Source organism: Variovorax sp. 278MFTsu5.1 (assembly GCF_048305045.1).
GTDB lineage: Bacteria > Pseudomonadota > Gammaproteobacteria > Burkholderiales > Burkholderiaceae_C > Variovorax > Variovorax guangxiensis.
This window is the reverse complement of sequence record NZ_CP157622.1, coordinates 5660887-5715693: the sequence shown is the minus strand read 5'-3', so window position 1 is coordinate 5715693 and position 54807 is coordinate 5660887. Positions and strand designations below refer to the sequence as shown.

Annotated in this window: 53 protein-coding genes, 4 tRNA genes and 1 pseudogene (2 of these 58 cut by a window edge); 37 read left to right on the top strand and 21 right to left on the bottom strand. The window is 68.1% G+C overall.

Going from position 1 to position 54807, the window contains the following annotated elements:
* The 3 genes in view from ispE to ABL844_RS26525 are tightly spaced (at most 1 nt apart) and all read right to left on the bottom strand, a layout consistent with a single transcriptional unit that may run on beyond the window.
* Nucleotides 1-12: the 5' end (the start) of a 4-(cytidine 5'-diphospho)-2-C-methyl-D-erythritol kinase gene (ispE, locus tag ABL844_RS26535; protein WP_418129567.1), read on the bottom strand. It extends 876 nt beyond the left edge of the window; the window shows 12 of its 888 coding nt (coding positions 1-12); it begins with the start codon at nt 10-12; the stop codon falls past the left edge of the window.
* The gene (locus tag ABL844_RS26530; RefSeq protein ID WP_418117792.1) at nt 9-536 is read right to left on the bottom strand and encodes a lipoprotein insertase outer membrane protein LolB; all 528 of its coding nucleotides are present in this window, start codon (nt 534-536) and stop codon (nt 9-11) included. The genes ispE and ABL844_RS26530 overlap by 4 nt, the downstream gene beginning before the upstream one ends.
* A 1-nt stretch (nt 537) precedes the next feature.
* Nucleotides 538-2400 carry a tetratricopeptide repeat protein gene (locus ABL844_RS26525; protein ID WP_418129566.1) on the bottom strand — a complete coding sequence of 621 codons (1863 nt, stop codon included), beginning with the start codon at nt 2398-2400 and terminating at the stop codon, nt 538-540.
* 82 nt (nt 2401-2482) lie between these two features.
* Between ABL844_RS26525 and mutM the strand changes: the two genes are divergently transcribed.
* The 3 genes from mutM to mutY all read left to right on the top strand — a co-directional run bounded on the left by mutM (nt 2483) and on the right by mutY (nt 6427).
* Entirely contained in the window at nt 2483-3295 is an 813-nt protein-coding gene (mutM, locus tag ABL844_RS26520) for a bifunctional DNA-formamidopyrimidine glycosylase/DNA-(apurinic or apyrimidinic site) lyase (RefSeq protein ID WP_126025059.1), read from the top strand.
* Between the two features lie 101 nt (nt 3296-3396).
* A complete protein-coding gene (locus ABL844_RS26515) occupies nt 3397-5358 on the top strand; it encodes a dynamin family protein (protein ID WP_126025058.1) in 1962 nt (653 codons plus the stop codon).
* A 37-nt stretch (nt 5359-5395) separates the two neighbouring features.
* Nucleotides 5396-6427 (top strand): A/G-specific adenine glycosylase, encoded by a 1032-nt coding sequence (gene mutY, locus ABL844_RS26510; RefSeq protein WP_184640650.1) that lies wholly within the window; start codon nt 5396-5398, stop codon nt 6425-6427.
* A gap of 27 nt (nt 6428-6454) precedes the next feature.
* Here mutY and rapZ read toward each other — a convergent pair whose 3' ends face one another.
* The 3 genes from rapZ to ABL844_RS26495 form a co-directional block, all read right to left on the bottom strand.
* Nucleotides 6455-7333, bottom strand: coding sequence for an RNase adapter RapZ (gene rapZ / locus ABL844_RS26505; RefSeq protein WP_126025056.1), 879 nt, complete (start codon nt 7331-7333; stop codon nt 6455-6457).
* Nucleotides 7330-9012, bottom strand: coding sequence for a DNA repair protein RecN (recN, locus tag ABL844_RS26500; RefSeq protein WP_418129565.1), 1683 nt, complete (start codon nt 9010-9012; stop codon nt 7330-7332). The genes rapZ and recN overlap by 4 nt, the downstream gene beginning before the upstream one ends.
* A 163-nt stretch (nt 9013-9175) precedes the next feature.
* The gene (locus ABL844_RS26495) at nt 9176-10087 is read right to left on the bottom strand and encodes an NAD kinase (RefSeq protein WP_126025054.1); all 912 of its coding nucleotides are present in this window, start codon (nt 10085-10087) and stop codon (nt 9176-9178) included.
* A 31-nt stretch (nt 10088-10118) separates the two neighbouring features.
* Here ABL844_RS26495 and hrcA point away from each other — a divergent pair, with 31 nt between their 5' ends.
* From hrcA to greB, 5 genes are all read left to right on the top strand, one after another.
* Complete coding sequence (gene hrcA / locus ABL844_RS26490; protein WP_126025053.1) at nt 10119-11126, top strand: heat-inducible transcriptional repressor HrcA; 1008 nt, start codon at nt 10119-10121, stop codon at nt 11124-11126.
* A 31-nt stretch (nt 11127-11157) separates the two neighbouring features.
* A tRNA-Ile gene (locus ABL844_RS26485) sits at nt 11158-11234 on the top strand.
* Between the two features lie 83 nt (nt 11235-11317).
* Nucleotides 11318-11394: transfer RNA gene (locus ABL844_RS26480), tRNA-Arg, on the top strand.
* 116 nt (nt 11395-11510) lie between these two features.
* A tRNA-Arg gene (locus ABL844_RS26475) sits at nt 11511-11587 on the top strand.
* Between the two features lie 55 nt (nt 11588-11642).
* On the top strand, nt 11643-12224 hold the full coding sequence (gene greB, locus ABL844_RS26470; RefSeq protein ID WP_418129564.1) for a transcription elongation factor GreB: 582 nt from the start codon (nt 11643-11645) through the stop codon (nt 12222-12224).
* Nucleotides 12225-12247: 23 nt separating this feature from the next.
* Here the strand turns inward: greB and ABL844_RS26465 are convergent, their stop codons facing one another.
* The 4 genes from ABL844_RS26465 to ABL844_RS26450 form a co-directional block, all read right to left on the bottom strand.
* Nucleotides 12248-14503, bottom strand: coding sequence for a RelA/SpoT family protein (locus ABL844_RS26465; RefSeq protein ID WP_126025051.1), 2256 nt, complete (start codon nt 14501-14503; stop codon nt 12248-12250).
* A gap of 93 nt (nt 14504-14596) precedes the next feature.
* The gene (rpoZ, locus tag ABL844_RS26460; RefSeq protein WP_007835875.1) at nt 14597-14800 is read right to left on the bottom strand and encodes a DNA-directed RNA polymerase subunit omega; all 204 of its coding nucleotides are present in this window, start codon (nt 14798-14800) and stop codon (nt 14597-14599) included.
* Nucleotides 14801-14844: 44 nt separating this feature from the next.
* Nucleotides 14845-15465 (bottom strand): guanylate kinase, encoded by a 621-nt coding sequence (gene gmk, locus ABL844_RS26455; RefSeq protein ID WP_093209718.1) that lies wholly within the window; start codon nt 15463-15465, stop codon nt 14845-14847.
* 20 nt (nt 15466-15485) lie between these two features.
* A complete protein-coding gene (locus tag ABL844_RS26450) occupies nt 15486-16409 on the bottom strand; it encodes a YicC/YloC family endoribonuclease (protein ID WP_126025050.1) in 924 nt (307 codons plus the stop codon).
* A gap of 91 nt (nt 16410-16500) precedes the next feature.
* Between ABL844_RS26450 and ABL844_RS26445 the strand changes: the two genes are divergently transcribed.
* The 10 genes from ABL844_RS26445 (at nt 16501) to ABL844_RS26400 (ending at nt 24079) form a co-directional block, all read left to right on the top strand.
* A complete protein-coding gene (locus tag ABL844_RS26445; RefSeq protein ID WP_126025049.1) occupies nt 16501-17508 on the top strand; it encodes a serine/threonine protein kinase in 1008 nt (335 codons plus the stop codon).
* Nucleotides 17509-17512: 4 nt separating this feature from the next.
* On the top strand, nt 17513-18418 hold the full coding sequence (locus ABL844_RS26440; RefSeq protein ID WP_126025048.1) for a PP2C family protein-serine/threonine phosphatase: 906 nt from the start codon (nt 17513-17515) through the stop codon (nt 18416-18418).
* Between the two features lie 40 nt (nt 18419-18458).
* On the top strand, nt 18459-19190 hold the full coding sequence (gene rph / locus ABL844_RS26435; RefSeq protein WP_418129563.1) for a ribonuclease PH: 732 nt from the start codon (nt 18459-18461) through the stop codon (nt 19188-19190).
* Nucleotides 19191-19209: 19 nt separating this feature from the next.
* The gene (gene rdgB / locus ABL844_RS26430; RefSeq protein ID WP_126025046.1) at nt 19210-19809 is read left to right on the top strand and encodes an RdgB/HAM1 family non-canonical purine NTP pyrophosphatase; all 600 of its coding nucleotides are present in this window, start codon (nt 19210-19212) and stop codon (nt 19807-19809) included.
* A 14-nt stretch (nt 19810-19823) separates the two neighbouring features.
* Nucleotides 19824-21086: a radical SAM family heme chaperone HemW gene (gene hemW, locus ABL844_RS26425; RefSeq protein ID WP_418129562.1), complete on the top strand. Its 1263-nt coding sequence runs from the start codon at nt 19824-19826 to the stop codon at nt 21084-21086.
* 32 nt (nt 21087-21118) lie between these two features.
* Nucleotides 21119-21206 (top strand) — tRNA-Ser (locus tag ABL844_RS26420).
* Between the two features lie 648 nt (nt 21207-21854).
* Complete coding sequence (locus ABL844_RS26415; protein ID WP_418129561.1) at nt 21855-22643, top strand: hypothetical protein; 789 nt, start codon at nt 21855-21857, stop codon at nt 22641-22643.
* A gap of 5 nt (nt 22644-22648) precedes the next feature.
* Nucleotides 22649-23167 carry a GTP-binding protein gene (locus ABL844_RS26410; RefSeq protein ID WP_126025017.1) on the top strand — a complete coding sequence of 173 codons (519 nt, stop codon included), beginning with the start codon at nt 22649-22651 and terminating at the stop codon, nt 23165-23167.
* Between the two features lie 77 nt (nt 23168-23244).
* A complete protein-coding gene (locus ABL844_RS26405; protein WP_126025016.1) occupies nt 23245-23628 on the top strand; it encodes a roadblock/LC7 domain-containing protein in 384 nt (127 codons plus the stop codon).
* A 91-nt stretch (nt 23629-23719) separates the two neighbouring features.
* Entirely contained in the window at nt 23720-24079 is a 360-nt protein-coding gene (locus tag ABL844_RS26400; RefSeq protein WP_019656468.1) for a hypothetical protein, read from the top strand.
* A gap of 22 nt (nt 24080-24101) precedes the next feature.
* On the opposite strand, the gene ABL844_RS26395 is transcribed toward ABL844_RS26400, so the two are convergent.
* On the bottom strand, nt 24102-25112 hold the full coding sequence (locus tag ABL844_RS26395) for an AraC family transcriptional regulator (RefSeq protein WP_184642249.1): 1011 nt from the start codon (nt 25110-25112) through the stop codon (nt 24102-24104).
* A gap of 214 nt (nt 25113-25326) precedes the next feature.
* Between ABL844_RS26395 and ABL844_RS26390 the strand changes: the two genes are divergently transcribed.
* From ABL844_RS26390 to ABL844_RS26370, 5 genes and pseudogenes are all read left to right on the top strand, one after another.
* Nucleotides 25327-26118, top strand: coding sequence for an SDR family oxidoreductase (locus tag ABL844_RS26390; RefSeq protein WP_184642248.1), 792 nt, complete (start codon nt 25327-25329; stop codon nt 26116-26118).
* Between the two features lie 26 nt (nt 26119-26144).
* Complete coding sequence (locus ABL844_RS26385) at nt 26145-27383, top strand: styrene monooxygenase/indole monooxygenase family protein (protein WP_418129560.1); 1239 nt, start codon at nt 26145-26147, stop codon at nt 27381-27383.
* Between the two features lie 18 nt (nt 27384-27401).
* A pseudogene (locus tag ABL844_RS26380) lies at nt 27402-28640 on the top strand (styrene monooxygenase/indole monooxygenase family protein); the annotation flags it as partial.
* Nucleotides 28635-29135 carry a flavin reductase family protein gene (locus tag ABL844_RS26375; RefSeq protein WP_418131959.1) on the top strand — a complete coding sequence of 167 codons (501 nt, stop codon included), beginning with the start codon at nt 28635-28637 and terminating at the stop codon, nt 29133-29135. The pseudogene ABL844_RS26380 and the gene ABL844_RS26375, both read left to right, overlap by 6 nt.
* A 46-nt stretch (nt 29136-29181) precedes the next feature.
* Nucleotides 29182-30423 (top strand): dienelactone hydrolase family protein, encoded by a 1242-nt coding sequence (locus ABL844_RS26370; RefSeq protein WP_418129559.1) that lies wholly within the window; start codon nt 29182-29184, stop codon nt 30421-30423.
* Nucleotides 30424-30427: 4 nt separating this feature from the next.
* Here ABL844_RS26370 and ABL844_RS26365 read toward each other — a convergent pair whose 3' ends face one another.
* The gene (locus ABL844_RS26365; RefSeq protein WP_418129558.1) at nt 30428-31342 is read right to left on the bottom strand and encodes a LysR family transcriptional regulator; all 915 of its coding nucleotides are present in this window, start codon (nt 31340-31342) and stop codon (nt 30428-30430) included.
* A 168-nt stretch (nt 31343-31510) separates the two neighbouring features.
* Between ABL844_RS26365 and ABL844_RS26360 the strand changes: the two genes are divergently transcribed.
* The gene (locus ABL844_RS26360; RefSeq protein WP_418129557.1) at nt 31511-32503 is read left to right on the top strand and encodes a Bug family tripartite tricarboxylate transporter substrate binding protein; all 993 of its coding nucleotides are present in this window, start codon (nt 31511-31513) and stop codon (nt 32501-32503) included.
* A gap of 138 nt (nt 32504-32641) precedes the next feature.
* A complete protein-coding gene (locus tag ABL844_RS26355; RefSeq protein ID WP_418129556.1) occupies nt 32642-34192 on the top strand; it encodes an amidase in 1551 nt (516 codons plus the stop codon).
* 23 nt (nt 34193-34215) lie between these two features.
* Here the strand turns inward: ABL844_RS26355 and ABL844_RS26350 are convergent, their stop codons facing one another.
* On the bottom strand, nt 34216-35640 hold the full coding sequence (locus ABL844_RS26350) for a short-chain fatty acyl-CoA regulator family protein (protein WP_418129555.1): 1425 nt from the start codon (nt 35638-35640) through the stop codon (nt 34216-34218).
* Between ABL844_RS26350 and ABL844_RS26345 the strand changes: the two genes are divergently transcribed.
* From ABL844_RS26345 to ABL844_RS26325, 5 genes are read left to right on the top strand one after another with little or no spacing between them, the layout of a single operon-like run.
* Nucleotides 35624-36163 carry an acyl-CoA thioesterase gene (locus tag ABL844_RS26345; RefSeq protein ID WP_418129554.1) on the top strand — a complete coding sequence of 180 codons (540 nt, stop codon included), beginning with the start codon at nt 35624-35626 and terminating at the stop codon, nt 36161-36163. The two genes, ABL844_RS26350 and ABL844_RS26345, sit on opposite strands and share 17 nt — an antisense overlap.
* On the top strand, nt 36160-37329 hold the full coding sequence (gene prpC / locus ABL844_RS26340) for a bifunctional 2-methylcitrate synthase/citrate synthase (protein ID WP_418129553.1): 1170 nt from the start codon (nt 36160-36162) through the stop codon (nt 37327-37329). The genes ABL844_RS26345 and prpC overlap by 4 nt, the downstream gene beginning before the upstream one ends.
* A 35-nt stretch (nt 37330-37364) precedes the next feature.
* The gene (gene acnD / locus ABL844_RS26335) at nt 37365-39965 is read left to right on the top strand and encodes a Fe/S-dependent 2-methylisocitrate dehydratase AcnD (RefSeq protein ID WP_418129552.1); all 2601 of its coding nucleotides are present in this window, start codon (nt 37365-37367) and stop codon (nt 39963-39965) included.
* Nucleotides 39966-39982: 17 nt separating this feature from the next.
* On the top strand, nt 39983-41176 hold the full coding sequence (gene prpF, locus ABL844_RS26330; RefSeq protein ID WP_418129551.1) for a 2-methylaconitate cis-trans isomerase PrpF: 1194 nt from the start codon (nt 39983-39985) through the stop codon (nt 41174-41176).
* Between the two features lie 44 nt (nt 41177-41220).
* The gene (locus tag ABL844_RS26325) at nt 41221-42084 is read left to right on the top strand and encodes an isocitrate lyase/PEP mutase family protein (RefSeq protein WP_126025002.1); all 864 of its coding nucleotides are present in this window, start codon (nt 41221-41223) and stop codon (nt 42082-42084) included.
* 41 nt (nt 42085-42125) lie between these two features.
* Here ABL844_RS26325 and ABL844_RS26320 read toward each other — a convergent pair whose 3' ends face one another.
* Nucleotides 42126-42572: a universal stress protein gene (locus tag ABL844_RS26320; RefSeq protein WP_126025001.1), complete on the bottom strand. Its 447-nt coding sequence runs from the start codon at nt 42570-42572 to the stop codon at nt 42126-42128.
* 175 nt (nt 42573-42747) lie between these two features.
* Between ABL844_RS26320 and ABL844_RS26315 the strand changes: the two genes are divergently transcribed.
* Nucleotides 42748-43092 carry a FlxA-like family protein gene (locus ABL844_RS26315; protein WP_418129550.1) on the top strand — a complete coding sequence of 115 codons (345 nt, stop codon included), beginning with the start codon at nt 42748-42750 and terminating at the stop codon, nt 43090-43092.
* 25 nt (nt 43093-43117) lie between these two features.
* Here ABL844_RS26315 and ABL844_RS26310 read toward each other — a convergent pair whose 3' ends face one another.
* On the bottom strand, nt 43118-43666 hold the full coding sequence (locus ABL844_RS26310) for a MarR family winged helix-turn-helix transcriptional regulator (RefSeq protein ID WP_184642236.1): 549 nt from the start codon (nt 43664-43666) through the stop codon (nt 43118-43120).
* A gap of 211 nt (nt 43667-43877) precedes the next feature.
* Here ABL844_RS26310 and ABL844_RS26305 point away from each other — a divergent pair, with 211 nt between their 5' ends.
* Nucleotides 43878-44864, top strand: a complete 987-nt coding sequence (locus ABL844_RS26305) for a tripartite tricarboxylate transporter substrate-binding protein (protein WP_369660930.1) — start codon at nt 43878-43880, stop codon at nt 44862-44864.
* 35 nt (nt 44865-44899) lie between these two features.
* Here the strand turns inward: ABL844_RS26305 and ABL844_RS26300 are convergent, their stop codons facing one another.
* The 4 genes from ABL844_RS26300 to ABL844_RS26285 are packed head-to-tail and all read right to left on the bottom strand — an operon-like array spanning nt 44900 to nt 48770.
* The gene (locus ABL844_RS26300; protein WP_418129549.1) at nt 44900-46066 is read right to left on the bottom strand and encodes a mandelate racemase/muconate lactonizing enzyme family protein; all 1167 of its coding nucleotides are present in this window, start codon (nt 46064-46066) and stop codon (nt 44900-44902) included.
* Between the two features lie 40 nt (nt 46067-46106).
* Nucleotides 46107-46817 (bottom strand): SDR family NAD(P)-dependent oxidoreductase, encoded by a 711-nt coding sequence (locus ABL844_RS26295; RefSeq protein WP_184642233.1) that lies wholly within the window; start codon nt 46815-46817, stop codon nt 46107-46109.
* Nucleotides 46807-47778, bottom strand: a complete 972-nt coding sequence (locus ABL844_RS26290) for a Bug family tripartite tricarboxylate transporter substrate binding protein (protein ID WP_418129548.1) — start codon at nt 47776-47778, stop codon at nt 46807-46809. The genes ABL844_RS26295 and ABL844_RS26290 overlap by 11 nt, the downstream gene beginning before the upstream one ends.
* 53 nt (nt 47779-47831) lie before the next feature.
* Nucleotides 47832-48770 carry a dihydrodipicolinate synthase family protein gene (locus ABL844_RS26285; protein ID WP_418129547.1) on the bottom strand — a complete coding sequence of 313 codons (939 nt, stop codon included), beginning with the start codon at nt 48768-48770 and terminating at the stop codon, nt 47832-47834.
* Between the two features lie 117 nt (nt 48771-48887).
* Here ABL844_RS26285 and ABL844_RS26280 point away from each other — a divergent pair, with 117 nt between their 5' ends.
* Nucleotides 48888-49814, top strand: a complete 927-nt coding sequence (locus tag ABL844_RS26280) for a LysR family transcriptional regulator (protein WP_418129546.1) — start codon at nt 48888-48890, stop codon at nt 49812-49814.
* Between the two features lie 13 nt (nt 49815-49827).
* On the opposite strand, the gene ABL844_RS26275 is transcribed toward ABL844_RS26280, so the two are convergent.
* Nucleotides 49828-50499 carry an RraA family protein gene (locus ABL844_RS26275; RefSeq protein ID WP_184642229.1) on the bottom strand — a complete coding sequence of 224 codons (672 nt, stop codon included), beginning with the start codon at nt 50497-50499 and terminating at the stop codon, nt 49828-49830.
* A gap of 25 nt (nt 50500-50524) precedes the next feature.
* A complete protein-coding gene (locus ABL844_RS26270) occupies nt 50525-51763 on the bottom strand; it encodes an aspartate transaminase (RefSeq protein WP_418129545.1) in 1239 nt (412 codons plus the stop codon).
* Nucleotides 51764-51906: 143 nt separating this feature from the next.
* On the opposite strand from ABL844_RS26270, the gene nac reads away from it, so the two are divergent.
* The 4 genes from nac to pxpB all read left to right on the top strand — a co-directional run.
* Nucleotides 51907-52845, top strand: a complete 939-nt coding sequence (nac, locus tag ABL844_RS26265; RefSeq protein WP_184642227.1) for a nitrogen assimilation transcriptional regulator NAC — start codon at nt 51907-51909, stop codon at nt 52843-52845.
* A gap of 127 nt (nt 52846-52972) precedes the next feature.
* Complete coding sequence (locus ABL844_RS26260) at nt 52973-53407, top strand: acetyl-CoA carboxylase biotin carboxyl carrier protein (RefSeq protein WP_418129544.1); 435 nt, start codon at nt 52973-52975, stop codon at nt 53405-53407.
* Between the two features lie 13 nt (nt 53408-53420).
* Nucleotides 53421-54776 (top strand): acetyl-CoA carboxylase biotin carboxylase subunit, encoded by a 1356-nt coding sequence (gene accC, locus ABL844_RS26255; protein ID WP_418129543.1) that lies wholly within the window; start codon nt 53421-53423, stop codon nt 54774-54776.
* Nucleotides 54773-54807, top strand: partial view of a 5-oxoprolinase subunit PxpB gene (pxpB, locus tag ABL844_RS26250; protein ID WP_418129542.1) — the 5' end (the start) only. 622 nt of this gene lie beyond the right edge of the window; the window shows 35 of its 657 coding nt (coding positions 1-35); the start codon lies at nt 54773-54775; its stop codon lies off the right edge, out of view. Before accC ends, pxpB begins: the two co-directional genes overlap by 4 nt.

The window sequence follows — 54807 nt, the reverse complement described above, 5'->3', positions numbered from 1 at the left end:
GATCGCCTTCATGACCGCTCGAACACGATGCGCAGATCGGCCCTCGGACTCGGCGACTCGCGCACCGCCTGCAGCCGTCCGCTGCCGAGCTGCGCGAGATCGGGCTTCCAGCCGGGCACGGGTTCGTTGCGACCCGCCAGCCAGCCGAAAAGAGCTCCGACCGGAATGGCCGCGCCGGTGGCCGCCTCGATGAGCTCATCGACCGAGTCGAACCGGCGTGTCCGGTTGCCGTCCTTCAGCAGCGCTTCGCCCGGCGCCCAATGCAACTGGGCCAGGGTGCTGCCGATGGGTGTCGTGAGCGTCAGGTCGCCCGCCTCGGCCGAGCCGCGAAGTTCGAACAGTGCCGCGAAGGTCTGCACCGGCTCGCTCTCGATGCGCAGCGACATGCGTCCGCTCCAGCTGTCCGTCGGCTTCGGTGCCGACGAACCGCCGGACAGCTGCGCGCAACCGGTCGCCAGCAAGGCTGCTGCCCCGCCGGCCGCGAGAAAAGCGCGACGGCCGCCCTGCACCGGCGCGAATGCCTCTGCCTGCGCCATGTCAGGGCTTCACTCGCAGGCGCTTGAGCGTTTCCTGCAGCGTTTCGTTCTCGGCGTCGCTCAGCAGGGCTTCCTTCCAGATCGTGACCGCGCGGTCCTTCTGGCCGGAGGTCCACAGGACTTCGCCGAAGTGCGCGCCGATCTCGGGGTCGGGCCGCGTCTTGTAGGCCGCCTCGAGGATGCGGATGGCCTCCGCCGTGTTGCCCAGCCGGAACTCGACCCAGCCCAGGCTGTCGGCGATGAACGGGTCTTCCGGCGCCAGCTGCACTGCCTTCTGGATCAGCGTGCGTGCCTCCTCGAGCCTGATCTTGCGATCGGCCAGCGAGTAGCCCAGCGCGTTGTATGCGTTCTGGTTCTCGGGCTTGAGTTCGATGAGGCGGCGCAGCAGGCGCTCCATGTCGTCGAGACGGTTGAGCTTCTCGGCGACCATGGCCTGGTCGTAGACGAGGTCGCCGTCGTCCGGCGATGCCGCCGAAGCCTGGGCGAGCATGTCGTAGGCCGCCTGGTACTGCTTCGCGTCGCGCAGCAGCTGCACTTCGGCGAGGAACTTCTGCTTCTTGTCGTCGGCCGTGCGCTCGGGCAGGCCCCGGATGATCTCGCGTGCCTGCGGCAGCTTGCCCTGGCGCGCCAGCAGCGTCGCGCGGCGGGTCTGGGCGGCCACCAGCTCGTCGGCGCCGTCGATGCGCGAGAGCCAGCGTTCGGCGGCCGCATAGTCCTTGCGCCGCTCGGCCAGCTGCGACAGCGCGAAGTAGGCCTGCGAGATGCCGCGCTTGCGGTCGGTGGCGTCGTCGGCATCCTTGTTGCCGGCGCCGCTCTTCGGATTGCCCGACAGCTCGATGAAACGCTTGATCGAGGCTTCGGCCGCGGCGTCCTGCCGCGCCTGCATCTGCAGGCTGCCCAGCAGCAGCCAGGGCTCGGCGAGTTCGGGGCGCGAGGTGGTCAGCGTCTGCAGCTGCGCGGAGGCGTCGCTGTAGCGGCGGTTCTCGACCAGCACGCGGGCGTAGGCCACGCGCAGCTCGGCCGAGGCCTTCGGGTTGCTGTTCAGGAAGCGCGTGACGATCGGCTCGGCCAGCGGCTGGCCCGGGTCGATCATCTCGAGCGCCAGCGCGGCGGGGGCTTCGGAGGCCGGGTCGATCTCCTGGCCCTTGCGCGCGGCTTCCAGCGCGCCCGAGGCATCGCCCGCGTTCAGGCGCAGCCGGCCGACCGTGGCCCAGGCAAGCCCGCCGGTGGTGGGGCTCTTCAGCTCGTCGACCAGCGCCTGCTCGACCACCGCGGCGGCCAGCTTCTTGTCCGATGCGCGCGAGTAGTTGCGCGCGATCACGGCCATCAGCAGCGGGCGCTCGATCTGCGAGGTGGCCGCCACCTCGGCGCGCAGAGGCTCGACGGTTTCGCTGATGCGGTTCAGCGCGATCAGGATCTGCAACTCGATGCGGCGCGCGTCGCGCGAATTCGGCAGGGTTTCCTGCCAGGCACGTGCCGCGGCGAGCGCCGCGTCGCCGGAGCGCGACTGCAGCGCGATCTCGACCGCACGCTGGAACAGCTTGCCGTCGCGCAGCCGGCGGGCCGCATCGAGCACGAGCGCATAGCCGGAGCCGGGGTCGCCGGAACGGGCGGTCATTTCGCCCATCAGGATCTCGTAGAACAGGTCGGCCGTCAGCGCGGACTGCAGCGGCGCGGGTTCGGCTGCTTCCTTGGCTGCGGCCGGTCGCGGCCTGACTATGGGCCTCGTCTGCGCCGGCCGTTCGATGACAGGTGTGGGGCTGAAAGGGGCTGCGGGATCGGAAGATTGCGCATTGACGGCGCAAGCCATCAAGGCGAGAGACGCGGCCGCCGCAAGGCGGTGTCGGCGGGGCGAAAGGTTCATGCAACCATAATAATCCAGCCTTTTGTACGAGCATCGCCGTGGGGCTTCGCCGCCGCGGGCGTTTGCCGAAGATTTACCTTTCATGCCCGAGCTACCCGAAGTCGAAGTCACCCGCCGAGGGTTTGCGGACCGCATCGCGGGCGGCCGCATCGAGTCGGTGCGCATCGGCAAGCCGCTGCGATGGGCGCTGATGGTGCTGCCCGAGGCGCTGGTCGGCCGGCAGGTGCGCCAGGTGCGCCGGCGCGGCAAGTACCTGCTGATCGATCTCGATCGCGGCATCCTGCTGCTGCATCTGGGCATGTCGGGCAGCCTGCGCTTCGATGCCGCGCTGCCGCCGCCCGGACCGCACGATCACTTCGATCTTGTTACCGACCGGGGCACGCTGAGGCTCAACGACCCGCGCCGCTTCGGTGCTGTTGTTTACGTGGAAGACGAATCCGCTCCATGGGCCATCAAGCTGTTGGGTGGACTGGGCATGGAGCCGCTCGACGAAGGCTTCGACCTCGACGCCTTCCATGCCGGCCTGAAAAAGCGGAAGACGGCGGTCAAGCAGGTGCTGCTGGCGGGCGACGTGGTCGTGGGCGTCGGCAACATCTACGCGTCGGAGGCGCTGTTCCAGGCGGGCATCCGGCCGACGCTGTCGGCGGCTCGCATCAGCCGCCCGCGGGCGGCAAGGCTGCACGCGGCGGTGCGCGAGATCCTGGCGCGGGCGGTGGAGAAGGGCGGCAGCACGCTGCGAGATTTCTCCAACATCGACGGGCAGAACGGCTACTTCCAGCTCGAGGCGACCGTCTATGGCCGCGCGGGCGAGCCCTGTCGGGTTTGTGCAACGCCGATTCGGCTGCTGCGGCAGGGGCAGCGCTCCACCTATTACTGCCCCAATTGCCAGAAGTAGGCGCGGGCTCGCGCGATGGAACAGAAAAATAGAAACAATCCAGAAACGACGGTGGCATGTCCGCCGATGTATATTTGTAAATTGTTTCTTACACATTCCCCTTGAGCCGCTCCTTCAATCAACAACTCGATCAGCACGGTGCATGGCGGAGCAACTTCGCCCACCGGCTGCAGTGGCTGTCCCGCTGGCTGACCGAGAACGAGCTGCTCGACCAGGCGGTGGCGGAGCGCCTGCGCGGGCTGGAAACGCAGATCCGCACCAGCAAGGTCATGGTCGCCTTCGTGGCCGAGTTCTCGCGCGGCAAGTCGGAGCTGATCAACGCCATCTTCTTCGCCGGCTACGGGCGGCGCATCATGCCCGCCAGCGCCGGCCGCACCACGATGTGCCCGACCGAGCTGGGCTACGACGCCGCGATCGCGCCCAAGCTGCGGCTGCTGCCCATCGAGACCCGGCTGGAGCCCCATTCGCTGGCCCACTGGCGCGACAAGCCCACGCGCTGGACCGAGATCGCCATCGACGTGGGCAACGCCGAGCACCTGGCGCAGGCCATGGGCAAGGTGGCCGAGGTGCGCTGGGTGAGCAAGGACGAAGCCCGCACGCTGGGCTTCTGGAACGACGAGACGCCCGACGACAACCCGGTGCAGGACGCCGAAGGCCGCGTCGAGATCCCGCGCTGGCGCCATGCGGTGTTGAACATGCCGCATCCGCTGCTGGAGCAGGGGCTGGTCATTCTGGACACGCCGGGCCTGAACGCGATCGGCGCCGAACCCGAACTGACAGTGAGCCTGATCCCGCAGGCGCACGCGGTGGTCTTCATCCTCGGCGCCGAAACCGGCGTTACCCGCTCCGACCTTTCCATCTGGCGCGAGCACCTGATCACCGAGGACGAAAGCAACGACACGCGCTTCGTGGTGCTCAACAAGATCGACACCATGTGGGACACGCTCAGCACGCCCGCGCAGATCGAGCAGCAGATCGAGCGCCAGCGCGAAGGCGCGGCCCGTCTGCTCGAGGTGCCGCTGGCGCAGGTGCTGCCCGTGTCCGCGCAGAAGGGCCTGCAGGCCAAGATCCAGCACGACGGCCAGCTGCTGCAGGCCAGCCGCCTGCCGGCGCTCGAAACGCTGCTGGCCGAAGGCGTTCTGGGCAAGCGCGAAACCATGCTGCGGCTCGCGGTCGATGCGGGCATGACCGCGCTGCGCGCCGAGGCCGAGCGCATCCTGAAGGTGCGCCAGCGCGACCTGGCGGAGCAGGCGCTCGAACTGCAGGGCCTGCGCGGCAAGAACGTTTCGGTGATCCGCCACATGCGTGCGCGCATCGACCAGGAACATGCCGAGTTCGAGGGCAGCAACACGCGCATCCTGGCGCTGCGATCGGTGCAGGGCAAGCTGCTGCGCGAGGTTTACGCCGTGCTCGGGCGCACCGCGCTGAAGGCCGACATGGTGAAGCTGTCGGCCGCGCTCAAGCGCCCCGGCGTCAAGTTCAACGTGCGCAAGGTGTACGCCGAGACCTTCGACTCGCTGCGCAACAACCTGCGCGAGGTGCAGGCGACCACGGCCGAGATCCAGTCGATGCTGCACGCCACCTTCCGCCAGCTCAACGCCGAGCAGGGCTTCACCCTGCAGGCGCCGGCCGAGCCCGACCTCACCGGCTTCGAGCAGGAGCTCGCGCAGATCGAGCGCAGCCACATCCACTACCTGGGCGTGGGCAACCTGCTGAAGCTCGCGCAGGCCGATTTCTGCGACAAGCTGGTGCGCGCGCTCGCCAGCCGGCTGCGGCTGGTGAACGAGGCGGCCATGACCGAGGTCGAGCGCTGGAGCAAGGGCGCGAGCGCGCAGATCGATGCGCAGCTCAAGGAGCGCCGCCGCAACTTCAGCAAGCGCATCGAGGCGATCGAGCGCATCCAGAGCGCGGCGGGCAGCCTCGACGAGCGGCTGGTCGAGCTGGCCGCGCAGGAGAGCAACCTCACCGAACTCCATGTGCAGCTGCGCGAGTTCACTTCGCTGATCGCGCAGCACGGAAAGCCGCAGCCCGCGGCCACCATCGGCGAGCTGCGTGCGGCCTGAGAAAACCGCCTCCACGGCGGCGACCGCGACCCAGCCATTGCCTCCGGATTTCGCAGCGCAGATCGTGAGCTGGCAGCGCAGCCACGGGCGCAGCCAGCTGCCGTGGCAGAACACGCGCGACCCGTATCGCGTGTGGCTGTCGGAAGTGATGCTGCAGCAGACGCAGGTGTCGACGGTGCTCGGTTATTTCGCGCGCTTTCTCGAACGCTTTCCCGACGTGAAGGCTCTCGCCGCGGGCACCGAGGACGAGGTGTTCGGCCTGTGGAGCGGGCTGGGCTACTACAGCCGCGCGCGCAACATGCACCGCTGCGCGCAGGAAGTCGTCGCGCGATTCGGCGGGGAGTTTCCGCGCACGGCTGCAGAACTGGTCACGCTGCCGGGCATCGGGCGCTCCACCTCGGCGGCCATCGCGGCCTTCTGCTTCGGCGAGCGAGTGGCGATCCTCGACGGCAACGTCAAGCGCGTGCTCACGCGGGTGCTCGGCTTCGCGGGCGACATGTCCTCGGCGGCGCAGGAGCGCGCGCTGTGGGATCTGGCGACGCAACTGCTCCCGCCTGCGAATGACAGGGAAGCCATCGCGTCCTACACGCAGGGCGTGATGGACATGGGCGCCACGGTCTGCCTGCCGCGCAAGCCAAGCTGCATGATCTGCCCGGTGCAGCAGAACTGCGTCGCCCTTCGTGAAGGCGCGCCCGAGCGCTACCCGGTCAAGACGCGCAAGCTCAAGCGCAGCGCGCAGTCGCTGTGGGTGCTGCTGGCGCGCGATGAGCAAGGGCGCGTCTGGCTGGAGAAGCGGCCGGCGAAGGGCATCTGGGCCGGGCTCTACTGCCTGCCGGTATTCGACAGCCGCGAAGAACTTCTTGCTGCCTTGCCGGCCGCAAGGCGCGGAGTGCATGACTTGCCGGCCTTCGTGCACGTGCTGACCCACAAGGACCTGCACCTGCACCCGGTGCGGATCGACGGCGGCCAGCCACAGGGCGAGGCTGCGCGCTGGTTCGAAGCTGATGAATGGAGCCGGCTGGGCCTGCCGGCTCCGATGCGCAAGCTGCTGGAAGGCGGCGAGGCTTAGCCAGCCAGCCAACCCGCCCCTTGCTGGTCAGCCCGCGTCGAGTTCGCGGTGCCGCTTCAGCGCACCCCAGCGCGCGCCGAACGAACGCGCCAGTTGCTCGACCAGGAACACCGAGCGGTGCTGCCCGCCGGTGCACCCGATGGCCACCGTCACGTAGCTGCGATGGTCGCGCGCCAGTGCGTCGAGCCAGTGCGCCAGGAACTGCTCGATGTCGTCGTACATGCGCGCCACGTCGTCGTGCTCGCGCAGCCATTCGATCACCGGCTCGTCGCGGCCGGTGAGCGGGCGCAGCGCGGGCACGTAGTGCGGGTTGGGCAGCATGCGCACGTCGAATACGTAGTCGGCATCCAGCGGCACGCCGCGCTTGAAGGCGAAGGATTCGAACACCAGCGTGAGCGGCGTCTGCGGCGCGGAGATCAGCGACTTGATGTAGCTCTGCAGCTGCGCCGGCCGGATCAGGCTGGTGTCGATCACGTCGGCGCCGTCGCGCAGGTCGGCCAGCAGTTCGCGTTCGAGCTCGATGGCCTGGGTCAACACCCGGTGCTGCTCGGGCACGTCGGTGCGGCCTTCCTGGCGCGAGAGCGGATGGCGGCGGCGGGTTTCGGAATAGCGGCGCAGCAGCGCATCGGTGGTCGCGTCGAGGAAAAGCGAGCGCAGCGAGATGCCGCCGTCGCGGCGCAGCGCCTCGAGCTGCTGCGGAACGATGGGCAGCGAGACGCCGCTGCGCACGTCCATGGCAATCGCCACGCGCGTGGCCTGCTGCTCGTGCTGCAGCGCGATGAACGAGGTCAGCAGCTCGGGCGGCAGGTTGTCGACGCAGTAGTAGCCCGCGTCTTCCAGCGCATGCAGGGCGACCGACTTGCCGGAGCCCGACATGCCCGTGATGAGCACGAGGTCGAGGCTCATTGCACCGTCGCCGAGGTCTTGTGGCCGAGCATCTCGCGCGCGTGCGCGAGCGAGGTCTGCGAGACTTTTTCGCCGCCCAGCATGCGGGCGATTTCCCTAGCGCGGTTGTCGTCGTCGAGGCGAGATACGCCGCTCTCGGTGCGCGGTCCGTCGCCGCCGGTGGCCGCTGTCTGGCGCTTGGCCACCACCAGGTGATGGTCGGCGCAGGCTGCCACCTGCGGCAGGTGGGTCACGGCGAGCACCTGGCGGTCGCGGCCGAGTTGCTTCATCAGTCGGCCGACGGTCTCGGCGACCGCGCCGCCCACGCCGGAATCGACCTCGTCGAAGATCAGCGTCTGCGCCGCGCCGAGCTGGCTGGTGGTGACCGCAATGGCCAGCGCGATGCGCGAAAGCTCGCCGCCCGAAGCCACCTTGCCGATGGCGCGCGGCGTGCTGCCGGTGTGGCCCGCCACGAGGAAGGCCACCTCTTCGAGGCCGGCGCGGCCCGGCTGCGCGAGCGGCTGCAGCTCGACCTCGAAGCGCCCGCCCTGCATGCCCAGGCCCTGCATCGCGTCGGTGACGGCCTGCGAGAGGCGGGGTGCCGCCTGCTTGCGGATCTTGCCCAGCGCCTTGGCTTCCTTCATGTAGGCCTGCTGCGCGGCCTCTTCGGTACGCTCCAGGCCTTCGAGATCGCTTTGCGCGTCGAGCGCCTGCAACTCGGCCTGCCAGCCGGCCAGCAGCGCCGGCAGCTCGGCCGGCGGGCGCTTGTAGCGGCGCGCGAGCGACATCCACAGGCCCATGCGCTCGTCGAGCTCGGCGAGGCTCTGCGGATCGGTGTCGGCATCGCGCAGGTAGCCGTGCAGCGTGTGAGCGGCGTCGGAGGCCTGGGCCACGCACGAGGCGAGCACTTCGCCCAGCGCGCGGAACTCGGGCTCGATGTGCTCGCAGTTCTGCAGCAGCGTGGCCGCGCGCTGCAGCGCGGAGAGGGCGCCGTTGTCGTCGTCTTCCAGCGCCTGGCTGGCGCCCTGGGCCGCGTCGATCAGCGCCTGCGCGTTGGAGATGCGCGAGTGGTTGGTCGACAGTTCTTCCCACTCGTCGACGCCCGGCGCGAGCTTGGCGACTTCGGAAATCTGCCATTGCAGCCGCTCGCGTTCGCGCTGCAGCGAGTCCTGCGCCGAGCGGGCGTGTTCGAGCGTAGAGAGCGCCTGCCGCCAGGCCTGCCATGCGGCGTCCAGCGCGTCGGTGCGCGCGCCCGCGTAGGCGTCGAGCAGGCCGCGCACCGCCTCGGGCCGCGTCAGGCTCTGCCAGGCGTGCTGGCCGTGGATGTCGAGCAGGCGATCACCCAGTTCGCGCAGTTGCGTGGCGGTGGCGGGGCTGCCGTTGATCCAGCCTCGGCTGCGGCCCTGCAGGTCGACGGTGCGGCGCAGCAGCAGTGCGTCACCGCGCTCGAAGCCGCCTTCGTCGAGCCAGCTGTCCAGGGCCGGGTCGGCGTCGAATTCGGCGCTCACGTCCAGGCGCTCGGCGCCTTCGCGCACCGCGCCGGCATCGGCCCGGTTGCCTAGCGCCAGTTGCAGCGCGTCGATCAGGATGGATTTGCCCGCGCCTGTTTCACCGGTCAGCACGGTGAAGCCGCCGGACAGGTCGAGTTCGAGTGATCGCACGATCACGAAGTCGCGCAGTGCGATGCGTCGCAATGCCATCTCAGTTGTTCCTCCAGGTTCCGGGCAGGGGGCGTTGTGCGAATTTGTAGGGTTCGAGCTGTGAAACACCGCGGAACCGGCTTTGCCGGGCCGCCGGTGTTGCCCCCTGCAAGAGGGTTGGCGAAGCGACACGAAGTGCGCGCAGCCTGGGGGGGTGCTTCATTCAGGAGCCTCCCTCGTTCCAATGAAGTTTCTTGCGCAGCGTGTCGAAATAGCTCCAGCCGCGCGGGTGCAGGAAGCGCACGCGGAAATCGGAGCGGCGCACCACCACGCGGTCGCCGATGGCGAGCGAGGCGAGCGACTGCATATCGAAATTGGCGCTGGCGTCGCGCCCGCCGACCAGCTCGATGACGATCTCGTCGGCATCGGGCAGCAGCACGGGCCGGTTGGAAAGCGTGTGCGGCGCGATCGGTACCAGCACCCAGCCCGGGACCGCGGGGTGCAGCAGCGGGCCGCCGGCCGATAGCGCGTAGGCGGTCGAGCCCGTCGGCGTGGCGATGATCAGGCCGTCGGCGCGCTGGTTGGCCACGAAATGGCGGCCCACCGACACGCGCAGCTCGACCATTCCGGAGGTGGCGCCGCGGTTGACGACCACGTCGTTCATGGCGAAGGCATCGAACACCGAGGCGCCGTCGCGCACGACCTTGGCCTGCATCAGGCTGCGGTGGTCTTCCTCGTACTCGCCGGCCAGCATCGGAATCAGCGTGGCCTGGTAGTTGTCGAGCGGGATGTCGGTGATGAAGCCCAGCCGGCCGCGGTTGATGCCGATCAGCGGAATGCCGTAGCTCGCGAGCTGCCGGCCGATGCCCAGCATGGTGCCGTCGCCGCCGACCACCAGGCCGAGGTCGCAGCGCTGGCCGATTTCCTCGACGGTGAGGGCGGCGTAGCGCGGATGGGCGGGGGCGCCGGCATCGGCTTCCTCGCACGTCGGCCGCTCGACATAGACCGTGCAACCCTGCGATTCCAGAAAGGCTCCGATGCCTTCCATGACGCTGTCGCGCGCATCCGCCTGCGCCCGGGCGCCGGAAGCCTGGTATTTGCCGATCAGGGCGACGTGACGAAAGCGTGAGGTCATATCTCACAAATTACAACACTAAAATCTTGCAATGCTGGACGACCGTGCCAAGTTGCTGCTCAAGACGCTCGTCGAGCGCTACATAGCCGATGGGCAGCCCGTCGGGTCGCGTACGCTGTCGCGCTCCTCGGGGCTCGATCTGTCGCCGGCGACCATCCGCAACGTCATGTCCGACCTGGAGGCGCTGGGGCTGATCGCCAGCCCGCACACCTCGGCCGGACGCATTCCCACGCACCGCGGCTATCGCCTCTTCGTCGACACCATGCTTACGGCACAGCGCGAGCAGATGACCGCGCCCAGCCTCGCGCCCGACCAGCCGCAGAAGGTGATCGCCAATGCGGCGCACCTGCTGTCGAACATGTCGCAGTTCGTGGGCGTGGTGATGGCGCCGCGGCGTGCGTCGGTGTTCAAGCAGATCGAGTTCCTGCGGCTGTCGGAGAAGCGACTGCTGGTGATCATCGTCTCGCCCGACGGCGACGTGCAGAACAGGGTGATCTTTCCGGAGGCCGACTACTCGCAGTCGCAGCTGGTCGAGGCCTCGAACTACATCAACGCGAACTATGCGGGGCTGACCATCGAGCAGGTGCGCGACCGGCTGCAGTCCGAGATAGAAAAGCTGCGCGGCGAGATCGCCACCCTGATGCAGGCGGCAGTGCAGGTCAGCTCGGAAGTGCTGACCGAGGCGCAGGAGGACGACGTCGTCATTTCCGGTGAGCGCAACCTGCTGGCGGTGAGCGATTTCTCCAGCGACATGGGGCAACTGCGCCGCGCCTTCGAACTCTTCGAGCAGAAGGCCCAGCTGATGCGGCTGCTCGACGTATCCAGCAAGGCCGAGGGCGTGCGCATCTTCATTGGCGGCGAGAGCCAGGTGGTGCCGTTCGAGGAGCTCTCCATCGTCAGCGCCAACTACGAGGTCGACGGGGAAGTCGTGGGTACGCTCGGCGTAATCGGACCGACTCGCATGCCGTATGAGCGCATGATCCAGATCGTCGACATCACGTCGCGCTTGGTGACCAATGCGCTGAGCCATCGCAAGTAGGCCCGGTTGCGCGAATAGAATCGTGCCGCGTGGGCCGTTAGCTCAGTTGGTTAGAGCAGCGGACTCATAATCCGTTGGTCGCTGGTTCAAGCCCAGCACGGCCTACCACCCTCCCTTCGGCGATTCGATATTGCAACGTCTTGCCATGCTTTCGGGGAGCAGCCAAAAATCAGGCTATAATCGAAAGCTTCGCGGCTGTAGCTCAGCTGGATAGAGTACTTGGCTACGAACCAAGGGGTCGTGGGTTCGATTCCTGCCAGCCGCACCATCTTGAAAATGCCCGGAAGATTCGTCTTCCGGGCATTTTTCTTTTTCAGTCTTTCGCTCCAATTAACCCGAATAGTTCGGGAATGGCCATTAAAGCGGGCTATAATCGCAAGCTGTGCGGCTGTAGCTCAGCTGGATAGAGTACTTGGCTACGAACCAAGGGGTCGTGGGTTCGATTCCTGCCAGCCGCACCACTATAAAGAAAGCCCGCAACGCGAGTTGCGGGCTTTTTTCTTTTGGAGGTTTGGCGTGAACAAGGCATTCACCAAGGAAACGGATTCCGACGCAGACGACGACGACGGCGCCGGCGGTGCCTCGCCTCCGCTTCCTGCGGGCGGCAAGAACTACATCACCCCCGAAGGCTACGCGCGCCTGCGCGACGAACTGCTGCAACTGATGGACGAGGAGCGCCCGAAGATCGTCGAGACCGTCCATTGGGCCGCCAAGAACGGCGACCGCTCGGAGAACGGCGACTACCTCTACGGCAAGAAGCGCCTGCGCGAGATCGACCGGCGCATCCGCTTCCTCACCAAGCGGCTCGAAATCGCGGAGGTCACCGATCCGTCGGTGCACCATGGCCGCGATCAGGTCTTCTTCGGCGCCACCGTCCTCTATGCCGACGAGACCGGCGATGAACGCAGCGTGACGATCCTCGGCATCGACGAAGCGGAAAGCGCGAAGTCGCAGGTCAGCTGGATCTCGCCGATCGCCCGGGCCCTGCTGAAGTCGCGCGAAGGCGATGTCGTGAAGCTGGTGACGCCCGGCGGGGCGCACGATGTCGAAATCCTGTCCGTGAGCTACCCGGCGCCGCGCCCGGCCGGAGCTTCGTAGCCCGGCCCGGCAGGGCCATCGGGTCAGGGCGCGGGAATCGTCCTGGAAGCGGTCAGCACCGATGCCGTGCGCCGCGCCGCCCGCAGCACCGCATCCAGATGCGCACGGTCGCGCACCGCGATCACGAAGCGCAGATCCGTCGAATCCTGCGGAGTCTCGTCGGCCATTTCCACGTGCGTGATGTCGGCTTCCGCATCGGCCAGCGTCGCCGCGACGCGCGCCAGCACGCCCTTGTCGTTGCGCACGGTGATGACAACCCCGGTCTCGAACGCACGCGTGGGCTCGTCCGCCCACTCGACGGCGAAGAAGCGTTCGCTGTCCTTGTGGCGCAGCCGCTGGCCGACGCCGCATTCTTCCGTGTGCACCACCAGGCCTTCGCCATGGCCGAGATACCCGACGATCGAGTCGCCGGGAATCGGCCTGCAGCACAGCGCAAAGCGCACCGACGAGTTCTCGCTGCCGTCCAGCGTGACCGCGCCCTGCGACACCGTTTCGTGCGAGATGAAGCGCTCGCGGCTCAGCAGCAGCGCGTCGGGCCGCTCGCCCAGTTCGGTCAGCATCGCTACCAGCCGCTTGGCGACGATGCTTGCAATGCGCTTGCCCAGGCCGATATCGGTCAGCAACTCGGAGCGCGTGCGGTTGCCGGTGAAGCGCAGCAGCTTCTCCCACAGCGCCTGGTGCTCTTCGTCTTCCTCGGGCAGCTTGCTCAGCCCCTCGGCGCGCAGCGCCTGAGCGAGCAGCTTTTCACCCAGCCCTTCGGACTCGGCATGCGCCAGCGTCTTCAGGTAGTGGCGGATCTTCGAGCGCGCGCGGCCGGTGCGCACGAAGCCCAGCCAGGCCGGATTGGGCGTGGAAACCGGCGCGGTGATCACTTCGACCACGTCGCCGTTCTTGAGCTCGGTGCGCAGGGGCACCTGGTCGCCGTTGATGCGCGCGGCCGAGGTGTGGTCGCCGATGTTGGAGTGGATGGCGTAGGCGAAATCGACCACCGTCGCCCCGCGCGGCAGCGCCATGATCTGGCTCTTGGGCGTGAAGACGTAGACCGCGTCGGGAAACAGGTCGACCTTGACATGGTCCCAGAACTCGGCCGCGTCGCGCGTCTCGTCCTGGATGTCGAGCAGCGACTGCAGCCACTTGGTGCCCAGCCGGTCGTTGCTGGCCGCATTCGGCTCGGCCGCCTTGTAGAGCCAGTGGGCGGCCACGCCCGATTCGGCCACCACGTGCATGGCCTCGGTGCGCAGCTGGAACTCGACGCTCACGCCGGCCGGCCCCACGAGCGTGGTGTGCAGCGACTGGTAGCCGTTGAGCTTGGCGATCGCGATGTGGTCCTTGAACTTGCCCGGCAGGGGCTTGTACATCTGGTGCAGGATGCCGAGCCCGGTGTAGCAGGCGATCACGTTCGGCACGATCAGGCGGAAGCCGTAGATGTCGGTCACCTGGGCGAAGCTCAGGTGCTTTTCTTCCATCTTGCGGTAGATGGAATAGAGCGTTTTCTCGCGGCCGGCGATCCGCAGCGTCATCCCGGCGGCGGAAAAGGCGGCCTCGACCTCCTTCTGCACTTTCTGGATCAGGTCTCGCCGGCGCCCGCGGGCCTTGGCGACGGCCTTGGACAGCGTCGCATAACGCCACGGTTTCAGATGCCGGAACGACAGCTCCTGCAGCTCGCGGTAGGTCTGGTTCAGCCCCAGTCGGTGCGCGATGGGCGCGTAGATGTCGAGCGTTTCGCGCGAGATCCGGCCCCACTTCTCACGCGGCGCATCGGCCAGCGTGCGCATGTTGTGCGTGCGGTCCGCCAGCTTGACCAGGATGACGCGCACGTCGCGCGCCATGGCCAGAAGCATCTTGCGGAAGGACTCGGCCTGGTTTTCCTCGCGGGTGTTGAACTGCAGCTTGTCGAGCTTGGTGAGCCCGTCGACCAGTTCGGCGACCGGGGCGCCGAAGCGCTCGATGAGCTCGGGCTTGGTGACACCGCAGTCTTCGATGGCGTCGTGCAGCAGGGCGGCCATCAGTGCCTGCGCGTCGAGCTTCCATTCGGCGCACTGCGCCGCCACGGCGATCGGGTGGGTGATGTACGGCTCGCCGCTGTTGCGCAGCTGCCCCAGGTGCGCCTCGTCCGCGAAGCGGTAGGCGCGGCGGACCAGTTCGGTGTCTTCGGGGCTCAGGTAGTCCAGGCGAGCGGTGAGTGCGGCGAAGCTCGCTGCGGCCGCGTTCAGCGCCGCCGGGCTCGGCTTCGGCGTGCCTTTGGGGGCATGGGACTGAGATTTGGCGACCGCGCTCATGCCTACCACTTTAGCGTGACCGATGTGTGCACGCGTCCGGACATAAAAAAAGCACCGCTTTGCGGTGCCTTTTCGTTGCAGGGCTGCGTCAGATCAGCCCGGCACCTTCTTGAGCATTTCGAGGCCGATCTTGCCTTCGGCGATCTCGCGCAGGGCGGTTACTGCCGGCTTGTTCTTGCTCTCGATCTTGGGTGCGTGGCCCTGGCTCAGCATGCGCGCACGGTAGGTGGCGGCCAGGACGAGCTGGAAGCGGTTCGGAATGTTGACGAGACAATCTTCGACGGTGATGCGGGCCATGATGAGAATCTTTCGGTCGGTCTGGTGAGCGGCGGGCTCGGAAATCAGGGGATGTTCAGTGCGGCGAAGGTGTCGGCACGCGCTCGGCGTTGTGCGGAATACCGAAGCCGCTGAGCGTGGACGATCGCCTTGAGATCGAAAAGTGCCCGCTCAAATAACTCGTTGATTATAACGAAGTCGAATTGCCCGGCCTGGGCCATCTCTTCGGCGGCGTTCTTCAGGCGCAATTCGATGACCGAGGCGCTGTCTTCCCCGCGCCGTTCGAGCCGGGAGCGCAGTTCTTCCCAGCTGGGCGGCAGGATGAAGATCATGACCGCATTGGCGAAGGTCTTGCGGATCTGCAACGCGCCCTGAAAGTCGATTTCCAGGATCACGTCGGCCCCCTGGGCGATGCGGTCCTCGACGGCCTTCTTCGAGGTGCCGTAGCGGTGGCCGTGCACATGGGCCCATTCCACGAAGCCGTCGGCCGCGATCATGGCGTCGAACTCCGTCGGCGAGGCAAAAAAGTATTCGCGGCCGTGCTTTTCCTGCCCGCGCGGAGACCGGGTCGTGTGCGACACCGAAGGCTGCACCGCCGAATCGAGTTCCATCAGCGCCTTCACCAGGCTCGACTTGCCCGCGCCGCTGGGCGCCGCCACCACGAAGATATTGCCGGGGTAGTCCATTCTCTCGCTCGTCTTCGTCGTCATTCGATGTTCTGGACCTGCTCGCGCATCTGCTCGATCAGGACCTTCATGTCCACGCCGATGCGCGTGAGTTCCAGCGCCGCAGACTTCGAGCCCAGGGTGTTGGCCTCGCGGTGCAGCTCCTGGATCAGGAAGTCGAGGCGCTTGCCGATCTCGCCGCCCTTCTTGAGCAGGCGCTCGATTTCGTCGAGATGCGAGTTCAGCCGGGTGAGCTCTTCCGCCACGTCGATGCGGATGGCGAACGCGGTCGCTTCGGTCAGTGCACGGTCTTGAGCAGCCTCGGGCGGCGTGCCGCCCGTTCCGGCGCTCAGGCCCATGGCTTCCTGCCAGCGCTCCAGGAACCGGGTGCGTTGCTGTTCGACCAGCTGCGGAACCAGCGGACCGGCCTGCTGCACCAGGGTGCGCAGTTGCGCGAGGTGGGCTTCGAGCATCTTGGCCAGCCGGGCGCCTTCGCGCTGGCGGGCCGAGATCAGGCCTTCGAGCGCCTTGCCTGTCACGTCGAGCAGGTCGGGGCCCCAATCGCCGCGCGTGGCGCTGTCGCCGCCGGCCAGGCGCAGCACGTCGGCCACGCTGAGTTCGCGTGCGCCCGGCAGCCATGCCTTGATGCTGTCCTGCACGCCATTGAGCCGCTGCAGCAGCTTGACGGAGGGTTCGACCACGCCCGAGGAAGAGGTGCTTTCGATGGCGGCGCGCACTTCGACCTTGCCGCGCTTGAGCTTGGCCGTGAGCAGTTCGCGCAGGGCGGTTTCGTGCTGGCGGAGTTCTTCCGGCAGCTTGAAGGTGAGATCGAGGAAGCGGCTGTTGACCGAGCGGATTTCAACCCCGAGCCGGCCCGCGGCGGAAGGCCGTGCTTCGGCTTCGGAGTGGCTGCCTGCGGGCCCGTTCTGGCCGCTGGCGTAGCCGGTCATGCTGTAAACTGGCATTGCGCCTCACTGTGGTTTTGCTTGCATGCTCCGAGGCGCCGGCACGGCGTTCGCTTGCCGCACCATCGCCTTCGGGCGAAACTCCCGGATTATGTCAAAGGTCAAGCCTACGCCCCTGCCGCCCGATACGGTCATTGGTGGTTACCGCGTTGTACGCCGGCTTTCCGCGGGCGGTTTCGGGGTCGTCTACCTCGCCATCGATTCCAGCGGCCAGCAGGTGGCCATCAAGGAGTATCTGCCGTCGTCGCTGGCCACGCGGGGTCCGGGCGAGCTTGCGCCACAGGTGCCGCCGGAGAAACTGTCGCTGTACCGGCTGGGCCTGAAGAGCTTCTTCGAGGAAGGGCGCTCGCTGGCGCAGATCTCGCACGCGTCGGTGGTCAGCGTGCTCAATTTCTTCCGCGAGAACGAGACCGTCTACATGGTCATGAATTACCTGGAGGGCGCGACCCTGCAGGATTTCGTGGTCACGGCGCGCGACCTGAAGAAGCAGAAGGTGTTCCGCGAGTCGACCATCCGTTCGCTCTTCGACGAGATCCTGCGCGGCCTGCGCATCGTCCACCAGTACAAGATGCTGCACCTGGACATCAAGCCGGCCAACATCTTCGTCACCGACGACGACCGCGCCGTGCTCATCGACTTCGGCGCCGCGCGCGAAGTGCTCAGCAAGGAAGGCATCTTCATCCGCCCGATGTACACACCAGGCTTCGCCGCCCCCGAGATGTACCGGCGCGATTCGTCCATGGGCCCCTGGACCGACATCTACGCCATCGGCGCCTGCATCTACGCCTGCATGCAGGGCTATCCGCCCAACGACGCGCCTCGGCGCATCGAAAAAGACCGCCTCAGCCTGTCGCTCTCGCGGCTGCGCGGCGTCTACTCCGACAACCTGATCGAGGTGGTCGAGTGGTGCATGTCGCTCGACCCGCTGTCGCGCCCGCAGTCGGTCTTCGCGCTGCAGAAGGAGCTCAGCCGCGAGGGCGAGCGCCGCTACACCAAGCTCACGGTGGGCGAGAAAGTGCGCCTGTCGATCGACAACATCCGCTCCTTCGACAAGAAGGCCCTGCCCAAGGCTGCCGCGCCGACCACGCGCCCTGCATGACATCATGAAATTCTCCGTCTTCCAGGTCAGCCGCAAGGGCGGGCGTCTCAAGAACGAAGACCGCATGGGCTATTGCTACACGCGGGAATCGGGGTTGTTCGTGCTGGCCGACGGCATGGGAGGCCACCCGGAAGGCGAAGTGGCGGCGCAGCTCGCGCTGCAGACCATTGCAGCGCTCTACCAGCGCGAGGCCCGCCCGATGGTGAAGGACGTGAAATCCTTCCTCGCCGAATCGGCCATGGCCGCGCATCAGCAGATCATGCGCTACGCGAGCCACAAGGCCATGCTCGACACGCCGCGCACCACCGTCGTGGCGGCCGTGCTCCAGAACAACGCCGCCACCTGGATGCACTGCGGCGATTCGCGCCTGTACGTCGTGCGCGACGGCCGCCTGCTGGTGCGCACGCGCGACCATTCGCACGCCGAACGCCCGAAGCCGCACGGCTCCGACATGCCCGTCAACCGCAACCTGCTGCTGACCTGCCTGGGCTCGCCGACCACGCCGCTCTTCGACGTTTCGGCGCCGCTGCAGCTGCAGCGCGGCGACCGCATCATGCTGTGCTCGGACGGCGTCTGGGGCGTGCTGGACGACGAACTCATCGTGCACACGCTTTCCTCCGGCAAGCCCGTGTCCGACGCTGCCCCCGACCTCGCCGAGATGGCCCTGCGCAAGGGCGGCTCCCACAGCGACAACGTCACGCTCATCGCGCTCGAATGGGAAATGCCCGACAGCGCGGACGACCGCAGCGGCGTTTCCACCGAGACCATCGAGGACGGCGTCTTCGCCTCGACCATCCAGGCCGGCATGCCCTCGGACAACGAGATCGACGACCTCGACGAGGACGCCATCGAGCGCTCCATCGCCGAGATCAACGAAGCCATCCGCAGATCGGCGGCGCGCAAGACCTGAGCGCGGCCTTCTTTCTTTTTTCTTTTCCGGTTCCCGAACAATGACTGCTTTCACACGAAGCGGCGGCCGCGCCGCCGACCAGCTGCGCCCGGTGCGCATCACCCGCGGTTTCACCATCCACGCCGAAGGCTCCGTGCTCATCGAGTTCGGCCAGACCCGCGTGCTGTGCACCGCCTCCGTCGAGGAAAAAGTGCCGCCGCACAAGAAGGGCAGCGGCGAAGGCTGGGTCACGGCCGAATACGGCATGCTGCCGCGCGCCACCCACACCCGCAGCAGCCGCGAGGCCGCCAAGGGCAAGCAGACCGGCCGCACGCAGGAAATCCAGCGTCTCATCGGCCGCTCGATGCGCGCCGTGTTCGATCTCGCCGCGCTCGGCGAACGCACCATCCACCTCGACTGCGACGTGCTGCAGGCCGACGGCGGCACGCGCACCGCGGCCATCACCGGCGCCTTCGTCGCCGCGCAGGACGCCGTCAACAAGCTGCTCGCCTCGGGCGCCGTTGCCGCATCGCCCATCAAGGGGCACGTGGCGGCCATCTCGGTCGGCATCGTCGGCGGTACGCCGCTGCTCGACCTGGAATACACCGAAGACTCGGCCTGCGACACCGACATGAACGTCGTCATGACGGGCGCCGGCCATTTCGTCGAAGTGCAGGGCACGGCCGAAGGCGTGGCCTTCACGCGCGAAGAAATGAACATCCTGCTCGGCCTGGCCGAGAAGGGCATCGGCGAACTCGTGGAACTGCAGAAGCAGGCACTGCTTTCCAACTGACGCATCCACTGGCGAATTCATGAAACTGGTTCTGGCTTCCAACAACGCGGGCAAGCTCGCCGAACTCCAGCAACTGTTCGCGGAGCTCGCCGTCACCCTCGTGCCGCAGTCGGCGCTGGGGGTGAGCGAGGCTGAAGAACCCTTCCGTACCTTCGTCGAGAACGCGCTGACCAAGGCGCGCCATGCCAGCGCCGCCACCGGCCTGCCGGCCATCGCCGACGACGCCGGCCTGTGCGTCGATGCCTTCGGCGGCCTGCCGGGCGTCGACACCGCCTACTACGCCACGCAGTTCGGCTACGCCAAGGGCGACGCCAACAACGTGAAGGCCCTGCTCGAGCAGCTCGACGGCGTCGCCAACCGCCGCGCCGCGCTCGTCAGCACGCTGGTCGCGCTGCGCAGCCACGACGACCCCGAGCCGCTCATCGCCGTGGGCCGCGTGGTCGGCGAGATCGCTCCCGCGCCCATCGGCGACAACGGCTTCGGCTTCGACCCCGTCATGTACCTGCCGTCCTTCGGCAAGACCTTCGCGCAGCTGACGCCCGAGGTGAAGAACGCCAACAGCCACCGCGGCCGCGCGGCACAGGCCATGCTGGTGCTGATGCGCGAGCGCTGGTTCTGACCGGCGGTCGATACATGGCTACCACCTTCCCGATTCAGCCGGCGCAGCCCGCCGGCGCGCAGCACGCCAACGACGTCCTGCACTGGATGCGCCCCGGCCCGCTGCAGCTCAGCGCGCTGCCGCCGCTGTCGCTGTACATCCACCTGCCGTGGTGCCTGCGCAAGTGCCCGTACTGCGACTTCAATTCGCACGAATGGCGCGCCGCCAGCGAGGCCGACATCGACGGCATTCCCGAAGCCGCCTACATCGACGCGCTGGTGGCGGACCTCGATGCCGCCTTGCCGCTCATCTGGGGCCGCAGCGTCCACACCATCTTCATCGGCGGCGGCACGCCCAGCCTGTTCTCGCCGCAGGCCATCGACCGCCTGCTGAGCGACGTGCGCGCACGCCTGAAGCTCACGCCCGATTGCGAGATCACGCTCGAAGCCAACCCCGGCACCTTCGAGCGCAACCGCTTTCGCGCGTACCGCTCGGCCGGCGTCACGCGCCTGTCGGTGGGCGTGCAGAGCTTCAACGACGAGCACCTGAAGGCGCTGGGCCGCGTGCACGACCGCGCGCAGGCCATTGCCGCCCTCGAAGAGGCAGCGAGCACCTTCGACACCTTCAACCTCGACCTGATGTACGCCCTGCCGGGCCAGACCCTGGAAGGCCTCGAGGCCGACCTCTCGCAGGCGCTGGCGCTCGCTCCGCCGCACATCTCGGTCTACCACCTGACCATCGAGCCCAACACCTGGTTCGCCAAGTTCCCGCCGGCCCTGCCCGAGGACGACATCGCCTACGCCATGCTCGACCGCATCACCGAGCGCACCATTGCCAGCGGCATGTCGCGCTACGAGATCTCGGCCTATGCACGCGAGGGGCACCAGTGCGCGCACAACCTCAACTACTGGCAGTTCGGCGACTACCTCGGCATCGGCGCCGGCGCACACAGCAAGCTGAGCTTCGCGCACCGCATCGTGCGGCAGGTGCGTTTTCGCGAACCGCGCCTGTATATGGATAACGCACGCGCCGGCGCCGCCGTGTCGCAGAGCGACGAAGTGGCGCTGGCAGACCTGCCGTTCGAATTCATGCTGAACGCGCTGCGGCTGAAGCAGGGCTTCACGCTGCCGCAGTTCAGCGAACGCACCGGGCTGGCGATGACGTCGATCCAGCGCGGCCTCGAAGAGGCCGAGCGCAAGGGCCTCATTGCCCGAGACCTGTTCCGCGTATGGCCGACCGAGCGCGGCCTCGACTTCCTGAGCGACCTGCAGGCCATGTTCCTGCCCGACGAGGAGTAGGGCGCCACGGTCGGCATAAAATCGCCGGCTCCGGAGAGTTGGGTGAGTGGTTTAAACCAGCAGTCTTGAAAACTGCCGACGTGAAAGCGTCCGTGAGTTCGAATCTCACACTCTCCGCCAGAATCAATCCCTGGCAGTTTTTGAAAGTCCCGCGCAGCCTCTGCGACGGGACTTTTCATTGGCAGATGTCTTTTCACCGCAAGAGGCATCTGTCTTCGCGCTCCTCCAGACCGAGCGCTTCATGTTGCGAGACGTCAGCGGCGCCGAATCAGGTTGCGCTGTTTCTGGTCGGCGACGATCTTGTTCGTTCAGCCGATTCTACTGGCCGTCGTCGTAGATCAGGGCCACCGACAGCCCGCTGGTCGTGAACTGCGGAGTCGTCGAGAAAAGCTCGCAGCCGTCCTTTTGCTCGTCCTCATGGCAATGCGGACGCCCTCGGTCGCTGGCTTCGAGGCTCCCGCATCGATGCGGCGTCCTGACTCTTGCGCGCGGAGGGAGCATCCCGTCGCCCTCTCATCACACCCTCTCTTCCCCACCGATTCCCGTAGGCCGCAGTCGGGTTCTGTAATCTAGTGTTTTTATTTGCAACGAATGTTATATTTTCCCAGAAACATTCTCATAACACTTAGGCATTCAGTCCAGGGCAGACGTCGCGTCTCCCTGTGAATGTTCATCATGGGGAGCTCCGGAATTGCAGTTCAAGCCGCAAGAAAGCCCCAATTTGGTGCGATCAGCCTCGGTCGTCGCATGCCTGTCCCGGGGCTGTCCATGAACACGCCGGTCGCCGCCTCGCGTGCCCGCCGGCCGCTGTTGAGCTTCAGCGTCGAGGGCCTGCCGGCCCGCGACGAACTGCTCTTCAAGTCCCTGGTCCGGCTGCTGGACCATCGCACCCATCAGCACTGGGCCTGGCAGGTCGAGGACGCCGACCTCCGCGTGGTGGGCGACAAGCTCGCTGCGGCGCCGCCTGAAGTAGACCCGGCCGACCGCCCGGTGCCGTTGCTGACCATCGGCGACACACCCCCCTCGCGCGGCCCGTTCCTGCGCCTGCCGCTGCATGCAGATGCGCTCGAGGCCATGCTCAACCGCCTCGGCGCGATGGTGGTCCATGCCCGCGAACTCGGGCTGGCCGCGGCTTCGCGCAGCCGCAACGAGCAGGCCGCGCGCAGCGAGGAATACCGGCTGCTGCGCTGGCCTTCGTCGACGCTGCTCGACACCACCATGCGCATGAAGCTCGCCACGCTGCTCGCGAGTCGCCCGGCCTCGCTGCAGGCGCTGCAGCAGCGCTCGAACGCCAGCGCGCAGGAGTGCGCGGATTTCATCTCCGCGCTCGAACGCGCGGGCTTCGTCGCGAGCAGTGGTGGTGGCCATGGGGCCACCGGCTTCGTCAACAGCCGCGCGCCCGAGTCGATCTGGCCCGATTCGCACATCGCAACCGGCAACGAGGCGCCTCACGCCGCACCTCCAGCGCCTCCCGCGCCGCGAGCCGCCGTGGAGCCGGGCCTGCTCGCGCGCATCCGCAGCCGCCTGGGGCTGCTGTCATCCGGACCGAGGGCCTGAACAGCGTGGAGCACAAGATTCTTTTCACCGGCACCATGGGTGCGGGCAAGACCACCGCCATCGCCGCGGTGAGCGAGATTCCACCGGTGCGCACCGAGGTGCGCAACAACGACGCCTCGGTCGCCAAGGCCACCACCACCGTCGGCCTGGACTACGGCGAGCTCACGCTCGACAACGGCGAGAAGCTGCGCCTGTACGGCACGCCCGGGCAGATGCGCTTCGACTTCATGTGGCGCATCCTCGCGCGCGGCGCGCTGGGCCTCGTGGTCCTGGTCGACAACAGCCGTCCCGATCCGCTGGCCGATCTCGAGGTGTATCTCGATGGCTTCGCCGAACTCATCGAGAAGACCGCCTGCGTGGTCGCGGTGGGCCGCATGGAGACGCACCCCGAGCCCGGGCTGGAGGCCTACGCCCAGCGCATGCAGGACAAGGGCGTGCTGTGCCCCGTGCTGCCCGCCAACGTGACCGATCCGCAGCAGGTGGTGCAGTTGCTCGATCTGCTGCTGATCCAGCTCGAAGCCTGAGCGAGCACCGGACTGCTTTCTTTTTTCCTGTTCTTCCCTTTTCTTCCCTTCCTGCCGCAACGCCGGACCCCACCCACATGAACATCGCACCCCGCATCAAGGACGCCGCCGAGACCGTCGTGGACACGCTCATGCGCGAGATCAAGGGCGTGAAGGCCGTGGTGATCGCCACCGAGGACGGCATGGAGCTCGCCGCGCGCGCCGAGAACACCGCGCAGGTCGCGCGCATGTCGGCCATCGCGAGCTCGCTGGCCGCGCTCGGCGCGGTGGCGGGCGAGGAGAGCGGCCTCGGCCAGTGCGAGAACGTCGCCATCGAAACCGCGCTGGGCCACATCCTGATGCTGCAGGCCCGCCACGAGGAAGCGGGTTTGATCGTGAGCGTGGTGACGGGCAAGGACGCCGTCATCGGCCAGGCGCTGTACTTCTCCAAGCAGGCCACGCTCGCGCTGCAGCGAGCCTGAGCACCCAGCCTTTTCACAAGCGGCCGCCGCTCATCATTCGCCCGGGTGGCGGCCGATCATCAGGGCGATGGACTACCTACGAAAGACTCCGATGGCAAACATCAAGCAATCCATGGACGAACTCATGACGATCGACGGTGCGCTGTGCGCGGCGCTGGTCGATTCGGGCAGCGGCATGATCCTTGGGCAGATCGGTTCGGGCGTCGACCTGGAAGTCGCCGCCGCCGGCAATACCGAAGTGGTGCGCGCCAAGCACAAGACGATGCGTGCACTGGGCCTGAACGACGTGATCGAGGACATCCTGATCACCCTCGGGCGCCAGTACCACATCATCCGCCCGCTGCAGAAGCACGAAGGCCTGTTCATCTACCTGGTGCTCGACAAGTCGAAGTCGAACCTCGCGCTCGCGCGCCGCAAGACGCAGGACGTGGAGCAGACGCTGGCGGTCTGATCCACGCCCAGGGGGCGCGCGGTCAGCAGGGGCGCGGAGCCCGCGTCTCCGAGGGCCGCTCCCCGAAGCGCGCGCGGTACTGCGCCGCGAAGTGCCCCAGGTGGAGAAAGCCGTACTTCTGCGCCACCTCGCGCACGCCGGCTCCGGCGGCGCCGCCCGATGTGCGCTGCAACTCGGTGCGCACCCTGTCGAGCCTCGTCTCGCGCAGGAACTCCATCGGCCCCTGACCCGCATGCTGGCGAAACGCCAGCTGCAGGGCGCGTGCGCTGCAGCCGACCTCGCGGCAGACGTCGGCGAGCGACAGGGGCTGGTCCGCATGCGCCGACATGTATTCCTGCGCCTTTCTGACCACGCGCGGCAGCAGGCGCCGCTGGTTGTCCCCGGCGAGGGCCTTCGAGTGGTTGTGCCCGGCAGACATCAGCAGGCTGGAGATCAGGTACGCCTCCGCATGCTCGGCCAGCGGGCCGCCGGCCTCCAGCCCGTTGCCGGCGTCGAGCGTGAGCCGCAGGTAGTCGATGAAATGCACCAGCGGCGCGAGCGTGGGGCTGTCCAGCGGCACGCCGAGGTCGAACACCAGCGGCAGTCCGAGGGGCGCCTGCAGCAGCGACTCCAGCCGCGAATGCAGCGCCGAACGGGCCAGCCGCACGATGAGGTGCGGGCTGCCGTCGGCCCAGCGCATCGACAGCGGCTCGGTGGGCGAGGGCAGCGATGCGAGGCGGGGCGTGGCGTCGATCTGCTGCGCGCCGCAGCGGATTTCGGCGCCGCCGCGCAACGGAATCTGCAACAGGAAGAAATCCTGCAGGTAGCCCGGGTCGATCTGCACGCCGGGGCCGTACTGCACGTAGTTGAGGCTCACGTCCCGGTGCAGCCGCGCGCTGTGGTGGCAGGCGTCCAGCGTGGTGCGCGGCCTGAGCATGACGAGGCCGTGCGGACAGAAGATGCGGGCCACGCTTTCACGAGCCTCGTCCACGTCGTGGCTCTCGAAAAGCCGGTAGCGCTGCAACGGCAACGGTGGGGTCGTGAGGGTTTCCATGGGGCGAGTACAGGGCCAGGGCACCGTAGCAAAAACCATCCCACCCACAATTCGGGCCTCCCCTCGGGGGCCCGCGAGAGCCGTCTCTCCAGAAATCTGCGCGCCAGGGACAGCGCCTGCGTTTGCGGGACTCGTCCTGGCAACCCTTGCCCCTAACGTTCGCTCCCACAGGCACCAGCCGGGCCTGCCCGATCAACCGAGGAGAGCAAGCGTCATGTTCAAGGGACTCGAAGGCAAGAGCGCCATCGTCACCGGTGGCTCCACACTGATAGGCGCGGGCGTGGTGCGCGCACTGCATGCGGCGGGCGTGAAGGTCGTCATCGCCGACATCGACGCCGGCAACGGCCAGGCCCTGGCCGATTCGCTGGGCACCGGCGTGCGCTTCGTGCGCACCGACATCACGGACGACGCGCAGGTGAAGGCCTGCGTGGCTGAGGCGGCCGAGCGGCACGGCGGCGTGCACTTTCTCGTCAACCTGGCGTGCTCCTACGTGGACGACGGCTTCAAGTCGCCCCGCGCCGACTGGCTCACCTCGTTCAACGTGAACGTGGCCAGCGCGGTGGCGATGCTGCAGGCCGTGCATCCGCACATGGTGGCGGCCGGTGGCGGAGCGGTGGTCAACTTCACGAGCATCTCCTCGAGCGTGGCGCAGACGGGCCGCTGGCTCTATCCGGTGAGCAAGGCCGCGATGGCGCAGCTCACGCGCAACATGGCGATGGACCTCGCGCCCGACCGCATCCGCGTGAACAGCGTGTCGCCGGGCTGGACCTGGTCGGCCGTGATGAACCAGCTCACGAATGGCGACCGCGCCAAGACCGACCGCGTGGCCGCGCCCTTCCACCTGCTGGGCCGCGTCGGTGACCCGGACGAGGTGGCGCAGGTGGTGCTGTTCCTGTGCTCCGACCACGCGAGCTTCGTGACCGGCGCCGACTACGCGGTGGACGGCGGTTACTCCGCCATGGGCCCCGAGCAGGCCGTGCCGGCCATTCCCAAGTTGATGGACTAGCAAGCAACCAAGCAAGGAGCAAGGCAATGAAGCGAATCGCAATCGTCGGCGCAGGCCAGTCGGGCCTGCAACTGGGGCTGGGCCTGCTTGCCGCGGGCTACGAGGTCACGATGTTCAGCAACCGCACGGGCGAGGACATCCGCCAGGGCAAGGTCATGTCGAGCCAGTGCATGTTCCACACCTCGCTGCAGATCGAGCGCGACCTGGGGCTCGACCACTGGGGCAGCGTGTGCCCCACGGTGGACGGCATCGGCCTGGCCGTGCCGCATCCCGAGCAGAAGGGCGCCAAGGCCATCGACTGGGTGGCGCGGCTGAATTCGAGCGCGCAGTCGGTCGACCAGCGCGTGAAGATTCCGGCGTGGATGGACGAATTCCGGAAGAAGGGCGGCGAGCTCGTCTTCAAGGATGCGGGCATCGACGAGCTCGAGACCTGCACGCAGACGCACGACCTCACGCTGGTGGCCAGCGGCAAGGGCGAAATCTCCAAGCTCTTCGAGCGCGACGCCCACAAATCCACCTACGACAAGCCGCAGCGTGCACTGGCACTGACCTACGTGAAAGGCATGAAGCCGCGTGAGCCGCACTCGGCCGTGTGCTTCAACCTGATTCCCGGCGTGGGCGAGTACTTCGTGTTCCCGGCACTGACGACCACGGGCCCGTGCGAGATCATGGTGTTCGAAGGCGTGCCCGGCGGCCCGATGGACTGCTGGGCCGACGTGAAGACGCCCGAGGAACATCTGGCGCGCAGCAAGTGGATCCTCGACACCTTCACGCCGTGGGAAGCCGAGCGCTGTCACGACATCGAGCTGACCGACGACAACGGCATCCTCGCGGGCCGCTTCGCGCCCACGGTGCGCAAACCGGTGGCAACGCTGCCATCGGGGCGCAAGATCCTGGGCCTGGCCGACGTGGTGGTGCTCAACGATCCGATCACGGGGCAGGGCTCGAACAACGCGGCCAAGTGCGCCGACACCTATCTCAAGAGCATCCTCGCGCGCGGCGACGGCCCGGCCGACGCGGCCTGGATGCAGCAGACCTTCGACCGCTACTGGTTCGGCTACGCGCAATGGGTCTCGCAGTGGACCAACATGCTGCTGGCACCGCCGCCGCCGCACGTGCTCAACCTGCTCGGCGCGGCCGGTGCGATGCCGCCGCTGGCCAGCGCATTCGCCAACGGCTTCGACGATCCGCGCACCTACTTCCCTTGGTTCGCGGACCCGACCGAGGCGCAGCGCTTCATCGACACCTGCGCCGCCGTCGCATAGCCTGGAGCGAAGCCCATCATGAAGCGACGCGTGGCCATCGTCGGCGCCGGCCAGTCCGGCATGCAGCTCGCCCTGGGTCTGCAGCGCTCGGGGCTCGAGGTGACGGTCTTCTCCAACCGCAGCGCGCAGGAGATCGGCGAAGGGCCGGTGATGTCCAGCCAGTGCATGTTCGAGACCGCGCTGCAGACCGAGCGCGAGTTGGGACTGGACTGGTGGGCGGACGAGTGTCCGTCGGTGGAGGGCATCGGCATCGCGGTGCGCAATCCGGAGGGCGGCAAGGCCATCGAATGGAGCGCGAAGCTCGACGGCCCCGCGCAGTCGGTCGACCAGCGGCTCAAGATTCCCGCGTGGATGGCCGAGTTCGAGAGGCGCGGCGGTCGGCTGGTGCTGCAGGACATGGGCATCGACGACCTGGAGACCTGCGCGCGGATGAACGACCTCGTGGTCGTCGCGAGCGGCAAGGGCGAGATCTCCAGGCTCTTCGAGCGCGACGACGAGCGCTCCCCGTACGAGCAGCCGCAGCGCGCATTGGCGCTGACCTACGTGAAGGGCATGAAGCCGCGCGCGTCGCACTCGGCGGTGTGCTTCAACCTGATTCCCGGCGTCGGCGAGTACTTCGTGTTTCCGGCGCTGACGACCACGGGGCCGTGCGAGATCATGGTGTTCGAAGGCGTGCCGGGCGGCCCGATGGACTGCTGGGCCGACGTGAAGACACCGCAGCAGCACCTTGCCCGCAGCAAGTGGATCCTGGAAACCTTCCTGCCCTGGGAGGCCGAGCGTTGCCGCGACATCGAGCTGACCGACGACAACGGCATCCTCTCGGGCCGCTTCACGCCCACGGTGCGCAAGCCGGTGGCGCGGCTGCCGTCGGGCCGCAAGGTCCTGGGCCTGGCCGACGCGGTGGTGCTCAACGACCCGATCACCGGTCAGGGCTCCAACAACGCGGCCAAGTGCGCCGACATCTACCTCAAGCGCATCCTCGAACACGGTGACGCGCCCTTCGACGCCGCATGGATGCAGCAGACCTTCGACCGCTACTGGGAAGGCTATGCCCGCTGGGCCACCGGCTGGACCAACAGCCTGCTCGCGCCGCCCAAAGCTCATCTGCAGAAGCTGCTGCAGAGCGCCGCCAGCATGCCCGCGGTAGCGAGCATCGTGGTCAACGGCTTCGACGATCCGCGCGCCTTCGCGCCCTGGTGGTTCGATGCCGCCGAGGCGGATCGCTTTCTCGAAGATCGGGCGCGCGAGGCCGTGGTGGACCGCTTCGACCGGCGCGACTTCCGCAAGGCGCTGGGGCAGTTCAGCACCGGCGTGACGGTCATCACCACCCGCGCGATGGACGGCCGCCGAGTGGGCATGACCGCCAATTCGTTCTCCTCGGTCTCGCTCGATCCGCCGCTGGTGCTCTGGAGCCTCGCGCGGCAGGCGCCGAGCCTGGCCGACTTCACCGGCGCGAGCCATTTCGCGATCAACGTGCTGGCGGCGAACCAGCATCACCTGTCGCGGCAGTTCTCGACGCCGCAGGCGGACAAGTTCGGCGGCGTGGAGTGCTGCGAGGGCACGTCCGGCGTGCCGCTGCTCAACGGCGTGATCGCGCGATTCGTGTGCCGCAACGTCAGGCAGTACGATGGCGGCGACCACCTCATCTTCATCGGCGAGGTCGAGCGCTACGACTGCTTCGACGGCGAGCCGCTGGTCTTTCATTCGGGCTACTACCAGGTGACCACAAGACATCCGGAATGCATGCAATGAGCGCGCGGCCCGCATCAACCACCACCCCATGAACGGAGCAAAACACATGCAGCAGAAAGCACCTCAAGCAGCGGCACCACAACGCATCCGCATCGAGGCCACCGACGCGAGCGGCAGTTTCAGCGGCTACCTCGCACTGCCGGCCTCGGGTACCGGCCCTGGCCTGGTCATCGCGCAGGAAATCTTCGGCGTGAACTCCACGATGCGCGAGGTGGCCGACTACTACGCCGAGGAAGGCTACGTGGTGCTCGTGCCCGACCTGTTCTGGCGCCAGCAGCCCGACGTGGAGCTGGGCTATTCGCCCGAAGACTGGCAGCGTGCCTTCGGCTTCTACCAGGGCTTCGACGAGGCCAAGGGCATGGAGGACATGCAGGCCGCCATCACCGCCCTGCGCCAGCGCCCCGAAGTGCAGGGTGCCAAGGTCGGCGTGCTCGGCTTCTGCCTCGGCGGCAAGCTGGCCTACCTCGCGGCCTGCCGCACCGACGCGGACGTGGCCGTCAGCTACTACGGCGTGGGCATCGATGCCGCCCTCGACGAGGCCGACAAGATCAAGCGTCCGCTCACGTTGCACATCGCAGAGCTCGACAAGTTCTGCCCGCCCGAGGCGCGCGACCGCATCGTCGCGGCGCTCAAGGGCCGCCCCGGCGTCTCGCTGCACGTGTACCCGGGCATGGACCACGCCTTCGCTCGCCTGGGCGGCGAGCACTACCACAAGCCTTCGGCGCTGATGGCGCACGAGCGCAGCATCGCCACGCTGAAGGACGCCATCGGACCGCACTACGACCTCTCGGCGTTGTGGGACAAGCACTGCGAGTACGAGTTCGGCACGCGCAACGTCGACGACACCATGAGCACCATGGTGGCCGAGCCCTACGTCAACCACATCCCGACCATGACCGGCGGCGTGGGCTACAGGAACCTGCACGCCTTCTATTCGAACCACTTCGTCAACAGCAACCCGCCCGACACCTCGCTGGTGCCGATCTCGCGCACCATCGGCGCCACGCAGGTGGTCGACGAGATGCTGTTCTGCTTCACCCACACCACCGAGATCCCGTGGATGCTGCCGGGCGTGGCGCCCACCGGCAAGCGCGTGGAGATCCCGCTGCTCGCGGTCATCAAGTTCCGCGGCGACAAGCTCTATCACGAGCACATCTACTGGGACCAGGCCAGCGTGCTGGTGCAGGTGGGCTTGCTCGACCCGAAGCTGCTGCCGGTGGCCGGCATCGAGACGGCGCGCAAGCTGCTCGACGAGACGCTGCCGTCGAATACGCTGATGGAGCGCTGAGCGCTCAGCCCGAGGCCTTCACCGCATCCACCAGGAAGCGCACGAAGGCCTTCGCCGCATCGGGCAGCGAGCGGCCCGCCATGGTCTCGATGGCGAGATGCCGCTCGTGCATCTCTCGGTCCTTCAGCGGAATAGCGACCAGCGCCTTGCTCTGCAGCAGCGTGCGGATCGACAGCGGCCCGTAGAAGGCGATGCTGCCGCCCCCCGCGGCCGCGAAGCTCAGCAGCGAGTTCGCATGGTTGCTGGACATGGCCAGCTCGTAGCGCAACTCCTGCCGCGAGCAGCTGGCATCGAGCAGCCGGCGAATGGAGCTGTCTTCCTGCGGCAGCCCCAGCGGATAGGCCACCACCTGGCGAAGCGACAGCTGCCGCTGCTGCGCGAGCGGATGGTCCATCGCCATCACCGCAAGGATGGGGCTCGGGTGCCGCAGCTCGACCTCGATGCCTGGCTCGGGCAGGGCGCTGAGGGTGATACCCACGTCGGCCTCGCCGTCGCGCACCAGCCGCGAGATGTCGGCGGGCGCGCAGACTTCCAGGTGAAAGCGGATGCCCGCGTGCTTGAGGCGGAACTGCGCGATCAGCCGGGGAATGAAGTCGAAGGCGAAGCCCTCGGTGCTCGCCACGCGCACATGGCCGCTGCGCAGTCCGCGCAGGCCGGCGATCTCGTTGGCGACGCGCTCGATGTCCTGCTGCGCGCGCTTGGCGTGCGCCGCCAGCAGCTCGCCCGCGGCATTGGGCACCATGCCGCGCGCATGGCGCTCGAAGAGCAGTGTGTCGAGCTCGCGTTCGAGCCGCGCCACCTGCCGGCTCACGGCCGAGGGCGCGACGTTGAGCTTGACCGCGGCTTCCTTCACCGAGCCGGTCTTCACGACCTCGAGAAAGTAGCGCACCGCGGTTTCCTGCAAGGCACGAGGCGCCATGGATTTGCTCCTGCACGTGGTCTGGATGAATGCTGTCGATTGCCGATTCGGCAACGCAGAATTCTAAACATTGCGCTTGTGACACCGTCATGACGCTCCTAGGATCGGCCCGTCTGCACCCTGAACCCCGCTGAACCTCGTCTTCCAGTCGATATTCCAGGAGTCCCGATGAACCGTCTCCCGCTCGTGGCGCGCATCGCATTGCTTTGCTGCAGCCTCGGACTTGGCGCCGTACCGCTGGCGTCGCTCGCCGCCGAGACGGGGTTTCCCGCACGGCCGGTCACGCTGGTGATTCCTTTCCCGCCCGGCGGAGCCACCGACGTCAACGGCCGCGTGATCGCGCAGCGCCTGGGCAAGGAACTGGGCCAGCCGGTGGTGATCGAGAACCGCGGCGGCGCCGGCACGGTGGTCGGCGCGAGCTACGTGGCCAAGTCCGCGCCCGACGGCTACACGCTGCTGCTGAGCTCGGGCTCCACCTTCACCGTCAACCCCGCGATCCGCAGCAACCTGCCCTACGACCCGGTGAAGAGCTTCGAGCCCATCGGCATCGCCGGGCGCGTCGCGCTGATCCTTCTGGCGAACAGCGAAGTGCCGGTGCAGACGGTGAAGCAGTTCGTCGACTACGTGAAAGCCGCGCCGGGCAAATACTCGTACGGCTCCTTCGGCACCGGCACCACCGCGCAGTTCGCGGGCGAAACCGTGCTGCACGCCACTGGCCTGAAGATGACGCACATACCCTACAAGGGCAGCGCCCCGGCCATGACCGACCTGATGGGCGGGCAGATCCCGTTCAGCATCGACACCGTGAGCGCGGCCGTTCCGCAGCTCAAGAGCGGAAAGATCAAGGCGATTGCGCTGACCACCGCGAAGCGCTCGGCGCTGCTGCCCGACGTGCCCACCTTTGCCGAGAGCGGCTATCCCGATGTCGAGATGGATTCCTGGCTCATGCTCGCGGCCCCCAAAGGGGTGCCCGCCGACGTGAAGGCGAAGCTGGAGAAGGCCCTGGCCGCGACCATCGCCGATCCGGAAACCAGGAGCAAGCTGCTGGCCGCGGGGCTGGAGCCGAGCTACAGCAGCGCGGCGGCAAGCGTCGAGCTGATCAACCGCGAACTGCCGATCATGCGAGCCGTTGCCGCGCGAGCCAACATCACCGCCGATTGAATTGGCTCTCCCCCGGGCTTCGCGCACTTCGTGTCGCTGCGCCAACCCCCTCGCCGGGGGCGACACCGACGGCCCGGCAAAGCCGGTTCCGTGGTGTCCCGCGAATGCGCAGCGCCATGCCCAGAACAAGAGACATCGATGACCCCCGCCAAAACAACCCACGATTCCGCCAGCGAACTCGTCGAAAAATCCGCCGTCGAGCTGCGCCGCCTCATCGGCAGCAAGCAGGTCTCGCCCGTCGAGCTGCTGGAGGCATGCATCGCGCGCATCGAGCGCGTGAACCCTTTCGTCAATGCAGTCACAGCCACCTGCTTCGAGCGCGCGCGCGCTGAAGCGAAGGCGGCCGAAGGCGCGGTGATGCGCGGCGACAGGCTGGGCCTGCTGCACGGCCTGCCGATGGGCGTGAAGGACCTGGAGCCCACCGAGGGCCTGCTCACCACCTGGGGCTCGCCGATCTACCGCGACCACGTGCCGACGGAAGACATCGAGCTGGTGGCGCGACTGCGCCGCGCGGGCGCCGTCGTCGCGGGCAAGACCAACGTGCCCGAGATGGGCGCGGGCGCCAACTCGCGCAACGACGTGTGGGGCGCCACGGGCAACCCGTTCAACCCGAACCTCAATGCGGGCGGCTCCTCGGGCGGCTCGGCGGCCGCGCTGGCCTGCGACATGCTGCCGGTGTGCACCGGCTCCGACACCGGGGGCTCGCTGCGCATTCCGGCTGCCAAGTGCGGCGTGGTTGGCTTCAGACCATCGCCCGGCGTGGTGCCCAGCGTGCGCAAGCCGCTGGGCTGGACGCCGATCTCGGTCGTCGGCCCCATGGGCCGCACCGTGGAAGAAGCCTGCCTGCAGCTGGCGGCATCGGCCGGCATGTGCGCGGGCGATCCGCTGAGCTATCCGCTGGACCCGATGTCGTTCCTCACGCCGCCGCCGGTCGACCTGGGCCGGCTGCGCGTGGCATGGACCGAAGACTTCGGCACTTGCGCCGTGGACGACGGCATCCGCGCCACCTTCGGCCGCAAGATCGAAGCGATGCGGCACCTGTTCGGCCGCTGCGACAGGGTCGAGTTCGACATGGGCGAGGCGCACCGCTGCTTCGACGTGCTGCGCGCCGAGGCCTTCGTGGCCGGCATGCAGGCGGCCTACGAGCGCGACCCCGACAGCCTCGGCCCCAACCCGCGCGCCAACTACGAGATGGGCGCGAAGATGAGCCTGCTCGACAGTGCCTGGGCGCAGGCCGAGCAGACCCGGCTGCTGAAGCGCTTCCAGGCCACCTTCGCCGACTACGACCTCGTGCTGTCGCCGACCACGCCGGTCTCGCCCTTCCCGTGGACGCAGCTGTACGCCGCCGCCATCAACGGCGAGCCGCAGGCCAACTACTACCGCTGGCTGGCGCTGACCTACGTGGTCACGCTGACCACGCACCCCGCGATCACGCTGCCCTGCGGCCTCGACCATGCGGGCATGCCCTTCGGGCTGCAGGTGGTGGGCGGCTTCAGGGCCGACCACCAGGTGCTGGGCGCGGCGCATGCGATGGAGGCGGCGTTCTCGTCCAGCGCGCAGCTGCGCAGGCCGCGTCCCGATCTCACCGCTTTGCGCGCGGCCGAGCCGGCGCTGACTTCGATCGTCAAGGCGCCGCCGGTCTACGGCGACGGCCGCGCTGCGGCATCAGCCGCCGTATCGGCGGTCTAGGCCCCGGCCGCCATGTCGGCCGTCTAGGAATCCGCTACCGCGTAGGGCGTGAACCGGCTTTCGTTCTCGTTCACGTCCAGCGCCCGCCCGATGAACGGGAACGCCCGCTGCGGGCAGGCTGTGCGCTCGCACACCTTGCAACCCATGCCGATCGGCGTAGGGGCTTCCTGATCGCTCAGGTCGAGGCCCTTGGAATAGACCAGCCTCGGCGCATGCCGGATGTCGCAGCCCAGGCCGATCGCGAAGGTCTTGCTCGGTGAGCCGAAGCCGCGCTGCCCGTGCGACACGGTGCGCGCCACCCACAGGTAGGTGCGCCCGTCGGGCATGCGCGCGAGTTGCCGCAGCACCCGCCCGGGCTGCGCGAAGGCTTCGTACACGTTCCACAGCGGGCAGGTGCCGCCGGTCTTGGAGAAGTGGAAGTGCGTGGCCGACTGCCGCTTCGAGATGTTGCCCGCGCGGTCCACGCGGATGAAGAAGAAGGGCACGCCCGGCGCGCCGGGCCGCTGCATCGAGCTCAGGCGGTGGCAGACCGTCTCGAAGCCCACGCCGAAGCGGCGCGCCAGCAGGTCGATGTCGTAGCGCAGGGCTTCCGCCGTCCTCAGGAACAGGCCATAGGGCAGCAGCATGGCGCTGGCGAAATAGTTCGCCAGGCCGATGCGGGCCAGCGCATGCGTGGGCGCGTCGTCGTTGAAGTCGGCGCCCTGCAGCAGCAATTCGATGAGCCGTGCCTGCTCCAGCAGCGCCAGCTGGGTCGCGAGCTGGAAGGCCTGCTGGCCGGGCTCCAGGCCGGCCGACAGGTGCAGCACGCGGTTGACGGGGTCGTAGCGGCGCTGGCTGTCGATGGCGTCGTCGTCGGTGGGCACCACGTGCACGCCGTGCTGCTTCGAAAGGCGCTGCTGCAGCCATTCCGACAGCGGACCACCGCGGGCGCGCGCTTCGTCGGCGAGCCTTTCCGCCTGCAGGTCGAACTCTTCGAAATGGTTCTGGTGGGCGAAGAAGAAGTCGCGCACCGCCTCGAAGGGCATGGGCCGCGCGTTCGTGAGTTCGCCGCGCCCGTCGCCGAGCTCGGTGGCCATGATCTCCAGCCGTTCCATCGCTTCCTGGTGGCGGCGGTGCAGCGCGAGCAGCGCGCGCGCAACGGCCGGCATCTGCGAGGCCACCTCGCGCAGCTCGGGCAGGGCGACGGCTTCACCGCCGGGGTTGTCAGCCAGAGCGTCGCGCATGCCAGAGACCAGGCGGGCTTCCTCGTCTTCCGAGAACTGCTGCACGTCGACGCCGAGCGTGCGGCTGATCCTGAGCAGCACGGCCACGGTGAGCGGTCGCTGGTTCTGCTCAAGCTGGTTCAGGTAGCTGGGCGACAGGCCCAGCGCCTGCGCCAGCGCCACCTGCGTCATGCCGCGCTCGGCGCGCAGCTTGCGCAGGCGCACGCCCATGAAGGTCTTGCTCATCGTGCGGCTCCTTGCTGCATCTGTAGTGTTCGCAATATTTGCAAATCAGGCGTTTTCTATTCGCAATGATTGGCAAATTCAGTCCTTCATTATGGGTACGCATTTGCGTAAATTGCGAATCATGACAAACCGGAACACGGCGCTCGAACTCACGGAAATCGTGTTTCCGGAGCATGCGAACCACTACGGCACGCTGTTCGGCGGCAACGCCCTGATGCTGATGTCCAAGGCGGCCTTCCTGGCGGCGCGCGACTTCGCGCAGGCCGACGTGGTCATGGCCGGTTGCGGCGACGCGCAGTTCCTCGCGCCCGTGCCGGTCGGCAGCGTGCTGCGGCTGCGCGCATGGATCAGCCGGCGGGGACGCAGCTCGCTCACCGTCAGCGTCACCGGCAGCTTCGAGCAACTGGGGCAGGCGCCGCGCGAGGCGCTGCGCTCCTTCTTCGAGATGGTCGCCGTCGACAAGAGCGGGCGGCCCAGGCGCATCCCCAGCGCACAACCGAATCCAGAAAAGGAAGCAGCATGAACGACATCGCCTCCCCTGCCGAAGCCCTCACCGGCTTCAAGCCGAAGAAGTCCGTGGCCCTGTCCGGCGTGACGGCCGGCAACACTGCGCTGTGCACCGTCGGGCGCACCGGCAACGACCTGCACTACCGCGGCTACGACATCCTCGACATCGCCGAGGTCTGCGAGTTCGAGGAAATCGCGCACCTGCTGGTGCACGGCAAGCTGCCCACGGCGGCGGAGTTGCGCGCCTATAAGGCGAAGCTCAGGTCGATGCGCGGCCTGCCCGCGAGCCTGAAGGAGGCGCTGGAGCAACTGCCTGCCGGCGCGCACCCGATGGACGTTATGCGCACCGGCGTCTCGTCGCTGGGCTGCATGCTTCCCGAGAAGGAAGACCACAACCTGCCGGGCGCGCGCGACATCGCCGACCGGCTGATGGCATCGCTGGGCTCGATGCTGCTGTACTGGTACCACTGGTCCACGCAGGGCAAGCGCATCGACGTGGAAACCGACGACGACTCCATCGGCGGCCACTTCCTCCACCTGCTGCATGGCCGCAAGCCCTCCGAGGCCTGGGTGCGCGCGATGCACACCTCGCTCAATCTGTACGCCGAGCACGAGTTCAACGCGTCGACCTTCACTGCGCGCGTGGTGGCGGGCACCGGCTCCGACGTGTACTCGGCCATCACCGGCGCCATCGGCGCGCTGCGCGGGCCCAAGCACGGCGGAGCCAACGAGGTGGCCTTCGAGATCCAGAAGCGCTACGACTCGCCCGGCGAAGCCGAGGCCGACATCCGCCGCCGGGTGGAGGCCAAGGAGGTGGTAATCGGCTTCGGCCACCCGGTCTACACGGTGAGCGATCCGCGCAACGTGGTCATCAAGGGCGTGGCGAGGTCGCTGTCGCAGGAGGCGGGCTCGACCAAGATGTTCGACATCGCCGAGCGGCTCGAAGGCGTGATGTGGGAAGTCAAGAAGATGTTTCCCAACCTCGACTGGTTCAGCGCCGTGAGCTATCACATGATGGGCGTGCCCACGGCCATGTTCACGCCGCTCTTCGTCATCGCGCGCACCTCGGGCTGGGCGGCGCACATCATCGAGCAGCGCGTCGACAACAAGATCATCCGGCCCAGCGCCAACTACACCGGGCCGGAAGACCTGGAGTTCGCGCCGATCCAGGATCGGAAGTAAAAAGACAAGAAGGCAAGAGGCCCGAGCGCCGCCCCATGAACACCCAGTACCGCAAGAACCTTCCCGGCACTTCGCTGGACCATTTCGACGCGCGCGAGGCCGTCGAGGCCCTGCGTCCAGGCGCATGGGCCACGCTACCCTATACCTCGCGCGTGTACGCCGAGAATCTTGTGCGCCGCTGCGATCCGGCCATCCTCGAACAGAGCCTGCGGCAGATCGTCGAAGGCAAGCGCGACCACGACTTTCCGTGGTTTCCGGCGCGCGTGGTGTGCCACGACATCCTGGGCCAGACCGCGCTGGTCGACCTGGCCGGCCTGCGCGACGCCATTGCCGAGCAGGGCGGCGACCCGGCGCAGGTGAACCCGGTGGTGCCGGTGCAGCTCATCGTCGACCATTCGCTGGCGGTGGAGTGCGGCGGCTTCGACCCCGATGCCTTCGAGAAGAACCGCGCCATCGAGGACCGGCGCAACGAAGACCGCTTCCACTTCATCGACTGGACGAAGCGGGCCTTCAGGAACGTGGAGGTGATACCGCCGGGCAACGGGATCATGCATCAGATCAACCTGGAGCGGATGTCACCCGTGGTGCACGCGCAGGACGGCGTGGCCTACCCCGACACGCTGGTCGGCACAGACAGCCACACGCCGCACGTCGACGCGCTGGGCGTCGTGGCCATCGGCGTGGGTGGGCTGGAGGCCGAGAACGTGATGCTGGGCCGGGCCTCGTGGATGCGCCTGCCCGTCATCGTCGGCGTGAAGCTCTCGGGCCGGCCGCGGCCGGGCATCACCGCCACCGACGTGGTGCTGGCGCTCACCGAGTTCCTGCGCCAGTCGAAGGTGGTGGGCGCCTACCTGGAGTTCCATGGCGAGGGTGCCGCGAGCCTCACGCTGGGCGACCGCGCGACCATTTCCAACATGGCACCCGAGTACGGCGCCACTGCCGCGATGTTCGCGATCGACCAGCAGACCATCGACTACCTGCGCCTGACCGGCCGCAGCGACGAGCAGGTGCGGCTGGTGGAAACCTATGCGAAGCACACCGGCCTGTGGGCCGATGCGCTGAAGGACGCGGTGTACGAGCGCGTGCTGCACTTCGACCTCTCGACGGTGGTACGCAACATGGCGGGCCCGTCGAATCCGCATGCGCGCGTGGCCACCGCCGATCTCGCGGCGCGCGGCATCGCGGCGCCGTGGCGCGACGAGCCGGGCCGCATGCCCGATGGCGCCGTGATCATCGCGGCCATCACCAGCTGCACCAACACCAGCAACCCGCGCAACGTGATCGCCGCCGGCCTGCTTGCGCGCAATGCCAACCGACTGGGGCTCGTGCGCAAGCCCTGGGTCAAGTCTTCGTTGGCGCCGGGCTCCAAGGCCGTGACGCTGTACCTGCAGGAAGCAGGCCTGATGGGCGAGCTCGAAAAGCTCGGCTTCGGCGTGGTGGCCTATGCCTGCACCTCGTGCAACGGCATGTCGGGCGCGCTCGATCCGGCGATACAGCAGGAGATCGTCGAACGCGACCTCTACGCGACGGCGGTGCTCTCGGGCAACCGCAACTTCGACGGTCGCATCCATCCGTATGCACGGCAGGCCTTCCTTGCCTCGCCGCCGCTGGTGGTGGCCTACGCCATCGCCGGCACCGTGCGCTTCGACATCGAGCGCGACGTGCTCGCCGTGGTCGAGGGCAGGGAAGTGCGGCTGAAGGACATCTGGCCCGACGACGCGGAGATCGACGCCATCGTGAAGTCCAGCGTGAAGCCCGCGCACTTCCGCGAGGTGTACGAGCCGATGTTCGCGATCCGGCCCGATGCGGGCGACAAGGTGGCGCCGCTGTACGACTGGCGCCCCGCCTCCACCTACATCCGCCGCCCACCCTACTGGGAAGGCGCGCTGGCCGGCGAGCGCACGCTCAGGGGCATGCGGCCGCTGGCGATCCTGCCGGACAACATCACCACCGACCACCTCTCGCCCTCCAACGCGATCCTGATGGACAGCGCCGCCGGCGAGTACCTCCACAAAATGGGCCTGCCCGAGGAGGACTTCAATTCCTACGCCACCCATCGCGGCGACCACCTCACGGCGCAGCGCGCCACCTTCGCCAACCCGACGCTCAGGAACGAGATGGTGCGCAAGGAAGACGGCAGCGTGCGCGTCGGTTCGCTGGCGCGCGTGGAGCCTGAAGGGCAGGTCATGCGCATGTGGGAGGCCATCGAAACCTACATGCTGCGCGGGCAGCCGCTGATCATCGTGGCGGGCGCCGACTACGGCCAGGGCTCCTCGCGCGACTGGGCCGCCAAGGGCGTGCGCCTCGCGGGCGTGGAGGCCATCGCGGCCGAGGGCTTCGAGCGCATCCACCGCACCAACCTGATCGGCATGGGCGTGCTGCCGCTCGAATTCAAGCCCGGCACCAGTCGCCTCACGCTGGGCCTGGACGGCACCGAGACCTACGACGTGACCGGCGCGCGCGAGCCGCGCGCCGACCTCACGCTGGTGGTCCGCCGCCGCAACGGTGAACGGCTCGAAGTGCCGATGACCTGCCGCCTCGACACCGCCGAGGAAGTTTCGATCTACGAAGCGGGCGGCGTGCTGCAGCGCTTCGCACAGGACTTCCTTGCCTCGGCCGCGCCCGTGGCCGCATGAACCGAGAATCGCAGCCCATGGCTTCCTTCGCACCACAGATCAGGATTCCCGCCACCTACATGCGCGGCGGCACCAGCAAGGGCGTGTTCTTCCGCCTGCAGGACCTGCCCAGGGCCGCGCAGGTGCCCGGCAAGGCGCGCGATGCGCTGCTGCTGCGCGTCATCGGCAGCCCCGACCCCTACGGCAAGCAGATCGACGGCATGGGCGCCGCCACCTCGAGCACCAGCAAGGCGGTGATTCTTTCGAAGAGCGACAGGCCCGGCCACGACGTGGACTACCTCTTCGGCCAGGTGTCGATCGACCAGCCCTTCGTCGACTGGAGCGGCAATTGCGGCAACCTCTCGGCGGCGGTCGGGCCCTTCGCGATTTCCAATGGCCTCGTCGACGCGAGCCGCGTGCCGCGCGACGGCGTGGCGGTGGTGCGCATCTGGCAGGCCAACATCGGAAAGACCATCGTCGCGCATGTGCCGTTGGCCGATGGCGCGGTGCAGGAGACCGGCGACTTCGAGCTCGACGGCGTGACCTTCCCGGCCGCCGAGGTGCAGCTCGAATTCATGGACCCGGCCGCGGAAGAAGAAGGCTCGGGCGGCGCGATGTTCCCCACCGGCAACCTCGTCGATGAGCTCGAGGTGCCCGGCGTCGGCACGCTGCGCGCGACGATGATCAACGCCGGCATCCCGACCATCTTCGTGGAGGCCGAAGCCATCGGCTACACGGGCACCGAGTTGCAGGACGCGATCAACGGCGACGTCGCCGCGCTCGCGAAGTTCGAAGCCATCCGCGCGCACGGCGCGGTGCGCATGGGGCTCATCAAGAACGTCGGCGAAGCGGCAGGGCGCCAGCACACGCCCAAGGTCGCGTTCGTCGCGAGGCCAGCGAGCTACACGGCTTCCAGCGGCAAGCCGGTCGCGGCGGGCGATGTCGACCTGCTGGTGCGCGCGCTGTCCATGGGCAAGCTGCACCACGCCATGATGGGCACGGCGGCGGTGGCCATCGGCACGGCGGCGGCCATTCCGGGCACGCTGGTCAACCTCGCGGCCGGCGGCGGCGAGCGCTCGGCGGTGCGCTTCGGCCATCCCTCGGGCACGCTGCGCGTCGGCGCGCAAGCCAGCCGGGTCGATGGCGAATGGCGCGTGACCAAGGCCGTGATGAGCCGCAGCGCCCGCGTGCTGATGGAAGGCTGGGTGCGCATGCCCGGCGATACGCTCTGACCTCCGGAATCAACAAGACAACGCAACACAACAAGGAAGAACCGATGTCGACTCGCAAGACCCTCCGAGCCCTGGCCGAAGCGCGCCGGGGCGTGCTGGTGCCGGGTGCCTTCAACGCGCTGTCGGCGCGCGTGATCGAGGACCTGGGCTTCGAGGCCATCTACGTCACCGGCGCGGGCGTCACCAACATGTGGTTCGGCCTGCCCGACCAGGGCTTCATGGGCCTGCACGAGATCGCCGACCACACGGCGCGCATCCGCGACGCGGTGGGCCTGCCGCTGATCGTGGATGCCGACACCGGCTTCGGCAACGCGCTCAACGTGCGCCACACGGTGCGCGTGCTGGAGCGCGCGGGTGCCGACTGCATCCAGTTCGAGGACCAGGTCGCACCCAAGCGCTGCGGCCACTTCTCGGGCAAGGACGTGATCTCCACCGAGGAGGCCGTCAACAAGATCAAGGCTGCCGTCGATGCGCGCACCGACCCCGATCTGCTCGTCATGGCCCGCACCGACGCCGCCGCCACGCTGGGCTTCGAGGCCGCCATCGAGCGCGCGCAGAAGTTCAGCGAGGCGGGTGCAGACATCCTCTTCGTGGAGGCCGTGACCACGGCCGACGAGATCCGCGCGCTGCCGCAGCGGCTGAAGAAGCCGCAGCTCATGAACATGGTGATCGGTGGCAGGACGCCGATCTTCGGCGCCGAGGAACTCGCCGGGCTGGGCTACGGCATCGTGCTGTATGCCAACGCGGCGCTGCAGGGGGCAGTCGCCGGCATGCAGAAGGCGCTGACGGTGCTGCGCGACACGAAGCGCGTGGACGAAGACCCGGCGCTGGTCGTGCCCTTCGCGGAACGCCAGCGGCTGGTGGGCAAGCCCGAACTCGACGCGCTGGAGAAGCGGTACGCGAGCTGAGCAGGAGAAGGCGGGAGAAGGCAGGACAAGGGCTGGCGCCGCTAGCGCAGCACCAGCACCGGGATGTGAGAGTGCGTCAGCACATGCAGCGTCTCGCTGCCCATCAGCAGGCGCGCCAGGCTGCGCCGGCCGTGGGAGGCCATCACGATCAGGTCGCACTGCTGGTTCTTCGCGGCCGCGATGATGGCCTCGGCCACCTGGTTCGACTTCATGACCACTGCCCTCGGATTGCGCACGCCCCTGGCGGTGGCGGCGGCGACCGACTTGTCGACCAGCCGGCGCGCGGCATGGTCCGACTGCTCCTGCGCGGCCTCGATGTCGCGCTGGCTCAGCATCAGCGATCCTTCGAAGTAGCCGACGGGCTCGATGTGCGCGACGGTGACGCTCACCAGTTCGGCATTGCAGAGCAGGGCCAGATCGATGGCGGCATTGACCGCCTGCTCCGACAGCGCAGAGCCGTCGGTTGCCACGAGAACACGCTTGTACATGGCAGGCTCCTTGGCCCCCGGCACCGCGGGTGCCCTCGAATTCCAGTCTAGTCGGCCATGGCGGCGGTGCAAGCGGTCGCGGGCAATTGCGGCGCGATCAGAGGCGGCCCTCTATTTTTCGCGCCGGCTGCCGATATAGCTTCTTTCCCTTGCGGACAACCAGAGGAGGACAGAGATGCTCAATACCATCGGCGCGAGCGGCGGCGCAACAGGCAGCGGGGTCAACGTGAACGCCGAGATCGCGAAGATCCAGCGGCAGATCACCGCCACGCAGAAACAGATCGGCGAGACGCAGGCCCAGCTGCTCGCCGCGCCCGAGGATGCCCGCGATGCGATCCGGATGCAGCTCGAGGCGCTCGCGGCGAAGCTCGCGATGCTGCAGCAGCAGATGAATGCGCTGCGCAACGCCGGCGTCCAGCAGAGCGCGATGGCCTCGCTGGAGGAAGGCGCAGCGGGTACGCAGCGCGCCAGCCGCGGTGCCTCGGGCACGCTCGGCAGCGTGGTGGACGTGCAGGCCTGACCGCCCGCTTGATCACCCGCGGGGGTCAGCCGCCGCGCTCGGGCCAGCGGTGCCGTGTTCCGCCCGAGCGCCGGTTCGCCTTTTCCGCCACCACGCCCTGCGCGAGCAGTTCCTCGCCGCGCTGCTCCAGGTGGTGCAGGCAGCGCAGGAGGGCGTCCAGGTCCGCGGGCGCCACGCCTTCCAGCAGTTCCGTGTTCAGCCCCGCGATGCGCGGAAAGAGCCTGCCGAAGAGCTGCTGGCCCGAGGCGCTCAGCCGCACATGCACCTCGCGCCGGTCCTCGGCGTTCTGCCGGCGCTGCACCAGCTTCTTCTCGACCAGGCTGCGCAGTCCGCGCGAGGTGCGCACACGGTCCAGGTGCAGCTGGGTGGCCAGCGCCGAGGAGGTCATCTCGCCCTCCTGGGCGAGCGTGGCGATCATTCCCCACTCGCGGCGCGTGATGCCGAAGCCGCCCTCGACCAGCCGCGTCGCCATGCCGCTGCCCGCGCGCACGGCGCGCGCCATGCGGTAGAGCAGCAGGTCGTCCAGTGAATGGGGCGCGCGCAACGCTCCTGCATCGGGGAAAGCTTGTTGCATACAGGTGACGGAACGTGAAGGGCGCGAGCGGTTGAAGTGTGGTTCGCCCGCCTCGGCAGGCACTTGATTGATTAGATCAACTGTTTCCCTGTACGTATAAACCAGTAACAAATTTGAACGACCGGAAACAGTCTTGGTGCGCGATTTTCGCCGCGAAACCGCGCCTGCCCGTCCTTCCGTTCGTACCCACCTCCGCAGGAGACCCGATCCGATGCCCGCATTCCTTTCCCGGCGCAAGCTCATCATGGCATGGGGCGTCGCCCTGGCCGCCTGCGCTCCCCTGGCCCAGGCCCAGGCGCCCGCCGCGCTGGACGGTGGGCCGCTCACCCTCGTGGTCGGCTATGCCCCGGGCGGCAGCACCGACCGCATCGCGCGGCTGATCGCCGAGCGGCTCACGCCGAAGCTCGGCGTGCAGGTGAGTGTGGAAAACCGTCCGGGTGAGGGCGGCCGTCTCGCGGCCAAGGAAGTGAAGCGCGCGCCCGCCACGCAGAACGTGCTGATGCTGGGCAACCCCGCCGTGATGGTGGTTGCGCCGCTGGTCATCAAGGACGCGGGCTACGACCCCGACAAGGACTTCGTGCCCGTTTCGCAGGTCAGCAGCTACGACTTCGCGCTGGCCGTCGGCAGCAAGCTCCAGCTCGACCGCGCGATGTTCCTCGTGGGCCGGCTGTGGGCCCATCCTGAAGAAGCCATCTTCGGCGTGCCCGCCACCGGCAGCCTGCCGCACTTCTTCGGCCTGATGGTGGGCGACGCGCTGAGCGTGCAGCCGCAGATCAAGGGTTACGGCGGCTCGGCGCCGCTGGCGGCCGACCTGGTCAACGGCAGCCTGCCGATTGCCATCGACACGCTCGACTCGCTCTATCCGCAGCACGTGGCCGGCAAGATCCGCATCCTGGCCACCTCGGGCAAGAAGCGCGCGAGCTTCGCGCCCAACATCCCGACCTTCAGCGAGGCCGGCATGAAGATCGACGCCGACGGCTGGAACACCTTTTTCGCGCCAGCGGCCATGCCGCCCGCCAAGGTGCAGCTGCTGGCCAATTCGATCCGCGACGTGATGAAGGACCCGGGCTTGCACAAGGCGGCCGACGCGCTCTTCATCACGCCCGTTTCCAGCAACGCGGCGGAAACGACGCAGATGTTGAAGGCCTACCGCGCGCAGTGGGAACCCGTGGTCCGCCGCTCGGGGTTCCATCCCTGAGCCTCGCACCGTCGGCCCGGTAGCTCGTCAGTTCATCAGCTGGCGAGCGCCCGCATCTCGGAGATCAGATCGGCCTTGCCCTCGAAGCCGATGCCCGGCAGCGGCGGCAGGGTGACGTAGCCGTTGTCCACCTTCACGCCGTCGGGGAAGCCGCCGTAGGGCTGGAACAGGTCGGGGTAGCTCTCGTTGCCGCCCAGGCCGAGGCCGGCCGCGATGGCCAGCGACATCTGGTGGCCGCCGTGCGGAATGCAGCGCGAGGGCGACCAGCCGTTCTCCTTCAGCATGTCGAGCGTGCGCAGGTACTCGACGAGGCCGTAGCTCAGCGCGCAGTCGAACTGCAGCCAGTCGCGGTCGGGGCGCATGCCGCCGTGGCGGATGAGGTTGCGCGCGTCCTGCATCGAGAACAGGTTCTCGCCCGTGGCCATCGGGCCGGCATACACCTCGCCCAGCTTGGCCTGCAGTTCGTAGTCGAGCGGGTCGCCGGCTTCCTCGTACCAGAAGAGCGGGTATTGCGAGAGCGCGCGGCCGTAGTCGATGGCGGTCTGCAAATCGAAGCGGCCGTTGGCGTCCACCGCGAGCTGCTGGCCGGGGCCGAGGATCTTCAGCACCGACTCGATGCGCTCGCAGTCCTCGGCCAGCGTGGCGCCGCCGATCTTCATCTTCACCACCGAGTAGCCGCGCTCCAGGTAGCTGGTCATCTCGCGCTGCAGGCCTTCGAGGCCTTTGCCGGGGTAGTAGTAGCCGCCCGCCGCGTAGACGAACACGCGCGGGTCGGGCTTGCCGGTGCCGTAGCGCTCGGCCAGCAGCTGGTAGAGCGGCCTGCCGGCGATCTTGGCGGTGGCGTCCCACACGGCCATGTCGATGGTGCCCACGGCTACCGAGCGCTCGCCATGGCCGCCGGGCTTCTCGTTGATCATCATGCGGGCCCAGATCTTGTGCGGATCGAGGTTGTCGCCGGTCTCGTCGAGCAGCGAGGCCGGCTTGGCCTCCAGCAGGCGCGGCAGGAAGCGCTCGCGGATCAGCCCGCCCTGGCCGTAGCGGCCGTTGGAATTGAAACCGTAGCCGACGACGGGCCTGCCGTCGCGGATCACGTCGGTGACCACCGCCACGAGGCTCAGTGTCATCTTCGAGAAATCGATGTAGGCGTTGCGGATGTCCGACTTGATGGGGCGGGTGGATTCGAGGATGTTGACGATTTTCATGGTCGGGTTCCGGATGGAAGAGAGGGAAAGCGAAAGAGGTTCAGAGATGCAGCGACGAGCCGCCGCAGATCGGGATGTCCTGCCCCGTGATGGCCGCCGCTTGCGGCGAAAGAAGAAAACCGGTGAGCGCCGCGATCTCCTCGGGCTGGATCAGCCGGCCGATGGGCGGCAGGCGCGGTGCGCTGCCCGCGCGGGCCGGGTCCTGAAGCATCGATGTCTGCGTGGCGCCGGGCGACACCACGTTGACGGTCACGCCGTGCGAGGCGACTTCCGCCGCCCAGCTTCGCGCGAGCGCGATCAGCGCGGCCTTGGTCGCGGCGTACTGGCCGCGCCCGGGCAGGCCCTGCGCGACGCGGCTGCCGACGAACACCACGCGGCCGTTGCCACGCGCCGCCATCGCGGGCACGAGCGCGTCGGCCAGGCGCGTGGCAGCGTCCACGTGCAGGCGCCACATCAGTTCGCCGCCCGCATGGTCGAGTTCGCCCAGCGGGCCGACGCGTAGCACGCCGGCCGCGTGCACCAGCGCGCCCGCGTCCTGCAGCGCCGAGGCGGTGCGCGCAATGGCGGCGGCGTCGCTGAGGTCCACCGCCATGTGCGTGAAGCCGGCGTGGGACGACAGCGTGGGCGCGGCCAGGTCCAGCCCGCTCACGCGCCAGCCCGACTGCAGCAGGTGCGAGGCGATGGCGCGGCCGATGCCGCCGCTGCTGCCCGTCACCACGGCGTGCGGAAGCTGGGCTCCCTTATTCGACATGGATGTTGCCTTCGGTGATGATCTTCTTCGAGCGCGCCATGTCCTCGGCCTGGAACTTCGCGAAGTCCTCGACGCTGCCCGGCGTCAGCAGCAGGCCCTGCGCGTTCAGCGTCTCGCGCATGTCGGTGCCCAGCGCCTTGTTGACCTCGGCGTTCAGCCGCTGCGTGATGGCCGGCGGCAATTTCGCCGGGCCCCACAGGCCGTACCAGCTGTAGAACTCGTAGCCAGGGATGCTCTCGCCCACCGTGGGCACGTTCGGCAGGCTGGTGGCGCGCGTGGCCGAGGTGACGGCAATCACCTTCAGCATGCCGCTCTTGTGGTACTGCAGCGAGCCGAGGATGGGGTCGATGAAGCCGTCGATCTGCCCGCCGATCAGGTCCTGGAAGGCAGGCGCCGTGCCCTTGTACGGCACGATCAGGTAGTCGAGCCCGCCGCCCGCGCGCTTGAGCAGCTCGGTCGACAGGTGCCCCGCCGAGCCGATCGAGCCCACCGCGAAGGTCATCTTGCCGGGGTGCGCCTTGGCGTATGCGATGAGCGACTTCACGTCGGTCACCGGCAGGTTCTTGTTGATCGCCACCGACAGCGGGGCCTTGGCCACCAGCGCCACCGGGGTGAAGTCGCGCACCACCTCGTAGGGCACCGACTTCATGGTCATCGGCGCGGTGGTGAAGGTCGATGCGTTGAACAGCAGCGTGTAGCCGTCGGCCGGTGCCTTCGACACCACGTCGGCGCCGATCACGCCGTTGCCGCCGGGGCGGTTCTCCACGATGAAGGTCTGGCCCGTCTGCTCGCCCAGCTTCTGCGCCAGCAGGCGGCCGACCGTGTCGAGCGTGCCGCCGGGCGGGAAGGGAATCACCATGCGCACCGGGCGGGCGGGCCAGTTCTGGGCGAGGCCGGCGGTCGATACGGCGGCCAGCGCGAGCGCGGCCAGCGTGGCGCGCAGGAAGTGCTTGCGTTGCATGTCTCTTGTCTCCTGGTTTTCTTTTCATCGAGGGGCGCGGCGGCCCCCTGCTGTCAGCGATTCGACAGGCCCGCCTGCTCGACGGCGGCGCGCAGCGCGTCCATCTCGCGCGCGTTGGGCGCCTCCGTGGGCGGGCGCACCGTGGCGTTCTCCAGCACGCCGGCCAGGTACATGCCGCCCTTCATGCGGGCGTGGGCCTCGCCGGTGGGCTCGCCGCCGCCGTACACCGCGTCCTTCAGCGGCGTGATGAGCGCCTGCACCGCCATCGCCTTCTTAAGGTCGCCGGCCTTCACCGCGTTCCACAGGTCGATGATGAGTTGCGGGATGAAGGTCGCGAAGCCGACCAGCGCGCCGTCCACGCCCTGCACCATCGACGCCAGCAGGTACTCGTCGTGGCAGGTGAGGATGGCCTTGGAAGCATCGGCCTCGCGTATCGCCTGGATGTCGCGGGCGTACTTGTTCATGTCGCGCTGGCCCACCTTGAAGGCCTGCAGGTAGGGCAGGCGCGCCAGTTCGGCCAGCAGCTGCGACGAATACGAGGCACGCGTCCAGGCCGGGTACACGTGGCAGACCAGGTCCAGTTCGGGCGCGGCGCGGTGGATGGCCTCGAAGTACTGCAGCGCGTGGCCGGGCGTGAAGCCGAAGCGCAGCCAGTGGTGCGGCGGCATCACGTCCAGCGCCACCGCGCCGGCGGCCTGGGCGGCGCGGGCGTGCTCGGCGGCTTCGGCCAGGCCTTCGCAGACGATCGACGAGATCACCGGCATGCGGCCGCGCAACTCGTCGGCGACGATGCGCGTGACCTCGGCGCGCTCCGAGGGCGTGAGCGAGAACACCTCGCCGGTGTGGCCGTTGGTCATGACCGCCACCACGCCGTCATGGCCGGCGAGCCAGGAGGCCAGCTTGCGCAGCGCGGGTTCGTCGATGCGGTGGTCGGCCGTGAAGGGGCAGGAAATGGCGGGAATGATCCCGCGATAATTCGCGATGGAAGGCATGCTGTGTCTCCGTGGTGGTTCAAGGTGCAGGAATGGGTGCATCTTTTGCCGGCGGGGTGCGGACCGTCCAATACTCGAATCGCATACAACTATTCAACCCGACCGACCGCGCAGCGCATGGGCCCCGGCAACCGACCCCTCGACCTCGAATGGCTGGAAGACTTCCTGGCCCTGGCCGAGACCGGCAATTTCTCGCGCGCCGCGCAGGCGCGCTCCATCGCGCAGCCCGCCTTCAGCCGCCACATCCGCTCGCTGGAGGAATGGGTGGGCGTCGATCTGTTCGACCGCAGTGCGCACCCCACTGCGCTCACGGCCGCCGGCAAGCGCTTCCAGCCGCTGCTGCAGGAAGTGCTGGCCGGCCTGGAGGCCGCGCGCATCAAGGCCCGCGCCGCGCACGACCTGGCAGCCGCCAGCCTGAGCTTCGCCGCCACGCATGTGCTCTCGCTCACCTTCTTTCCGCGCTGGCTCGCGAGCGTGGAATCGCGGCTGAGCATGGGCCCGATCCAGACCATTTCCGACAGCTCCTACGCCTGCGAAGACCTGATGCTGCAGCGCCGCGTGCAGTTCGTGCTGTGCCACGGCCATGCCGATGCGCCGGGCCGGCTCGACGAGGCGCAGTACCCCGTGCGGCGGCTGAGCGAAGACGTGCTCGTGCCAGTGAGCGCGCCCGATACCGGCGGCGCCCCGCTGCATGCGCTGGGCAAGGGCCAGTCGCCCTCCGTGCTGGCCTACAGCGAGGCCTCGGGCCTGGGCCGCATCATGCGTGCCATCCAGGACATCGAGTTCGGCAAGGACTTCGCCGCGTCGCTGTCCATCGTTTTCACCGCGCACCATGCCGCGCTGCTGCGCACCATGGCGCTCGAAGGCCGCGGCCTCGCATGGCTGCCGATGAGTTTGGTGTCGGACGATCTGCGCGGCGGCGCGCTGGTCGATGCCGGCGCGGGCGGCTGGCGCGTGCCGGTGGACATACGCCTGTACCGCCAGCAGGCGCAGATGGCGCCGGTGGCGGAGGCGTTGTGGGGGCTGGTCAGCGAAGCTGGCTGATCAGCACTTCGTTTCAGTTGGCGCAGCGCGCTTCGAGGGCATCGAGGAAGCTGCGGTCCCAGCGGCCTTCCTTCATCGCCGCGATGGTGCGCGCCTCGGTCTCCAGGTGCGCGCGCGCCTTCTCGATCAGCAGCTCCGCCTCGTCGGGCGGGAAGGCCATCAGGCCGTCCTGGTCGCCCACCACGATGTCGCCGGGGTTCACGATCATTCCGCCGACCGACACCGGAACGTTGATCTCGCCGGGGCCGTCCTTGTACGGGCCGCGGTGGTTCACCCCGCGCGCGTACACCGGGTAGTCGCGCTCGCGGATCTCGGCCACGTCGCGGATGGCGCCGTCGAGCACCAGGCCGGCGGTGCCGATGGTCGCGGTGTAGAACGACAGGATGCCGCCGATCACCGCGTTGTTGAGGTCGCCGCCCGCGTCGATCACCAGCACGTCGCCGGGCCTGCAGAACTCGAAGGCGCGCATCGGCGTGAGGTTGTCGCCGCCGCGCGTCTTCACGGTCACGGCCGTGCCCGCCATGGTCTTGTGGCCGGGGCGGTGATAGGGCTGCAGGCCCACGCTGCCGATGTTGCGGTGCATGTTGTCGCTGAGCGCGGCCACCGGGATGTCGCGCAGCGCGGCAATGATGTGCGGCGCCACCTGCGGTGCCGACGGGTTCTTGCGAATGGCTTTGTAGGGCATGGGGAGCGTCCTCGTCTTGAAGTCTTCAGCGCAATGCGGCCACGGCGCGCGCGACGCGCTTGCAGCCCTCTTCCAGCGTCTCGAGCGACGTGGCGATGGAAAGCCGGAAGTAGGGCGAGAGCCCGTAGGCCGTGCCCGCCACCACCGCCACGCCCTCGCTTTCGAGCAGGTACATCACCACGTCGCCGTCTTCGCGCAGCTGCCTGCCCTCGGGCGTGGTCTTGCCGATGAGGCCGCCGCAGTTGATGTACAGGTAGAAGGCGCCGGGCGGCGTGGCGCAGCTCAGGCCGGGAATGTCGTTGACCAGCGCCAGTGTGCGGTCGCGCCGCTGCCGGTAGACGGCCACGCTCTCGGCCACGAAGGCCTGGTCGCCGTTGAGCGCCGCCGCTGCCGCCGCCTGGCTCACCGAGCAGCAGTTGCCGGTGGACTGCGACAGCAGCGTGTCCAGCGCCTTGATCAGGTCCGCCGGGCCGGCCGCGTAGCCGATGCGCCAGCCCGTCATCGCGTAGGTCTTGGACACGCCGTTCACGATCAGCGTGCGCTCGCGCAGCGAGGGCGCCACGCCGAGGATGTGCGGCAGCGGTTCGCCGTCGAAGCGGATGTGCTCGTAGATCTCGTCGGTCATCACCATCACCTGCGGATGGCGTTCCAGCACTTCGGCCAGCGCGCGGTATTCGGCGGCCGTGTAGCTCGCGCCGGTCGGGTTGCTCGGCGAGTTGATCAGCAGCCAGCGCGTGCGCGGCGTGATGGCCGCCTCGAGCTGCGCGGGCGTCAGCTTGAAGCCGTTGGCCTCGGGGCAGGCCACGGTGACGGGCGTGCCCTCGCAGGCCAGAACCATGTCGGGATACGACACCCAGTAGGGCGCCGGGATGATCACCTCGTCGCCCGGCTCCAGCGTGACCGCGAAGGCGTTGTAGATCGCGCTCTTCGCGCCGCTGGTGGCGATGATCTCGTTCATCGCGTAGCTCAGGCCGTTCTCGCGCTGCAGCTTGGCGACGATGGCTTCGCGCAGCTCCACCGTGCCCGCCATCAGCGTGTAGCGCGTGGCGCCGCGCTCGATGGCGGCCGCCGCGGCCTGGCGGATGTGCGCGGGCGTGTCGAAGTCGGGCTCGCCCACCACGAGGTTCACGATCGACTTGCCCTGCCTGCGCAGTTCGTTGGCGCGGTCGGCGGCCGAGGTGCTGGGCGAGGGCTTGATGCGCCGCACGCGGGCGGCGATTCTGGAGACAGCGTGGGAAGCAGCGTGTGGGTTGGTGGCTTGCATGGACCGAACGGTACGCACATCGATCCCGCGAGGCCAAGACGAGATTGCACTGGTCGTATAGGCGCAGCTTATGACTCATGGTGAGCACCCATATCCGCCGCGCGGGGCCGGTGCTAGGCTTGGCTTTTGCTTGGGGACAAGGCGTGAACCTGCGACGCCTCAAATACTTCGTGAAGATCGTGGACATCGGAAGCCTCACTCAGGCGGCCGAGGTTCTTTTCATCGCCCAGCCCGCGCTGAGCCAGCAGCTGGCCACGCTCGAAGGCGAAGTGCGCCAGCAACTGCTGGTGCGCACCAAGCGCGGCGTGACGCCCACCGAGGCCGGCAAGGTGCTGTACCGCCACGCGCAGATCATCCTGCGCCAGTGCGAGCAGGCCCGTGTAGACATGGAAGCCGCCGGCGAAGGACTGTCGGGCCAGGTGTCGGTGGGCCTGGCGCCGGGTACGGCGGCATCGGCGCTCTCGCTGCCGCTCTTGCGCACCGTGCGCGCGCGGCACCCGGGCATCCTGCTCTACCTGAACGAGAACTACGGCACCACGCTCAGCGAACTCATCATGAACGGCCGCATGGACCTGGCCGTGCTCTACGGCGACAAGGCCATCCACGGCTTGAGCTTCCTGCCGCTGCTGAAGGAACCGCTCTTCCTGGTCGGGCCGGCCTCGATGCCCGCACCCTCGCAGCCGGTGAAGCTGGCCGACCTGCGCGACATCGAACTCTTCCTGCCGCGCCCCTACAACGTGGTGCGCAAGCTGGTGGACGCGGCCTTCGTGCGCGCGGGCATGGTGCCGCGCGTGGTGGCGGAGATCGAATCGGCCTTCACCCTCACGGCGGCCATTGCCGACGGGCTGGGCGCCACCATCCTGCCGGCGTCGATGGCGCGCGAGGTGGTGGCGAGCTGCGGCGCATGGCAGTTCCCCATCGTCGATCCGGTCATCGAGGCGCCGCTGGCGCTGTGCCAGTCCGACCACCTGCCACTGTCGGAGCCGGCGCAGGCGGTGAAGGACATCCTGCTCGAACTGGTGGCCGACCTCGCGGGCACCGTCGCGTCCACGCCCGAGCCCGAGATCGCCGCCCTGTCCTGAGCCGGCCGTCATAAGCCGCCCTTATCCCGGCACAGCCAATCCGTCTTGGGCTTTGTGCCCGCTGCCCGCTACCTTTCATGCATGCCGTCACGCGTTCGCGGAACGCGTCGGCCATCGAAGCCCCGGCATGAAGCAGGAACAGATCAAGACGCTCATCGACGCTTTGGCCGCATCGGACCTGGCGGAACTGGAATTCAGCGAGAACGGCAGCACGCTGCGGCTGGTGAAGCTCGCGGCGCTGGGCGTTGCGCCCGCTGCACGGGCGCCTTCCGCCGCACGCAGGGCTCCGCGACAGGCCCTGGAAGCAAGTGCCGATCCGACGGCCGCCGGTACCGAATGCCTCGCGCCGCTGCACGGCGTGGTGCACCTGCAGCCCGCACCGGGCGAACCGCCTTTCGTGCGGCAGGGCCAGGCCGTGGAAGCGGGCCAGCTGCTGTGCGTGATCGAGGCGATGAAGATGTTCAACGAGGTCCGCGCCGACGCGGGCGGCACCGTGCAGCAGGTGCTCGTGCAGTCGGGCCAGGAAGTGGAAGCGGGGCAGCCCCTGTTCCGCTTCGCCTGAGGAGGCACGCGCGATGTCCTTCGACACCGTCCTCATCGCCAACCGGGGCGAGATCGCCCTGCGCATCCAGCGCGCCTGCCGTGGGCTCGGCCTGCGTACCGTGGTCGTGCACTCCGAGGCCGACCGCGACGCGGTGTATGTCGCGCAGGCAGACCAGGCCCTGTGCCTGGGCCCCGCCGCGCCGGGCCAGAGCTATCTCAACCAGTCCGCCATTCTTTTCGCCGCCGAAGTGAGTGGCGCGCAGGCGATCCATCCCGGCTATGGCTTCCTGTCGGAGAACGCGGGCTTCGCGCAGCGCGTCGAGCAGGCCGGCCTGGTCTTCATCGGCCCCAGCGCCGCCTGCATCCGCACCATGGGCGACAAGGTCTCCGCCAAGCGTGCGATGCGCAAGGCCGGCGTGCCCTGCGTGCCCGGCCCCGACGAGGCGCTGCCCGACGATGCCGCCGCCGTGCAGGCGCTGGCGCGCGAGATCGGCTACCCCGTCATCGTCAAGGCCGCGGGCGGCGGCGGCGGACGCGGCATGCGCGTGGTGCACGACGAAGCGGCGCTGCCCGGAGCGATGGCGCTCACGCGCGAGGAAGCGCGCCAGGCCTTCGGCAACCCCGAGGTCTACATCGAGAAGTTCCTGCTGCACCCGCGCCACGTCGAGATCCAGGTGCTGGCCGACAGCCACGGCAACGCCGTGTGGCTGGGCAGCCGCGACTGCTCGCTGCAGCGCCGCCACCAGAAGGTGATCGAGGAAGCGCCCGCGCCCGGCATCGACGAGGCGCTCTTGGCCGAGGTAGGCGAGCGCTGCGCGGCGGCGTGCCGGCAGATCGGCTACTGCGGCGTCGGCACCTTCGAGTTCCTGTACGAGAAGGGCGCCTTCTACTTCATCGAGATGAACACCCGCCTGCAGGTCGAGCACCCGGTGACGGAGATGACCGCCGGCATCGACATCGTGCAGCAGCAGCTTCGCATGGCGCGCGGCGAGCGCCTGTCGATCGCGCAGGCCGACGTGCACTGCCGGGGCCACGCCATCGAGTGCCGCATCAATGCCGAGAACCCCGACACTTTCGCGCCCTCGCCGGGGCGCATCGCCGGCTGGCATATGCCCGGCGGCTTCGGCGTGCGCGTCGATTCGCACGCGGGCACGGGCTACCGCGTGCCGCCGTACTACGACTCGATGATCGCCAAGCTCATCGTGCACGGCGCGAGCCGCGCCGACGCGCTCGAGCGCATGCGCATGGCGCTGGCCGAGACGCGCGTGGAGGGCATCGCCACCAACGTGCCGTTGCACCGCGCGCTGCTGCGCGACGAGGGCTTCGCGGCCGGCGGCGTCGATATCCATCATCTCGAACGCTGGCTGCAGCAAAGGAGCGCGGCGTGAGCACGGCACCATCCATCAGCCTCCTGGGCAC

What these genes read in the sequence shown, in the direction of transcription:
- ABL844_RS26290 (WP_418129548.1), bottom strand. Translation starts at nt 47,778, where the DNA reads ATGCAACGCAAGCACTTCCTGCGCGCCACGCTGGCCGCGCTCGCGCTG.
- ABL844_RS26400 (WP_019656468.1), top strand. Translation starts at nt 23,720, where the DNA reads ATGGCAAACATCAAGCAATCCATGGACGAACTCATGACGATCGACGGT.
- hemW (WP_418129562.1), top strand. Translation starts at nt 19,824, where the DNA reads ATGGCTACCACCTTCCCGATTCAGCCGGCGCAGCCCGCCGGCGCGCAG.
- rph (WP_418129563.1), top strand. Translation starts at nt 18,459, where the DNA reads ATGACTGCTTTCACACGAAGCGGCGGCCGCGCCGCCGACCAGCTGCGC.
- ABL844_RS26300 (WP_418129549.1), bottom strand. Translation starts at nt 46,066, where the DNA reads ATGAAAATCGTCAACATCCTCGAATCCACCCGCCCCATCAAGTCGGAC.
- acnD (WP_418129552.1), top strand. Translation starts at nt 37,365, where the DNA reads ATGAACACCCAGTACCGCAAGAACCTTCCCGGCACTTCGCTGGACCAT.
- prpF (WP_418129551.1), top strand. Translation starts at nt 39,983, where the DNA reads ATGGCTTCCTTCGCACCACAGATCAGGATTCCCGCCACCTACATGCGC.
- ABL844_RS26525 (WP_418129566.1), bottom strand. Translation starts at nt 2,400, where the DNA reads ATGAACCTTTCGCCCCGCCGACACCGCCTTGCGGCGGCCGCGTCTCTC.
- ABL844_RS26260 (WP_418129544.1), top strand. Translation starts at nt 52,973, where the DNA reads ATGAAGCAGGAACAGATCAAGACGCTCATCGACGCTTTGGCCGCATCG.
- gmk (WP_093209718.1), bottom strand. Translation starts at nt 15,465, where the DNA reads ATGGACTACCCCGGCAATATCTTCGTGGTGGCGGCGCCCAGCGGCGCG.
- rdgB (WP_126025046.1), top strand. Translation starts at nt 19,210, where the DNA reads ATGAAACTGGTTCTGGCTTCCAACAACGCGGGCAAGCTCGCCGAACTC.
- rapZ (WP_126025056.1), bottom strand. Translation starts at nt 7,333, where the DNA reads ATGAGCCTCGACCTCGTGCTCATCACGGGCATGTCGGGCTCCGGCAAG.
- ABL844_RS26405 (WP_126025016.1), top strand. Translation starts at nt 23,245, where the DNA reads ATGAACATCGCACCCCGCATCAAGGACGCCGCCGAGACCGTCGTGGAC.
- ABL844_RS26390 (WP_184642248.1), top strand. Translation starts at nt 25,327, where the DNA reads ATGTTCAAGGGACTCGAAGGCAAGAGCGCCATCGTCACCGGTGGCTCC.
- hrcA (WP_126025053.1), top strand. Translation starts at nt 10,119, where the DNA reads ATGCTGGACGACCGTGCCAAGTTGCTGCTCAAGACGCTCGTCGAGCGC.
- ABL844_RS26345 (WP_418129554.1), top strand. Translation starts at nt 35,624, where the DNA reads ATGAAGGTCTTGCTCATCGTGCGGCTCCTTGCTGCATCTGTAGTGTTC.
- ABL844_RS26530 (WP_418117792.1), bottom strand. Translation starts at nt 536, where the DNA reads ATGGCGCAGGCAGAGGCATTCGCGCCGGTGCAGGGCGGCCGTCGCGCT.
- ABL844_RS26445 (WP_126025049.1), top strand. Translation starts at nt 16,501, where the DNA reads ATGTCAAAGGTCAAGCCTACGCCCCTGCCGCCCGATACGGTCATTGGT.
- ABL844_RS26305 (WP_369660930.1), top strand. Translation starts at nt 43,878, where the DNA reads ATGCCCGCATTCCTTTCCCGGCGCAAGCTCATCATGGCATGGGGCGTC.
- ABL844_RS26350 (WP_418129555.1), bottom strand. Translation starts at nt 35,640, where the DNA reads ATGAGCAAGACCTTCATGGGCGTGCGCCTGCGCAAGCTGCGCGCCGAG.
- ABL844_RS26415 (WP_418129561.1), top strand. Translation starts at nt 21,855, where the DNA reads ATGAACACGCCGGTCGCCGCCTCGCGTGCCCGCCGGCCGCTGTTGAGC.
- ABL844_RS26360 (WP_418129557.1), top strand. Translation starts at nt 31,511, where the DNA reads ATGAACCGTCTCCCGCTCGTGGCGCGCATCGCATTGCTTTGCTGCAGC.
- recN (WP_418129565.1), bottom strand. Translation starts at nt 9,012, where the DNA reads ATGGCATTGCGACGCATCGCACTGCGCGACTTCGTGATCGTGCGATCA.
- ABL844_RS26320 (WP_126025001.1), bottom strand. Translation starts at nt 42,572, where the DNA reads ATGTACAAGCGTGTTCTCGTGGCAACCGACGGCTCTGCGCTGTCGGAG.
- ABL844_RS26385 (WP_418129560.1), top strand. Translation starts at nt 26,145, where the DNA reads ATGAAGCGAATCGCAATCGTCGGCGCAGGCCAGTCGGGCCTGCAACTG.
- rpoZ (WP_007835875.1), bottom strand. Translation starts at nt 14,800, where the DNA reads ATGGCCCGCATCACCGTCGAAGATTGTCTCGTCAACATTCCGAACCGC.
- ABL844_RS26450 (WP_126025050.1), bottom strand. Translation starts at nt 16,409, where the DNA reads ATGCCAGTTTACAGCATGACCGGCTACGCCAGCGGCCAGAACGGGCCC.
- ABL844_RS26310 (WP_184642236.1), bottom strand. Translation starts at nt 43,666, where the DNA reads ATGCAACAAGCTTTCCCCGATGCAGGAGCGTTGCGCGCGCCCCATTCA.
- ABL844_RS26295 (WP_184642233.1), bottom strand. Translation starts at nt 46,817, where the DNA reads ATGTCGAATAAGGGAGCCCAGCTTCCGCACGCCGTGGTGACGGGCAGC.
- mutM (WP_126025059.1), top strand. Translation starts at nt 2,483, where the DNA reads ATGCCCGAGCTACCCGAAGTCGAAGTCACCCGCCGAGGGTTTGCGGAC.
- ABL844_RS26270 (WP_418129545.1), bottom strand. Translation starts at nt 51,763, where the DNA reads ATGCAAGCCACCAACCCACACGCTGCTTCCCACGCTGTCTCCAGAATC.
- ABL844_RS26495 (WP_126025054.1), bottom strand. Translation starts at nt 10,087, where the DNA reads ATGACCTCACGCTTTCGTCACGTCGCCCTGATCGGCAAATACCAGGCT.
- ABL844_RS26465 (WP_126025051.1), bottom strand. Translation starts at nt 14,503, where the DNA reads ATGAGCGCGGTCGCCAAATCTCAGTCCCATGCCCCCAAAGGCACGCCG.
- ABL844_RS26280 (WP_418129546.1), top strand. Translation starts at nt 48,888, where the DNA reads ATGGGCCCCGGCAACCGACCCCTCGACCTCGAATGGCTGGAAGACTTC.
- ABL844_RS26275 (WP_184642229.1), bottom strand. Translation starts at nt 50,499, where the DNA reads ATGCCCTACAAAGCCATTCGCAAGAACCCGTCGGCACCGCAGGTGGCG.
- ABL844_RS26365 (WP_418129558.1), bottom strand. Translation starts at nt 31,342, where the DNA reads ATGGCGCCTCGTGCCTTGCAGGAAACCGCGGTGCGCTACTTTCTCGAG.
- ABL844_RS26325 (WP_126025002.1), top strand. Translation starts at nt 41,221, where the DNA reads ATGTCGACTCGCAAGACCCTCCGAGCCCTGGCCGAAGCGCGCCGGGGC.
- accC (WP_418129543.1), top strand. Translation starts at nt 53,421, where the DNA reads ATGTCCTTCGACACCGTCCTCATCGCCAACCGGGGCGAGATCGCCCTG.
- ABL844_RS26370 (WP_418129559.1), top strand. Translation starts at nt 29,182, where the DNA reads ATGCAGCAGAAAGCACCTCAAGCAGCGGCACCACAACGCATCCGCATC.
- prpC (WP_418129553.1), top strand. Translation starts at nt 36,160, where the DNA reads ATGAACGACATCGCCTCCCCTGCCGAAGCCCTCACCGGCTTCAAGCCG.
- ABL844_RS26355 (WP_418129556.1), top strand. Translation starts at nt 32,642, where the DNA reads ATGACCCCCGCCAAAACAACCCACGATTCCGCCAGCGAACTCGTCGAA.
- ABL844_RS26395 (WP_184642249.1), bottom strand. Translation starts at nt 25,112, where the DNA reads ATGGAAACCCTCACGACCCCACCGTTGCCGTTGCAGCGCTACCGGCTT.
- ABL844_RS26440 (WP_126025048.1), top strand. Translation starts at nt 17,513, where the DNA reads ATGAAATTCTCCGTCTTCCAGGTCAGCCGCAAGGGCGGGCGTCTCAAG.
- ABL844_RS26285 (WP_418129547.1), bottom strand. Translation starts at nt 48,770, where the DNA reads ATGCCTTCCATCGCGAATTATCGCGGGATCATTCCCGCCATTTCCTGC.
- ABL844_RS26315 (WP_418129550.1), top strand. Translation starts at nt 42,748, where the DNA reads ATGCTCAATACCATCGGCGCGAGCGGCGGCGCAACAGGCAGCGGGGTC.